55 protein-coding genes (1 of these 55 running past the window's edge) are annotated in these 55847 nt (G+C 70.6%); 35 read left to right on the plus strand and 20 right to left on the minus strand.

Features of this window, described 5'->3' with window-relative positions; translation table 11 throughout:
• Positions 1-282 precede the first annotated feature (282 nt).
• From ACIBVP_RS16510 to ACIBVP_RS16520, 3 genes are read left to right on the plus strand one after another with little or no spacing between them, the layout of a single operon-like run.
• Positions 283-1203: a cation diffusion facilitator family transporter gene (locus tag ACIBVP_RS16510; RefSeq protein ID WP_396106976.1), complete on the plus strand. Its 921-nt coding sequence runs from the start codon at positions 283-285 to the stop codon at positions 1201-1203.
• 58 nt (positions 1204-1261) lie between these two features.
• Positions 1262-2746 carry an amino acid permease gene (locus ACIBVP_RS16515; RefSeq protein ID WP_396106977.1) on the plus strand — a complete coding sequence of 495 codons (1485 nt, stop codon included), beginning with the start codon at positions 1262-1264 and terminating at the stop codon, positions 2744-2746.
• Positions 2743-4002 (plus strand): glutamate mutase L, encoded by a 1260-nt coding sequence (locus tag ACIBVP_RS16520; RefSeq protein ID WP_396106978.1) that lies wholly within the window; start codon positions 2743-2745, stop codon positions 4000-4002. Before ACIBVP_RS16515 ends, ACIBVP_RS16520 begins: the two co-directional genes overlap by 4 nt.
• Here ACIBVP_RS16520 and ACIBVP_RS16525 read toward each other — a convergent pair.
• On the minus strand, positions 3982-6288 hold the full coding sequence (locus ACIBVP_RS16525) for a hypothetical protein (protein ID WP_396106979.1): 2307 nt from the start codon (positions 6286-6288) through the stop codon (positions 3982-3984). The two genes, ACIBVP_RS16520 and ACIBVP_RS16525, sit on opposite strands and share 21 nt — an antisense overlap.
• Before the next feature lie 95 nt (positions 6289-6383).
• Here ACIBVP_RS16525 and ahcY point away from each other — a divergent pair, with 95 nt between their 5' ends.
• On the plus strand, positions 6384-7877 hold the full coding sequence (gene ahcY / locus ACIBVP_RS16530; RefSeq protein ID WP_396106980.1) for an adenosylhomocysteinase: 1494 nt from the start codon (positions 6384-6386) through the stop codon (positions 7875-7877).
• 149 nt (positions 7878-8026) lie between these two features.
• On the opposite strand, the gene ACIBVP_RS16535 is transcribed toward ahcY, so the two are convergent.
• Together ACIBVP_RS16535 and ACIBVP_RS16540 are read right to left on the minus strand one after the other, a co-directional pair.
• On the minus strand, positions 8027-8596 hold the full coding sequence (locus tag ACIBVP_RS16535; protein ID WP_396106981.1) for a YdeI family protein: 570 nt from the start codon (positions 8594-8596) through the stop codon (positions 8027-8029).
• Positions 8586-9359 carry an META domain-containing protein gene (locus tag ACIBVP_RS16540; RefSeq protein ID WP_396106982.1) on the minus strand — a complete coding sequence of 258 codons (774 nt, stop codon included), beginning with the start codon at positions 9357-9359 and terminating at the stop codon, positions 8586-8588. Before ACIBVP_RS16540 ends, ACIBVP_RS16535 begins: the two co-directional genes overlap by 11 nt.
• 56 nt (positions 9360-9415) lie before the next feature.
• Here ACIBVP_RS16540 and ACIBVP_RS16545 point away from each other — a divergent pair, with 56 nt between their 5' ends.
• Together ACIBVP_RS16545 and ACIBVP_RS16550 are read left to right on the plus strand one after the other, a co-directional pair.
• Positions 9416-10159 carry a DUF1266 domain-containing protein gene (locus tag ACIBVP_RS16545; protein WP_396106983.1) on the plus strand — a complete coding sequence of 248 codons (744 nt, stop codon included), beginning with the start codon at positions 9416-9418 and terminating at the stop codon, positions 10157-10159.
• A gap of 10 nt (positions 10160-10169) precedes the next feature.
• Positions 10170-10802 (plus strand): dTMP kinase, encoded by a 633-nt coding sequence (locus ACIBVP_RS16550; RefSeq protein ID WP_396106984.1) that lies wholly within the window; start codon positions 10170-10172, stop codon positions 10800-10802.
• Between the two features lie 18 nt (positions 10803-10820).
• Here the strand turns inward: ACIBVP_RS16550 and ACIBVP_RS16555 are convergent, their stop codons facing one another.
• On the minus strand, positions 10821-11300 hold the full coding sequence (locus tag ACIBVP_RS16555; RefSeq protein WP_396106985.1) for a VOC family protein: 480 nt from the start codon (positions 11298-11300) through the stop codon (positions 10821-10823).
• Between the two features lie 152 nt (positions 11301-11452).
• Between ACIBVP_RS16555 and mtrA the strand changes: the two genes are divergently transcribed.
• From mtrA to ACIBVP_RS16570, 3 genes are read left to right on the plus strand one after another with little or no spacing between them, the layout of a single operon-like run.
• The gene (mtrA, locus tag ACIBVP_RS16560) at positions 11453-12130 is read left to right on the plus strand and encodes an MtrAB system response regulator MtrA (RefSeq protein ID WP_075123969.1); all 678 of its coding nucleotides are present in this window, start codon (positions 11453-11455) and stop codon (positions 12128-12130) included.
• Positions 12131-12143: 13 nt separating this feature from the next.
• On the plus strand, positions 12144-13889 hold the full coding sequence (gene mtrB, locus ACIBVP_RS16565) for an MtrAB system histidine kinase MtrB (protein WP_396106986.1): 1746 nt from the start codon (positions 12144-12146) through the stop codon (positions 13887-13889).
• Positions 13886-15634 (plus strand): LpqB family beta-propeller domain-containing protein, encoded by a 1749-nt coding sequence (locus tag ACIBVP_RS16570; RefSeq protein WP_396106987.1) that lies wholly within the window; start codon positions 13886-13888, stop codon positions 15632-15634. Before mtrB ends, ACIBVP_RS16570 begins: the two co-directional genes overlap by 4 nt.
• 58 nt (positions 15635-15692) lie before the next feature.
• Here the strand turns inward: ACIBVP_RS16570 and ACIBVP_RS16575 are convergent, their stop codons facing one another.
• Positions 15693-16307, minus strand: coding sequence for a ComF family protein (locus ACIBVP_RS16575; RefSeq protein ID WP_396106988.1), 615 nt, complete (start codon positions 16305-16307; stop codon positions 15693-15695).
• 534 nt (positions 16308-16841) lie between these two features.
• Here ACIBVP_RS16575 and hpf point away from each other — a divergent pair.
• From hpf to secA, 3 genes are all read left to right on the plus strand, one after another.
• Complete coding sequence (hpf, locus tag ACIBVP_RS16580; protein WP_396106989.1) at positions 16842-17507, plus strand: ribosome hibernation-promoting factor, HPF/YfiA family; 666 nt, start codon at positions 16842-16844, stop codon at positions 17505-17507.
• A gap of 99 nt (positions 17508-17606) precedes the next feature.
• Complete coding sequence (locus ACIBVP_RS16585) at positions 17607-18068, plus strand: hypothetical protein (RefSeq protein ID WP_396106990.1); 462 nt, start codon at positions 17607-17609, stop codon at positions 18066-18068.
• Between the two features lie 97 nt (positions 18069-18165).
• Positions 18166-21066: a preprotein translocase subunit SecA gene (gene secA / locus ACIBVP_RS16590; protein ID WP_396106991.1), complete on the plus strand. Its 2901-nt coding sequence runs from the start codon at positions 18166-18168 to the stop codon at positions 21064-21066.
• A 70-nt stretch (positions 21067-21136) separates the two neighbouring features.
• On the opposite strand, the gene ACIBVP_RS16595 is transcribed toward secA, so the two are convergent.
• A complete protein-coding gene (locus tag ACIBVP_RS16595) occupies positions 21137-21643 on the minus strand; it encodes a DUF6912 family protein (protein ID WP_396106992.1) in 507 nt (168 codons plus the stop codon).
• A gap of 101 nt (positions 21644-21744) precedes the next feature.
• Here ACIBVP_RS16595 and ACIBVP_RS16600 point away from each other — a divergent pair, with 101 nt between their 5' ends.
• Together ACIBVP_RS16600 and ACIBVP_RS16605 are read left to right on the plus strand one after the other, a co-directional pair.
• Positions 21745-22464, plus strand: coding sequence for a TrmH family RNA methyltransferase (locus ACIBVP_RS16600; RefSeq protein WP_396106993.1), 720 nt, complete (start codon positions 21745-21747; stop codon positions 22462-22464).
• Positions 22465-22524: 60 nt separating this feature from the next.
• Positions 22525-23031, plus strand: a complete 507-nt coding sequence (locus tag ACIBVP_RS16605) for an Rv3235 family protein (RefSeq protein ID WP_396106994.1) — start codon at positions 22525-22527, stop codon at positions 23029-23031.
• 4 nt (positions 23032-23035) lie between these two features.
• Here ACIBVP_RS16605 and ACIBVP_RS16610 read toward each other — a convergent pair whose 3' ends face one another.
• On the minus strand, positions 23036-24037 hold the full coding sequence (locus ACIBVP_RS16610; RefSeq protein WP_396106995.1) for a medium chain dehydrogenase/reductase family protein: 1002 nt from the start codon (positions 24035-24037) through the stop codon (positions 23036-23038).
• A gap of 161 nt (positions 24038-24198) precedes the next feature.
• Between ACIBVP_RS16610 and pruA the strand changes: the two genes are divergently transcribed.
• Positions 24199-25827: an L-glutamate gamma-semialdehyde dehydrogenase gene (gene pruA, locus ACIBVP_RS16615; protein WP_396106996.1), complete on the plus strand. Its 1629-nt coding sequence runs from the start codon at positions 24199-24201 to the stop codon at positions 25825-25827.
• Here pruA and ACIBVP_RS16620 read toward each other — a convergent pair whose 3' ends face one another.
• Positions 25828-26787: an LCP family protein gene (locus tag ACIBVP_RS16620; protein WP_396106997.1), complete on the minus strand. Its 960-nt coding sequence runs from the start codon at positions 26785-26787 to the stop codon at positions 25828-25830.
• Complete coding sequence (locus ACIBVP_RS16625; RefSeq protein WP_396106998.1) at positions 26784-27281, minus strand: SigE family RNA polymerase sigma factor; 498 nt, start codon at positions 27279-27281, stop codon at positions 26784-26786. Before ACIBVP_RS16625 ends, ACIBVP_RS16620 begins: the two co-directional genes overlap by 4 nt.
• A gap of 88 nt (positions 27282-27369) precedes the next feature.
• Here ACIBVP_RS16625 and ACIBVP_RS16630 point away from each other — a divergent pair, with 88 nt between their 5' ends.
• The 3 genes from ACIBVP_RS16630 to ACIBVP_RS16640 all read left to right on the plus strand — a co-directional run bounded on the left by ACIBVP_RS16630 (position 27370) and on the right by ACIBVP_RS16640 (position 31825).
• On the plus strand, positions 27370-27780 hold the full coding sequence (locus tag ACIBVP_RS16630; RefSeq protein ID WP_396106999.1) for a DUF6924 domain-containing protein: 411 nt from the start codon (positions 27370-27372) through the stop codon (positions 27778-27780).
• A gap of 61 nt (positions 27781-27841) precedes the next feature.
• Entirely contained in the window at positions 27842-30982 is a 3141-nt protein-coding gene (locus ACIBVP_RS16635; protein WP_396107000.1) for a S8 family serine peptidase, read from the plus strand.
• 60 nt (positions 30983-31042) lie between these two features.
• Positions 31043-31825, plus strand: a complete 783-nt coding sequence (locus ACIBVP_RS16640; RefSeq protein ID WP_396107001.1) for an alpha/beta fold hydrolase — start codon at positions 31043-31045, stop codon at positions 31823-31825.
• A gap of 50 nt (positions 31826-31875) precedes the next feature.
• Here the strand turns inward: ACIBVP_RS16640 and ACIBVP_RS16645 are convergent, their stop codons facing one another.
• From ACIBVP_RS16645 to aroA, 3 genes are all read right to left on the minus strand, one after another.
• Entirely contained in the window at positions 31876-32721 is an 846-nt protein-coding gene (locus tag ACIBVP_RS16645; protein WP_396107002.1) for a hypothetical protein, read from the minus strand.
• A 128-nt stretch (positions 32722-32849) separates the two neighbouring features.
• Positions 32850-33875, minus strand: coding sequence for a ribosome small subunit-dependent GTPase A (rsgA, locus tag ACIBVP_RS16650; protein ID WP_396107003.1), 1026 nt, complete (start codon positions 33873-33875; stop codon positions 32850-32852).
• A complete protein-coding gene (gene aroA, locus ACIBVP_RS16655; protein WP_396107004.1) occupies positions 33872-35155 on the minus strand; it encodes a 3-phosphoshikimate 1-carboxyvinyltransferase in 1284 nt (427 codons plus the stop codon). The genes rsgA and aroA overlap by 4 nt, the downstream gene beginning before the upstream one ends.
• A gap of 83 nt (positions 35156-35238) precedes the next feature.
• Here aroA and ACIBVP_RS16660 point away from each other — a divergent pair, with 83 nt between their 5' ends.
• From ACIBVP_RS16660 to ACIBVP_RS16680, 5 genes are all read left to right on the plus strand, one after another.
• Positions 35239-35997: an SOS response-associated peptidase gene (locus ACIBVP_RS16660; RefSeq protein WP_396107361.1), complete on the plus strand. Its 759-nt coding sequence runs from the start codon at positions 35239-35241 to the stop codon at positions 35995-35997.
• Positions 35994-36605, plus strand: coding sequence for an alpha/beta family hydrolase (locus tag ACIBVP_RS16665; RefSeq protein WP_396107005.1), 612 nt, complete (start codon positions 35994-35996; stop codon positions 36603-36605). Before ACIBVP_RS16660 ends, ACIBVP_RS16665 begins: the two co-directional genes overlap by 4 nt.
• Before the next feature lie 90 nt (positions 36606-36695).
• A complete protein-coding gene (locus ACIBVP_RS16670) occupies positions 36696-37352 on the plus strand; it encodes a sigma-70 family RNA polymerase sigma factor (protein WP_396107006.1) in 657 nt (218 codons plus the stop codon).
• Complete coding sequence (rsrA, locus tag ACIBVP_RS16675; protein ID WP_396107007.1) at positions 37349-37645, plus strand: mycothiol system anti-sigma-R factor; 297 nt, start codon at positions 37349-37351, stop codon at positions 37643-37645. The genes ACIBVP_RS16670 and rsrA overlap by 4 nt, the downstream gene beginning before the upstream one ends.
• A 6-nt stretch (positions 37646-37651) precedes the next feature.
• A complete protein-coding gene (locus ACIBVP_RS16680) occupies positions 37652-39142 on the plus strand; it encodes a sensor histidine kinase (RefSeq protein WP_396107008.1) in 1491 nt (496 codons plus the stop codon).
• Between the two features lie 669 nt (positions 39143-39811).
• Here the strand turns inward: ACIBVP_RS16680 and ACIBVP_RS16685 are convergent.
• On the minus strand, positions 39812-40066 hold the full coding sequence (locus ACIBVP_RS16685) for a WhiB family transcriptional regulator (RefSeq protein ID WP_184808287.1): 255 nt from the start codon (positions 40064-40066) through the stop codon (positions 39812-39814).
• 228 nt (positions 40067-40294) lie between these two features.
• Positions 40295-41230, minus strand: a complete 936-nt coding sequence (locus ACIBVP_RS16690; RefSeq protein ID WP_396107009.1) for a diacylglycerol/lipid kinase family protein — start codon at positions 41228-41230, stop codon at positions 40295-40297.
• 58 nt (positions 41231-41288) lie between these two features.
• Between ACIBVP_RS16690 and ACIBVP_RS16695 the strand changes: the two genes are divergently transcribed.
• Entirely contained in the window at positions 41289-41699 is a 411-nt protein-coding gene (locus ACIBVP_RS16695) for a hypothetical protein (protein ID WP_396107010.1), read from the plus strand.
• A gap of 95 nt (positions 41700-41794) precedes the next feature.
• Entirely contained in the window at positions 41795-42529 is a 735-nt protein-coding gene (locus ACIBVP_RS16700; RefSeq protein WP_396107011.1) for a S1 family peptidase, read from the plus strand.
• A gap of 65 nt (positions 42530-42594) precedes the next feature.
• On the opposite strand, the gene ACIBVP_RS16705 is transcribed toward ACIBVP_RS16700, so the two are convergent.
• From ACIBVP_RS16705 to ACIBVP_RS16715, 3 genes are read right to left on the minus strand one after another with little or no spacing between them, the layout of a single operon-like run.
• The gene (locus ACIBVP_RS16705; RefSeq protein ID WP_396107012.1) at positions 42595-43074 is read right to left on the minus strand and encodes a GNAT family N-acetyltransferase; all 480 of its coding nucleotides are present in this window, start codon (positions 43072-43074) and stop codon (positions 42595-42597) included.
• Positions 43067-43678: an acid phosphatase gene (locus ACIBVP_RS16710; protein ID WP_396107013.1), complete on the minus strand. Its 612-nt coding sequence runs from the start codon at positions 43676-43678 to the stop codon at positions 43067-43069. The genes ACIBVP_RS16705 and ACIBVP_RS16710 overlap by 8 nt, the downstream gene beginning before the upstream one ends.
• Before the next feature lie 3 nt (positions 43679-43681).
• The gene (locus ACIBVP_RS16715; protein WP_396107014.1) at positions 43682-44026 is read right to left on the minus strand and encodes a winged helix-turn-helix transcriptional regulator; all 345 of its coding nucleotides are present in this window, start codon (positions 44024-44026) and stop codon (positions 43682-43684) included.
• Positions 44027-44109: 83 nt separating this feature from the next.
• Here ACIBVP_RS16715 and ACIBVP_RS16720 point away from each other — a divergent pair, with 83 nt between their 5' ends.
• The 3 genes from ACIBVP_RS16720 (at position 44110) to ACIBVP_RS16730 (ending at position 46220) form a co-directional block, all read left to right on the plus strand.
• Positions 44110-44958: an NAD(P)-dependent oxidoreductase gene (locus ACIBVP_RS16720; protein ID WP_396107015.1), complete on the plus strand. Its 849-nt coding sequence runs from the start codon at positions 44110-44112 to the stop codon at positions 44956-44958.
• A 339-nt stretch (positions 44959-45297) separates the two neighbouring features.
• Positions 45298-45732, plus strand: coding sequence for an SRPBCC family protein (locus tag ACIBVP_RS16725; RefSeq protein ID WP_396107016.1), 435 nt, complete (start codon positions 45298-45300; stop codon positions 45730-45732).
• Positions 45729-46220 carry a TetR/AcrR family transcriptional regulator gene (locus ACIBVP_RS16730; RefSeq protein WP_396107017.1) on the plus strand — a complete coding sequence of 164 codons (492 nt, stop codon included), beginning with the start codon at positions 45729-45731 and terminating at the stop codon, positions 46218-46220. Before ACIBVP_RS16725 ends, ACIBVP_RS16730 begins: the two co-directional genes overlap by 4 nt.
• Here the strand turns inward: ACIBVP_RS16730 and ACIBVP_RS16735 are convergent, their stop codons facing one another.
• The gene (locus ACIBVP_RS16735; protein ID WP_396107018.1) at positions 46221-46772 is read right to left on the minus strand and encodes an AAA family ATPase; all 552 of its coding nucleotides are present in this window, start codon (positions 46770-46772) and stop codon (positions 46221-46223) included.
• A gap of 146 nt (positions 46773-46918) precedes the next feature.
• Positions 46919-47326: a superoxide dismutase, Ni gene (gene sodN / locus ACIBVP_RS16740; protein WP_396107019.1), complete on the minus strand. Its 408-nt coding sequence runs from the start codon at positions 47324-47326 to the stop codon at positions 46919-46921.
• An 83-nt stretch (positions 47327-47409) separates the two neighbouring features.
• Here sodN and ACIBVP_RS16745 point away from each other — a divergent pair, with 83 nt between their 5' ends.
• A complete protein-coding gene (locus tag ACIBVP_RS16745) occupies positions 47410-47730 on the plus strand; it encodes a S26 family signal peptidase (RefSeq protein WP_396107020.1) in 321 nt (106 codons plus the stop codon).
• Here the strand turns inward: ACIBVP_RS16745 and ACIBVP_RS16750 are convergent.
• Complete coding sequence (locus ACIBVP_RS16750; RefSeq protein WP_396107021.1) at positions 47703-48308, minus strand: dTDP-4-dehydrorhamnose 3,5-epimerase family protein; 606 nt, start codon at positions 48306-48308, stop codon at positions 47703-47705. The genes ACIBVP_RS16745 and ACIBVP_RS16750 overlap by 28 nt on opposite strands.
• A gap of 214 nt (positions 48309-48522) precedes the next feature.
• Between ACIBVP_RS16750 and ACIBVP_RS16755 the strand changes: the two genes are divergently transcribed.
• The 6 genes from ACIBVP_RS16755 to ACIBVP_RS16780 all read left to right on the plus strand — a co-directional run.
• Positions 48523-49716 carry an NADP-dependent malic enzyme gene (locus ACIBVP_RS16755; RefSeq protein ID WP_396107022.1) on the plus strand — a complete coding sequence of 398 codons (1194 nt, stop codon included), beginning with the start codon at positions 48523-48525 and terminating at the stop codon, positions 49714-49716.
• 55 nt (positions 49717-49771) lie between these two features.
• Complete coding sequence (locus ACIBVP_RS16760; RefSeq protein WP_396107023.1) at positions 49772-52330, plus strand: EAL domain-containing protein; 2559 nt, start codon at positions 49772-49774, stop codon at positions 52328-52330.
• A 612-nt stretch (positions 52331-52942) separates the two neighbouring features.
• A complete protein-coding gene (locus tag ACIBVP_RS16765; protein WP_396107024.1) occupies positions 52943-54034 on the plus strand; it encodes an ABC transporter ATP-binding protein in 1092 nt (363 codons plus the stop codon).
• Entirely contained in the window at positions 54031-54699 is a 669-nt protein-coding gene (locus ACIBVP_RS16770; protein ID WP_396107025.1) for an ABC transporter permease, read from the plus strand. Before ACIBVP_RS16765 ends, ACIBVP_RS16770 begins: the two co-directional genes overlap by 4 nt.
• A complete protein-coding gene (locus ACIBVP_RS16775) occupies positions 54696-55433 on the plus strand; it encodes an ABC transporter permease (RefSeq protein WP_396107026.1) in 738 nt (245 codons plus the stop codon). Before ACIBVP_RS16770 ends, ACIBVP_RS16775 begins: the two co-directional genes overlap by 4 nt.
• A gap of 11 nt (positions 55434-55444) precedes the next feature.
• Positions 55445-55847, plus strand: partial view of an ABC transporter substrate-binding protein gene (locus ACIBVP_RS16780; protein WP_396107027.1) — the beginning only. Its footprint extends 512 nt past the window's final position; only the first 403 of its 915 coding nucleotides appear in the window; the start codon lies at positions 55445-55447; its stop codon lies beyond the right edge, outside the window.

The following is a 55847-nucleotide window of genomic DNA, read 5'->3' on the forward strand; positions in this document are numbered from 1 at the left end:
GGCGCGGGCACCCGCCGTCCGCGGCGGCGCCCTCCCGCCCGTCCGCTCTGTGGTCGTCGCCCCCCCCCCCCCCCCCCCCCCCCCCCCCCACAACTCGTTGTGTCCGAAAACGCGACTCGCGGTGTCTGGGAACGCGACTCGCGGTGTTTGGGGGCGCGACTCGCGGTGTTCTGGGGCGTGACTCGCGGGTGAATCGGGGCGGGTGGTGAGACAGGGGGCGGGGGAAGTCTCTAGGCTGCTGTCGGCTTTGTGGCAATTCCGACCTGGCATGAGGAGCGAACGGTGAGCGCAGGGGGCGGTACCAAGGCGATTCTCGCGGCGTTGGGGGCGAACGCCGGGATCGCGGTGGCCAAGTTCGTCGGGTTCGCGATCACCGGGGCGTCGTCGATGCTCGCGGAGGCCGTGCACTCGGTGGCGGACACCTCGAACCAGGGCCTGCTGCTGCTCGGGCAGAAGACGTCCCAGCGCAAGGCCACCAAGGATCACCCGTTCGGTTACGGCCGCGACCGGTACTTCTACTCGTTCATCGTCGCGCTGATGCTGTTCACCCTCGGGTCCGCGTTCGCGATCTACGAGGGCATCCACAAGCTGCAGCACCCCGAGCCGCTGACGTCGCCGCTCGTCGCGGTCGTCATCCTGGTCGTCGCGATCGGCCTGGAGACCTACAGCTTCCGCACGGCGATCGTCGAGTCCCGCAAGATCAAGGGCGACGTCGGCTGGTGGGGCTTCATCCGCCAGTCCCGCACGCCCGAACTGCCGGTCGTGCTGCTGGAGGACGCGGGCGCCCTGTTCGGTCTCGTGTTCGCGCTGTTCGGCGTCGGCCTGGCGGTCATCACCGGCGACCCGGTGTGGGACGGCATCGGCACGCTCATGATCGGCGCGCTGCTCGGTGTGATCGCCGTCATCCTGATCATCGAGATGAAGAGCCTCCTGATCGGCGAGGGCGCCACGAACACCGAGCTCGACCGGATCGAGAACGCCATCGCGGGCGGCCGCGTGCAGCGCCTGATCCACATCCGCACGCAGTACATCGGCCCGGACGAGCTGCTGGTCGCGGCCAAGATCGCGCTCGAGCCGGGCCTGCCGCTCGCGGACGTGGCGAGCGAGATCGACGCGGCGGAGCAGCGCATCCGCGAGAGCGTGCCGGCGGCCCGCCTCATCTACCTCGAGCCCGACCTGGACCGCACGCCCGCCAACACCTGAGCCCGATCCGGCGTTATCGTCAGCTGTCGGAGCTGACGGTGATCGGGAGGGGTGTGACGTGCCGAGGTCGGGGTTGGCGCGGACGAAATCGGTCGAGCAGTCCATCAAGGACACCGACGAGCCGGGTTCCCGGCTGAGGAAGAACCTCAGCGCGTGGGACCTCACGGTGTTCGGCGTCGCGGTCGTCATCGGCGCGGGCATCTTCACGCTGACCGCCCGCACGGCCGGTGACCTGACGGGCCCGTCGATCTCGCTCGCGTTCGTGCTCGCGGCGGTCGCCTGCGGGCTCGCCGCGCTGTGCTACGCGGAGTTCGCGTCGACGGTGCCGGTCGCGGGCAGCGCGTACACGTTCTCGTACGCGACGTTCGGCGAGTTCGTCGCGTGGATCATCGGCTGGGACCTGGTGCTGGAGTTCGCGGTCGGCTCGGCCGCGGTCGCCACCGGCTGGTCGGAGTACCTGCGCACGGTGCTGGCGTACATGTTCGGCGACGGCGTGACGACGTCGTTCGACGTCGGCGGTGTCACCGTCAACTGGGGCGCGCTGCTGCTGGTGGTCGTGCTGACGTTCCTGCTGGCGGCGGGCACGAAGCTGTCGTCGCGGGTCAGCATGGTGATCACCGCCGTCAAGGTCGCGATCGTGCTGTTCGTGATCGTCTTCGGCTTCTTCTTCGTCAAGGCCGCGAACTACAGCCCGTACGTGCCCCCCGCCGAGTCGGGCGGCAGCGCGTCGACGGGCGTCGACCAGACGGTCTTCTCGTGGCTCGCCGGCGGCACCAGCTCGGCGTTCGGCGTGTTCGGTCTGCTGGCCGGCGCGTCGCTGGTCTTCTTCGCGTTCATCGGCTTCGACGTCGTGGCGACGACCGCCGAGGAGACGAGGAACCCGAAGCACGCGGTGCCGCGCGGCATCCTCGGCTCGCTCGCGATCGTGACCGTGCTGTACGTGCTGGTGTCGCTGGTGGTGACCGGCATGGTCCGGTACTCGGACCTGGCGACGGGCGAGGACGGCGAGCAGAAGACCCTGGCGACGGCGTTCGCGCTGAACGACGTGGACTGGGCCGCGAACGTGATCTCGGTCGGTGCGCTCGCGGGCCTGACGACCGTGGTGATGGTCCTGATGCTGGGCCAGGTCCGCGTGCTGTTCGCCATGTCCCGCGACGGGCTCCTGCCCCGCGCACTGTCCCGCACCGGTGAGCACGGCACCCCGGTCCGGGCGACGATCCTCGTCGGCGGTCTGGTCGCGGCGGCGGCCACGTTCTTCCCGGCGGGCAAGCTGGAGGAGATGGTGAACGTGGGCACGCTGTTCGCGTTCATCCTGGTGTCGGCGGGCGTGATGGTGCTGCGCCGCACGCGGCCGGACCTGCCGCGGTCGTTCAAGGTGCCCGCGCTGCCGGTGATCGGCGTGCTCGCGATCCTCGCGTGCCTGTGGCTGATGCTGAACCTGACGATCCTGACGTGGGTCAGGTTCTTCGTGTGGATGGCGTTGGGCGTGGTCGTGTACTTCGTGTACGGCAGGCGGCACTCGGTGCTGGGCAAGGAACAGTGACCTACCTCTGCGTGGACGTGGGGTCCACCTGGACGAAGGCCGCGCTGCTGGCCGAGGACGGCACCCTGCTGGGCACGGCCCAGCACGAAACGACCCCGCCGGAGGTGATGAACGGCGTCGCGGCGGTGACCGAGGCGCTGTCGGCCGGGGACGCGACGGTGCTGGCGTGCTCGTCGGCGGGCGGCGGCCTGCGGCTCGCGGTGGTGGGCCAGGAACGCCTGGTGAGCACGGAAGCGGGCCACCGCGTCGCGTTGTCGGCCGGTGCGAAGGTGGTGCACGTGTCGGCGGGCGAGCTGTCGAACGTCCACGCGCTGAGAGCGGCCCGCCCGGACGTGGTGCTGCTGGTCGGCGGCACGGACGGCGGCGACGAGAAGGTGTTGCTGCACAACGCGACCCGCCTTGCCCGCGCTCGCGTGACGGTGCCGATCGTGTTGGCGGGCAACAAGAACGCCCAACCGGCCGCGTTGTCCATACTGGAGGGACGCACGGTGGTCCCGACGGACAACGTGCTGCCGGACGTCGGTGAACTGTCGCCGGGCCCGGCGCGCGCGGCGATCCGCGAGGTGTTCCTGTCCCACGTCATCGGCGGGAAGGGGCTGTCCCGCGGCCCGCGCTTCCGCGACCTGGTGCGCACGGTGACCCCGGATGCCGTGCTGTCGGGCGTCGCGGTCCTCGCGGCCCAGGAGGAGGACGGCGCGGTCCTGGTGGTCGACGTGGGCGGCGCGACCACCGACGTCTACTCCGCTGTGTCCACAATGGACGACGCACCGTCGAGAACGGTGGCGCTGCCCGCCGACCGCCGGACGGTGGAGGGCGACATCGGCATGCGGGTGAGCGCGCCCGGCGTGGTCGCGGAAGCCATCGCGGAACGCCTGCTCCCGCCGGACACCGAGCTGGCGGAGCAGGCCCGCCGCCGCGGCGACAACGTCGACTTCGTCCCGGCGACGGACGAGGAGCGGAACACGGACCTGCGCATCGCCGAACTGGCGGCGACGATCGCGATCCGCCGCCATCTGCGGATGATCGACGGCCGGTTGGGGCCGAAGGGTGCGGCGACGCTGGTCCTGTCCGGCGGCGTCTTCCGCCACGCGACGTCCCTGGCGGGAACGGAAGCAGCGCTGAAACGCAACCTCGGCCCGGTCCTCAAGGACGCTCGGGTGGTGGTCGACCGCGAGGGCCGTCTCGGCCCGGCAGGCCTGCTGGCACAGGCGGGCCACCACGACACGGCGGCGGCGCTACTTGCCGCCGCCGAGTGAGAACAGCACCGGCGGCTCCGACGGGTCGAGCCCGGCGGCCATGGCCACGGCCCGGTCCCATTCCGGGTCCGACGCGTAGTTCGCGTGCCGCTGCAGCCCGGGCGTCCACCGCCGCCCGGGCACCGGTGCCGGCCGCGGGTCCGGCAGCCAGTGATCGAGTCCCAGCACCAGCGCCCCGTGCGGCCCCCGCTCCGCGGCGGCCAACGGGCCAGGCGTCCCGTCCGCCCGGAAACCCATGCCCAGCAACGAATCCTCGTAGACCTGCCGCCGCCACGTCGACACCGCGCCGCCCAGCGGGTCCGTGCCCCGGCACAACGACCGCCACCGCGTCCCCAGCTCCGCCGCGAGCGTGCCCATGGCCGAGAACGGCAGCACCGCGGGGAACGCCCGCGTGTACGCCCACTGCAACTGCGACCCGACCGTGACGACCCCGATCCGCCTGCGTTCCGGCTCGTTCAACGAGTTCAGCAACCGCGCCGCGGCGACCGCCACCAGCAGGCTGCCGTGGCTCTCGCCGATCAGCACGACGCGCGTCCCCGGCTCGGCCAGGTGCGACACGGCCCGCGCGGCCACCTCGGGCGCCACCTTCACGGCATAGCACGGCGGCACGATCGGGTGCGCCTCCCTCGGCCAGAAGCACGCCAGATCCGCCAGCACCCCCAGCTGCCGCCCGGACTCCGCCGCGCGCGCCGCGTTGTACACCGCGCGCAGCAGGCCGCCCGCGAGCGCGCCGAGCGCCAGCACGCCGACCGTCGACAGCGGCAGCAACCAGTCGGGCGTCGTGACGAACCGCAGGTAGATCGCCACGGCCGCACCCGCCGCCAGCGCGCCGGAGCACGCGAGCACCACGTGGTGCAGGTGCTGCCGGAACCACCCGGCCGTCCGCCACTCCCGCACCGGCGAGCCCAGCAGCCGCGCCTCCGCCGAGTCGATCGACCGCAGCTTGACCAGCGCGAACGGCACCGTCACCAGTGCGACGACCGCACCGAGCACCGCACCGGCGCCCCACAGCATCGTCACCGGCCCGTACCCGGCGGGCACCTCCATGCCGTCGGTGCCGAGCAGCTGCCGCACCGCGATGCCGAGGCCCGCACCGAAACCGCCGCCGAGGAGTGCCGCCACCGCGAGCACCGGCGCCGCCATCCAGCCACCGGCCCACGGCCGCAGCTCCCTCGGCCGGGCGCGCCACTCGCGTCGCGCGACGCGGGCGGCGGGCACCAGCAGCACGGCGAACACCACGACGACGACGATCAGCGCGGCGGCGATGGACTCCACGGTCTGCTCGGTGGCCGTCAACCGCAGCGGGTCGCGGCTCGCCGCGGCCGCCACCACGAGCAGCACGCCGATGAGGTACAGCACCCGGCGGCTCACCCGTCCGAGCGCGCCGCGCAGCCACGCGCCTGCCCTGCCGGGCGTCGCGCCGCGCGGGTCGTCCAGCAGCAGCACACCGGCGAACGCCACCACCAGCAGGATCAGGGCGAGCGTCCACAACGCGGCGGACAGCGGATCGTGCGGCACCGTGAACACGCCGCCGAGGGGGAGCAGCGCGACCGTCGCCAGCGCCGCCACCAGGTGGAGCGCCCGCAACGTCGGCGTGTCGGGGTCGGCGACCAGGTTCGTGCCGGGGAGCTGGACGCGCGCGTTGGGCGGGGTCGGCGGCGGGTTGCCCGGGTTGGACCCGGCGTCGACCTCCCACGCGACACAGGAGATGCGGTGCAGCACGTAGATCGTCAACAGCACGGGGAGCAGCCCGATCGCCGGGCGCACCAGGTACGTCTCCCGCAGCCAGTCCGGCACCGTGCCCGCGAGACACGGCGAGCCTGGCGCGAGGCACTGTGCCGCGAGCAGGTCGAGGCTCACCACCGCGGCCTGCGTGACGAGCAGGACGGTGAGAAGCACGGCGGCGAGCCGCAGTAGCGTCCGGCAGGCGACGCCCAGACCACGTGCCATGCGGTGCCCGCTGGGGATGGGCGGCAGCATCCAGTGCGCGACGTTGGCGAGGGCGAAGGGGAACAGCACCGCCCACGCGGCCTTGGCCCAGCCGCCCGAGGTCATGCCGCCCCAGGCGTAGCCCTCGACGACTCGCGGGATCGACTGTCCCTCGGCGCGCAGCATCGGCCCCGGCGCGGGACGCAGGAGGCGGTCGGCGGGCTGGACGATCCGGCCGAGGCCGTCGCCCGCCACGTCGACGGCGGCGACGGACGAGACCAGTGACTCCGGCCTGGTGCCCATCACCCCGTGCACACGCAGCTCGACGACGCGGGTGTCCGGCCCGGGCGGCAACAACCGGCGCCTCCTTTCAGGCTCGATGACCACTCCAGTCGATCAACTGTTGGTAACGGTAGTGTTCTGGAGGCAATTGAGTTTGGAGGATGCACGGGATGACCGCAGTAAATACCCAGGACGAGACCGTTGGCCGATACCTGCGGACGGTGGGCGACCTGGACTTCGCGGTGGCAGATCTGTCGCTGGCCGAGTTCGGGCGCAAGGAGATCCGCCTCGCGGAGCACGAAATGCCGGGTCTGATGGCCTTCCGGCGCGAATACGCCGAGGTCTACCCGCTTCGTGGCGCGCGGATCTCCGGCTCCCTGCACATGACCGTGCAGACCGCCGTTCTCATCGAGACCCTGGTCGCGCTGGGCGCCGAGGTGCGGTGGGCGTCCTGCAACATCTTCTCGACGCAGGACCACGCCGCCGCCGCCGTCGTCGTCGGGCCGCACGGCACGCCGGAGGAGCCCAAGGGCGTCCCGGTGTTCGCGTGGAAGGGCGAGACGCTCGAGGAGTACTGGTGGTGCACTGAGCGGATGCTCACCTGGACCGGTGAGAACACCGCCCCGAACATGCTGCTGGACGACGGCGGCGACGCGACGCTGCTGATCCACAAGGGCACGCAGTACGAGGCCGCGGGCGTCGTGCCGCAGCCGGAGGACAACGACCCCGAGGAATGGAAGATCATCCTCGAGACCCTCCGGAACTCGCTGGCCGCCGACAAGCAGAAGTGGACGCGCCAGGGCCAGGAGATCATGGGCGTCACCGAGGAGACCACCACCGGTGTCCTCCGCCTGTACCAGCTCGCCGCCGCGGGTGAGCTGCTCTTCCCGGCGATCAACGTCAACGACTCGGTCACCAAGTCGAAGTTCGACAACCGCTACGGCATCCGCCACTCGCTGGTCGACGGCATCAACCGCGGCACCGACGTGCTGATCGGCGGCAAGGTCGCGGTCGTCTGCGGTTACGGCGACGTCGGCAAGGGCGCGGCGGAGTCGCTGCGCGGGCAGGGCGCCCGCGTGATCGTCACCGAGATCGACCCGATCTGCGGCCTGCAGGCGGCGATGGACGGGTACGACGTGCAGCGCCTCGAGGACGTGCTCGACAAGGCCGACATCGTCATCACGACGACCGGCAACAAGGACATCGTCATGGCCGAGCACATGGCGAAGATGAAGCACCAGACGATCGTCGGCAACGTCGGCCACTTCGACAACGAGATCGACATGGCCGGTCTGCAGCGCTACCCGGGCATCCACCGGATCAACATCAAGCCGCAGGTCGACGAGTGGGTCTTCCCGGACGGGCACTCGATCATCGTGCTGTCCGAGGGCCGCCTCATGAACCTCGGCAACGCGACCGGCCACCCGAGCTTCGTGATGTCGAACTCCTTCTCGAACCAGGTGATCGCGCAGATCGAGCTGTTCACCAAGAACGAGGAGTACGACAAGGAGGTGTTCCGGCTGCCGAAGAAGCTCGACGAGAAGGTGGCGCGGATCCACCTCGAAGCGCTGGGCGGCCAGCTCACCAAGCTGTCCAAGGAGCAGGCCGAGTACATCGACGTCGACGTCGAGGGCCCGTACAAGTCGGACCACTACCGGTACTGATCTTTTCTGAGCGACAAGGCCGGCGCCCCGTTCGGGGAGCCGGCCTTGTGCGTACGAACGGTCCATTGCCCACGCCTGAACGCCGTTTCCCGTCGGTGGTCCCCGCTACGCTGGAATCCGGGGGCCGGAGGCCGCCATCGGAGACGGGCTCAGTGCAGGGTCTCGCCGCGTTCCAGCATCCCGACGAACTTCTCGATCCGGCGCGCACGGGTCTCCGGGCGTTTCGCCTCCTCCACGCGGTACAGGATCGCGTAGCGGTTCTGGCTCGTCAGCGTCTGGAAGAACGCCTCCGCCTTCGGGGACGCGGCCAGCGCCGCGGCGAGGTCGTCCGGCACCGTCGAAGTCGACGAGCTCGCGTACGCCGCCTCCCACCGGCCGTCCGCCTTCGCCGCCTCGACCTCGCGCAGGCCGCGCGGGAACATCCGGCCCTCGGCGATCAGGCGTTCCGCCGCCGCACGGTTGATCTTCGACCAGCGGGAGCGCTTGGTGCGCGGCGTGAACTTCTGCACGAACCACTGGTCGTCGACCCGGCGGGCGGTGCCGTCGATCCAGCCGTGGCGCAGCGCCTCCGCCAGCGCCCCGTCGTGGTCGACGGACTCGATCCCCGTGCCCTTCTTCGCGATCCGCAGCCACACGCCGGTGGTCTCGGCGTTGTCGGCCAACCAGGCCGCGAACGCGGCCTGGTCGGCGAACGTCATCTCGGGCAGCTCATTGGGCATGCAGTCCGATCCCCTTGCCGGACGGGTGCGTGAACGTCAACCGGTCGGCGGTGACCTCGAACGTCACCTCGTCCCGCAGCGCGTCCGCCACCGCCGTCTCACCGGCCATGATCTCAGGTGCGCACGCCATCAGCGTCGACGCACCCGGGGTGAACGTGATCGTGTCGCCCTCGATCACGTACTCGGCGGTGTAGCCGTTGCAGTGGGTGTCGGCGGTGACCTTCTTGCCGTCGAACACGAGCGTCACCTCGGGGGCGCCCGCCGCCGTGCTCGACGCGACGTCACCGTCGATCAGCGTGTCCAGCACCCACGTCGTGCCCTGCAGATCCCGTGGCATCGCGTCCTCCGCGGCCATGTCGAACACCGTCGTGCCGGAGCGGATCGTGAGGCGGCCGTCGGTCAGCTCCCACGTCGGGTTCGCCGACAGCACCCCGGCCACGAACTCGTCCTGGTCGTGACGGGCCGGGTCGCAGCCCATCTCCGTCATCGACAGGCCGCCGTCGACGGTCAGCGTGCCGTCGCCCGTGTCCACCTGGCCCTGCATGATGTTGCAGCCCGCGCGTGCGATCAGCCTGCCGTCGTCGGTGAACTCGACGGTCAGCTCGGTCCTGGGCGCGAGCTGCCTCGGCTTGCCGTCCTCGGTCACCGCCATGGCGACGAACGTCGTGCCGCGCAACGGGTCGGGCGCGGGCGCCTCCTGGGCCTGTGTCCGCGCCCCGCACCCGGCGAGGACCACCAACAGCAGCACCGCGACGATTCTCATGTCCCAAGGACGGAGTGAGCCGCCCGTCGCGTTGCACGTGGCTACACTCCGGCGGCGTGGTGGTCTGCGATCACGTCGAGGGGGTGGTCAGCGCCCCACAGGGCCCGTTCTGGGGGCCGCTGGCCCACGGCTTCGCCTGCGGTGCCCACATCCCCGTCCACGTCTCGAGCCCGTGGAACGCGCTGGACGACCCGGTCCACGACTACGCGCGGAACCGCGAGACGCTCGCCGACAGCTGGGGTGTGACGACGGCGGCGGACTGGTCGCGGCAGGTCGACTACCTGCTCGCGGGCATGAACGTCGGCCCGGAGGTCGACGCCGTGCTGGACGTGCGGCGCGTGCTGCTGCGTCATCAGGGCCACTACGACCTGCTGACCTGGGAGAACGCCGTCGCCACCTGGGCGCGTCGGCACGGCGGGGACGTCGACGAGATGGTCCGCCTCGCCGGCGTGGTCACGCGGTACGAGTCGCGCTTCCGCACCGACGGGCTGCTGCCGCACGACGGCATGGTCACGAGCGTCTTCGGCTACGACTTCGGCCGTGCCGTCAACATGGCCCGCTGGGGCTTCGGCGGCCGCTTCTGCGACTACCCGACCGCCGAGCGGATCGTGCTGCGCGCGGGCGAACTCTGCCGTCAGCACTACACGTCATGGGCCGACTTCAGCGCTGGCTACGCGCTCGGCCGGGTGATCCGGTTCGACGAGGAGCAGTACGGGCACATGTACGTCTCCGTGCTCGGGCCGCACCGGCTGCTGACGGGCGACCGGACCAGCCCGTGGTGGCACGTGCCGTTCGCATAGGGTGACCCGCGTGGGACGACTGATCGCGATCGAGGGCATCGACGGCGCGGGCAAGCGCACCCTCACCGACGCGCTCGACGGTGCGCTCGACGGCCGGGTCACGCGGCTCGCGTTCCCGCGCTACGGCGTGGACGTGCACGCGGACCTGGTCCGCGACGGCCTGCACGGCAGGCTCGGCCCGTTCGGCGACGAGGTGTACGGCATGGCCATGCTGTACGCGCTCGACCGCCGGGGCGCCGCCGCCGACCTGCGGGCCGCGCTCGACACGCACGACTTCGTCCTGCTGGACCGCTACGTGGCGTCCAACGCGGCCTTCGGCGCGGCCCGGGTGCACCAGGACGCGCGCGGTGAGTTCGTGCGCTGGGTGCGGGACATCGAGATCGACCGGTTCGGGCTGCCGGTGCCGCACGCGCACCTGCTGCTGCGCGTCGCCCCGTCGGTCGCGGCCGAACGCTCGACCCGCCGCGCGCTGGCGGACGCCGACCGGGGCCGCGACACGTGGGAGTCGGACGACGCGCTGCAGGCCAGGGTGGCCGCGGTGTACGACGGCCTGGCGGGCGACGGCTGGCTGGCCCCGTGGCACGTCGTCGACGGCACCACGGCCCCGGACGCGCACGAACTGGCGAAGAAACTCGCCGAATAGCCGGGGAGCGACAGGGACCTACGGAGCGCCCACCAGGTCGTCGCCCCAGCGGGCTATTTCCGCGGCGATGTCCAGGCGCGCGATGGTGGGGTTGGCCGTCATCTCGTCGGTGACGCGGTCGCGGGGGACGAACCACGAGATCTCGAACTCGAGGCCGTCCGGGTCCTTGCCGTACAGGGACTTCGAGACCGCGTGGTCCGACGAGCCGACCAGAGCGCCCACCTGGGCGAGCTTCTCCGCGAACTCCGCCAGTTCCGGCAGCGTTCCCACCGACCACGCCAGGTGGTACAGGCCCACCCCGGTGCCCGACATCTGGCCGTTGCCCCGGACGCCGAAGAGGCCGAGGTCGTGGTCGTTGTCGGACTCTGCGGCGCGCAGGAACGCGGCCGTCGGCCTGCGGTGGACCACGGTGAAGCCCAGGACGTTGGTGTAGAACGCGACGCTGCGGTCCACGTCGCGGACGTACAGCACGGCGTGGTTGAGCCGTCGGATGCCCATGGCCGTGCTCCTCCGTGCGTCCGGTTCAACCTTCAACAGATAGATTGCCGCGACCACCTGAAGCGTTACAACCGATCACTCGGAGTACGGAAACAGGACGAACCGGCCGGGTCTCGCGCACGCGGCCTTCACGAAGTGCGACCATGTAATACATGAAGGCACGTGTGCTGGTAGTGGACGACGACCCGGCCCTGGCCGAGATGCTGACCATCGTGCTGCGGGGCGAGGGCTTCGACACCGCGGTGGTGGCCGAAGGCAACCGGGCGTTGCCCGCGCTGCGCGAGCTGCGGCCCGACCTGGTCCTGCTCGACCTGATGCTGCCCGGCATCAACGGAATCGACGTGTGCAAGGCGATTCGCGCTGAGTCGGGTGTGCCGATCGTCATGCTGACGGCCAAGAGCGACACCGTCGACATAGTGCTGGGCCTCGAGTCCGGCGCCGACGACTACGTCGTCAAGCCGTTCAAGCCGAAGGAACTGGTCGCGCGGGTGCGCGCGCGACTGCGCCGCACCGACTCCGAGCCCGCCGAGATGCTGTCCATCGGCGACCTCACGATCGACGTGCCCGGCCACGAGGTCACCCGTGACGGTGTCGCCATCCAGCTCACGCCGCTGGAGTTCGACCTGCTGGTGGCGCTGGCGCGCAAGCCGCGTCAGGTGTTCACCCGCGAGGTGCTGCTCGAGCAGGTCTGGGGCTACCGGCACGCGGCGGACACCCGGCTGGTCAACGTCCACGTGCAGCGGCTGCGGTCCAAGGTCGAGACCGACCCGGAGCATCCCGAGGTGGTGTTGACGGTGCGCGGGGTGGGTTACAAGGCCGGCCCGCCGTGATCGGAAGGTCCAGATGAAGCGGTTCTTCCGCGCGGTCGCCCGCCACGGCGCCCGCGCGGTCGCTTTCGGGCAGCAGCGCGCCGTGTACTTCGGCGAGCTGTGGCGGCGCTCCCTGCAGGTGCGGGTGGTCGTGTCGACGCTCGCGCTCTCCTCGGCCGTGGTGTTCGTGCTGGGCATGGTGCTCCAGAACCAGATCACCAACCGCCTCCTCGAGACGAAGGAGGAGGCGGCGGTCGCGGCCACCCGCGACGCGGTGGTGGTGGCGCAGCGGGAGCTGACCGGTGTCAACTACGCGGTCGACGACGTCCGCCCGCGGCTGACCCAGGCGCTGAACAAGCTGACCAGCTCGAGCCCGAACACCGACACGGCCAGCTCGTCGGCGGGCACGTTCGAGCCGGTGCTCGCCAGCAAGCCGCCGATCTCGGCCGACGACGAGGCCATGATCACCGCGGGTCCGTACGCGGACGTGCCGGAGAGCCTCAAGCACTTCGTCGAGAACCGCAGGCTCGCGGTGCAGATCCACACCGTGGACCGGCCGTCGGGGCGCACCACGTTCCTGATCGTCGGCGCGCCGTTCGGGTCCGGCCAGGAGCCGATGCAGCTGTACATGCTGTACCCGATGACCGCGGAGCAGTCCACGATCGGCGTCGTGCAGAGCACGCTGCTCGTCGGCGGGCTCGTGCTGCTGTTGCTGCTCGCTGGCATCGCGAACCTCGTGACCCGTCAGGTCGTGCGGCCGGTCCGCAGCGCGGCGCAGGCCGCCGAACGGTTCGCGGGTGGCGAGTTGGACGAACGCATGGTCGTCGTCGGCGAGGACGACGTTGCCCGACTCGCCCAGTCGTACAACGAGATGGCCGAGAGCATCCAGCGGCAGATCAGCCAGCTCGAGGAGTTCGGCACGCTGCAGCGCCGCTTCACCTCCGACGTGTCCCACGAGCTGCGCACCCCGTTGACGACCGTGCGGATGGCCGCGGACGTGCTGCACGCGTCCCGCGAGCAGTTCCCGCCCGGCCTCGCCCGCTCCACCGAGCTGCTGGTCGACGAGCTCGACCGGTTCGAGTCACTGCTCGGCGACCTGCTGGAGATCAGCCGTCTGGACGCGGGCGTCGAGGAGCTCGTCGCCGAGTACATCGACGTCCGGCCCATCGCCGTGCGCGCCGCCCAGGCCGTCGCCACGATCGCACGCAACGCGGGCAGCGAGATCATCCTCGACCTGCCGGAGGACGAGGCGGCCGCCGAGGTCGACTCGCGCCGCATCGAACGGATCGTGCGCAACCTGCTCGCGAACGCCGTCGACCACGGCGACGGTCACCCGGTCCGGCTGCGCATGGCCGTCGACGGCAAGGCGCTGGCCGTGACCGTCCGCGACTACGGCGTCGGTCTGCGCACCGGTGAGGCCGACCTCGTGTTCAACCGGTTCTGGCGCGCCGACCCGTCCCGCAACCGCCACACCGGCGGCACCGGCCTCGGGCTCGCGATCAGCCTCGAGGACGCCCGCCTGCACAGCGGCGGCCTCGACGCGTGGGGCGAGCCGGGCAAGGGCGCGTGCTTCCGGCTGACGCTGCCGCGCCGCCAGGGCGTCGAGTACACCGGCAACCCGCTCCCGTTGCCGCCACCGGACGCCGACGTGCCCTCCGCCGACGTCGAACCCCGTGAGGGCGACGCCGTGCGGGTCACGGTCGCCACCGCGGCCACCGAGCCCGAACCGGCGGAACAGGAACTCGAACCACCGGCCCCCGTCTGGGAGGAGGCACGATGAGACGCCGCCTGCGCGTCGGCCTGCTCGCCGGCGCCGTGCTCCTCTTCTCCGGCTGCGCGAACATCCCGGAAGAGTCGACGCCGCACGCCGTGCGCGACAACCAGCCGCTCGTCACCGAGGCCGCCGAACGTCCGCCGACGGCGAACCTCAACGCGTTCGACCTCGTGCGCGAGTTCGTGAAGCGTTCGGGCAACCCCGAGGCCGCGGCCATGTACCTCACGGAGAGGGCCAAGGCCGACTGGCCGGCGGACAGCAAGCCGTACGTCGTCCACGACACCTTCAGCACCGTGCCGCTGTCCAACGACGACCAGAAGGAGTCCGGTGAGGACCAGGGCGGGGTCGAGGAGGGAAGCGTCGTCGTCGTGCTGCGCGTGACCCAGCTCGGCAGGCTCGGCCCCGACAACGCGTTCGTCCCGCGGATCGGCACGCCCGAGTTCAAGGTCGACGTCGTGCGCGAGAACGGCCAGTGGCGCATCGACGACCCACCGGACGACGTCTACGTGCCGTACGCGTACTTCAAGACGAGCTACCGCCCCGTCACCGTGTACTACTTCGACCCGGACCTGCGCATCACCGTCCCCGACCAGCGTTACGTGCCCGCCGCGCCCGCGGCCGGTCTGCCGGACCGCGTGGTCAAGGTCCTGCTGTCCGGTCCGTCGGACTCGCTGCGCCGCTCGGTCGAGTCCCCGCTCGAGGGGATCAGCGCCCGCACGAACGTCGTGCCCGACACCGACGGCACGCTCGTCGTCGACCTCAACCCGGTCGGCGACAAGAGCAAGGAGCAGCGCGAGAAGATCGCCGCCCAGATCGTCCTGTCGCTGCAGACGGTCACGTCCAGCCGCCTCCGCATCAAGGGCGACAACCAGGACCTGATCCCGGGCCACGGCGACTGGCGCCTGTCCGACATCAAGCAGTACGACGCCGCCACCAAGCCCGGTTCCGACCAGCAGGGGCTGATCGTCTCCGGCGGCAGGCTCCGCGACCTGCGCGACGGCAAACCGGTCCCCGGTCCGGCAGGCGACGGCCAGTACGACGTCGTCAGCGCGGCCCAGTCCATCGACGGCGAGCAACTCGCGGTCGTCACCAGGTCCGGCGGCAAGCTGAGCCTGCGCGTCGGCCGTTACGGCGAGCAACTGCAGGAGATCGCGCTGGACGCCTCGTCCATGTCGAGACCGACGTGGCGGGTGTCCACCGGCGACCAGGAAGCCAGCGAGGTGTGGACCGTCGAGGACGGCAACGTCGTCCGCGTCGTCCGCGCCGGTGACGAGACGTGGCGCTCGGTCGAGGTCAACGCGTCGGCACTGAACGAGAACTTCGGCGACATCACCCACCTGCGCCTGTCCCGCGACGGCACGCGGGCCGCGATCGTCACCAGCAGGGGCTGGGTCGTGCTCGCCGCCGTGGTCCGGGACAAGGACTCGGTCAGCCTGTCGCTGCCGCGCACCCTGTCGCCCACCATCATCGTCAACGCCGTCGGTGTCGACTGGCTGAACCAGCACACGCTCGTGGTCGCCACCGGCCAACCGCAGATGCCGGTGATCAACCTGTCGCTGGACGGTCTCACCATCGACATCTACGACCCGAACAACCTCCAGTTGCCCGTCCGCGCGGTCACCGCGGCCCCGGACCGCGACGTGGTCGTCACGGACAGCGCCGCCGTGTCGCGGGTGTCCGGCCTCGGGCAGGTGTGGCACCGGCTGCAGAACGGCCAGGGCCCGAGCGCGATCCCGTTCTACCCGGGCTGAGGGCCAGGCATCGGTTCGCTCCTTTCGTCTCGGGAAACGGTTTGGGGGCGCGAGGCTCTTACGTGGCCGTGAACGCCAGCACGGTCACCTCCTCGCTGCCCCGCCGCCGCAACGCGGCCACGCAGGCGGCGGCCGTCGCGCCGGTGGTGATCACGTCGTCGAGCAGGACGGCGGCCCGCGGCGCGGGCCCCGTGCACCACAACCGGCCACGCAGGTTCGCCACCCGCGCGTCCTGGTCCAGGCCCACGGAGTCACGCGCTCGGCCGGACAACCGCAGTACCGGTGCGACAGTCGCCCGGTGTCCCGCGTGGACCAACGCCGACGCGCAGGCCCGCGCCACCGCCGTCATGTGCTGCCCGTACCGCGCACGGGCGGCCGCCGGCCGGGACGGGGTGGGCACCACGACGTACGGTCCTGCTCGGACGGTGGGCAGGGCGCGGGCGAACGCCCGTCCAAACGGCACGGACAGCTCGTGGCGCCCCCTCTCCTTGTAGGCCAGCACCGCGCGGCGTGCCGCGCCCTCGTACCCCGAGAGGGCGTACGCGGCGCCGAGGCCGGGGCGCGGCACCGGGCGCACCTTCAGCGAGCCGGCGCACCCGGCGCACCAGTTGGTGGCCGGGGTGTCGCAGCCGGCGCAGCGGTTGGGCAGGACCAGATCGAGTATCGAACGCATGATCGACATGATGCCTCAGGGCACCGACAAAAGGCGAGGAAAAGCCAAGCCACGGAAGGAGGAACCGTGGTCGCCGAGAGTCGCGCCGACGCGGGTGTTTCACCGGTCGGAAGAAGGTGGATACCTCCTTCCGAGTGAACTTGTTCGGGGAACTTCGATCATCCGAAGATCGTTGGACAGGTATGGAAGGCACGTTCAGTCGATCACCGTGGAAGGCGACCGTGCCTGGTCCGGCAGGCCGAGCGCGATGCGCGCGTCCCGCCGGGGAGTCCTCGCGTGCGGAAGGGGGCCACGTTGCGCTCAGTAACACGATCGGGACGGGCAAGTTCCCCCGCCGAGGGGGCTTTTGCAAAGGCACAACGCGAGATAACGTCTCGGCATCAGCTTTCCCGGTTTTCGCAGGGAGGAGGCGAGTAGCCATGTCCCTGGCGCCGGTGGGTCGCTGAGGAGGGGGAGCCCCTCAGCCTCCTGGAGAATCCGATTTCCGGCGCCGCTGTTCGCTCACTATCTCGCTGTTGGCGAGGGAGGTTGTGTATGGACATCGTCGTTAAAGGCCGCAACGTCGAGGTGCCCGATCACTACCGAGTGCACGTCGAGGAAAAGCTGACCAGGCTCGAACGCTACGACCGCAAGGTGATCCGGTTCGACGTGGAGCTCTTCCACGAACCCAACCGCAGGCAGTCGAAGAACTGCCAGCGCGTGGAGATCACCGGCAAGGGCAGGGGCCCGGCCGTACGCGCGGAAGCATGTGCGGGCGACTTCTACGCCGCGCTCGACGCGGCAGTCACCAAGCTAGAGAACCGGCTACGCAGGCTGCATGACCGCAGGCGCGTGCACTACGGACGCCGGAGTCAGACCTCCGTCGCGGAAGCCACCGCGCACACCTCCACCGAACTTTCCGCGCTGCCCGCCACGAACGGGCGCGCGCAGACCGCGGTGCTGCCCGCGCGAACCGAGCAGGCCGTAGGCCTCCCCGAGGTACCCGCCCAGCGCTGGGAAAGCGCTGAGGAGGACAACCTCCCCGGCAGGATCGTCCGGGAGAAGGAGCACCCGGCGAAGCCCATGACCGTCGACCAGGCTCTCTACCAGATGGAGCTGGTCGGCCACGACTTCTTCCTCTTCCATGACGCCGATGCCGACAAGCCGAGCGTCGTCTACCGCAGGAGGGGCTTCGACTACGGCGTGATCAGGCTGGTCTGACACGAACCGCGACAAGCCCCTGGACAAGCCGGTCCGGGGGCTTTCGCGTGTGCGCGGCCGATGCGCTCCCTGTGGCGGACGTGGCTAGGGTGCCACCTCATGTGCAAGAGCAAGATCATCGCCGTCGTGTTGGGGACCACCGCTCTTCTCGGTGTGAGCGCGTGCGGAAGCGATGAACCGCGGGACAGCGCCACACAGGAGCGGGCCGGGCAGCAGGAGACCGCGACCGAGGACACCTCGGCGGCGGACGCCGAGAACAAGGCGCAGAACGCCGACGAGTTGGCCGAGGACGTCGAGATCGTCACGTGCGGCGAGGGGGACGCCATCGGCGTGAGCGCGACCGTCGAGGTCACGAACTCCCTCGACGAGCCGATGGAGTACATCGGCACCATCAAGTTCCTGGACGCCTCCGGTGCCGAGCTCACCGACGGCATCTTCAACACCGGCACGCTCGAACCGGGCCAGATCGGGACCGAGGAGGTCCCCGGCGCGAACGTCTACGAGAAGGTCGCGAAGTACACCTGCGAGCTGGTCGAGGTGAAGATCGACGAGCCGGTCTAGGCAGCCCGGTGCGCGGACGGCCTACGATGGGGGAGGGCGAGACTGCTCTCTCCCTGTCATAGGCGCGCACACGATCCAGCGAGCGAGGTTGAACCTGATGGTGCTGTCCCGGATTCTTCGAGCGGGCGAGGGGAAGACGCTCAAGCATCTGAAGCGGATCGTGGACGAGGTCAACGCCCTGGAAGACACGGTCGTCGACCTGACCGACGCCCAGCTGCGCGCGAAGACCGACGAGTTCCGCAAGCGGTACGAGGAGGACCGGGACCCGGACCTGCCGAAGGACGAGACCGACGAGGACGCCCTCGGTGACCTGCTGCCCGAGGCGTTCGCGGTCACCAGGGAGGCCGCCAAGCGGGTCCTGGGCCAGCGGCACTTCGACGTGCAGCTCATGGGCGGCGCCGCGCTCCACCTGGGCAAGGTCGCCGAGATGCGCACTGGTGAGGGCAAGACCCTGACCGCGGTCCTGCCGTCGTACCTGAACGCGATCTCCGGCAACGGCGTCCACGTCGTCACCGTCAACGACTACCTGGCGAAACGTGACGCCGAGTGGATGGGCCGCGTGCACCGGTTCCTCGGTCTCGAGGTCGGCGCGATCCTGTCGGAGATGAACCCGCAGCAGCGGCGCGCCGCCTACCGGGCCGACATCACCTACGGCACGAACAACGAGTTCGGCTTCGACTACCTGCGCGACAACATGGCGTGGAGCCTGGACGACATGGTCCAGCGCGGCCACAACTTCGCCATCGTCGACGAGGTCGACTCGATCCTGATCGACGAGGCGCGGACGCCGCTGATCATCTCCGGCCCCACCGACCAGAACTCCCGCTGGTACCAGGAGTTCGCGCGGATGGCGCCGATGATGAAGAAGGACACCCACTACGAGGTCGACGAGCGCAAGCGCACGGTCGGCGTCACCGAGGCGGGCGTCGCCTTCATCGAGGACCAGCTGGGCATCGAGAACCTGTACGAGGCGGCCAACACCCCGCTCGTCGGGTACCTGAACAACTCGCTGAAGGCGAAGGAGCTGTTCAAGCTCGACAAGGACTACATCGTCCGCAACGGCGAGGTCCTGATCGTCGACGAGTTCACCGGCCGCATCCTGGCCGGCCGCCGCTACAACGAGGGCATGCACCAGGCCATCGAGGCCAAGGAGAAGGTGGAGATCAAGGCCGAGAACCAGACGCTCGCCACGATCACCCTCCAGAACTACTTCCGCCTCTACGACAAGCTGTCCGGCATGACCGGTACGGCCGAGACCGAGGCCGCGGAGTTCCAGAACACCTACAAGCTGGGCGTCGTGCCGATCCCGACGAACCGGCCCATGGTCCGCATCGACCGCTCCGACCTCATCTACAAGACCGAGGAGGCGAAGTTCGAGGCGGTCGCCGACGACATCGCCGAGCGGTACGAGAACGGCCAGCCGGTGCTGGTCGGCACCACGTCGGTGGAGCGGTCCGAGTACCTGTCGAAGCTGCTGGTCAAGCGCCGGATCCCGCACAACGTGCTGAACGCGAAGCACCACGAGAAGGAGTCGGCGATCGTCGCCGAGGCAGGCCACAAGGGCGCGGTCACGGTCGCGACGAACATGGCGGGCCGTGGTACCGACATCGTGCTCGGCGGCAACCCGGACCACGTGGCGGAGAGCAGGCTGCGTGCCCGTGGCCTCGACCCGATCGAGACGCCGGAGGACTGGATCGCCGCGCTGCCCGCGGAGCTCGAGAAGGCCAAGGAGGACGTCCGGGCGGAGGCCGAGGAGGTCCGCGAGGCCGGTGGCCTGTACGTGCTGGGCACCGAGCGGCACGAGTCGCGGCGCATCGACAACCAGCTCCGTGGTCGCTCCGGCCGTCAGGGTGACCCGGGCGAGTCGCGGTTCTACCTGTCGCTGGGCGACGAGCTGATGCGGCGGTTCAACGCCCAGTTCGTCGAGCGGGTCATGGTGACCATGCGGGTGCCGGACGACCAGCCGATCGAGGCGAAGATGGTCACCCGCGCGATCCGGAGCGCGCAGACGCAGGTCGAGCAGCAGAACTTCGAGATCCGCAAGGACGTCCTCAAGTACGACGAGGTCATGAACCGGCAGCGCACCGTCATCTACGGCGAGCGCAACCGCGTGCTGCGCGGTGAGAACCTGCACGACCAGGTCGAGAACATGATCGTCGACGTGGTGACGGAGTACGTGCGCGCCGAGACCGGCGGCGGCTACTCCGAGGACTGGGACCACGAGAAGCTGTGGACGGCGCTCAAGACGCTGTACCCGATCTCGCTGCGGTTCGACGACGTCGCCGAGGAGGCCGAGAACGAGGGCAACGACCTCACCTCGGAGTACCTCGAGCAGATCATCGTCGACGACGCGAAGCGCGCGTACCGCGAACGCGAGACGGAGATCGACGCGAAGGCCGGCCAGGACGCCATGCGGCGGCTGGAGCGGCAGGTCATGCTGTCGGTCCTGGACCGCAAGTGGCGCGAGCACCTGTACGAGATGGACTACCTCAAGCAGGGCATCGGCCTGCGGGCCATGGCGCAGCGCGACCCGCTGATCGAGTACCAGCGCGAGGGCTACGACATGTTCGCGGGCATGCTCGAGGCGCTGAAGGAGGAGTGCGTCGGGTACCTGTTCAACCTGCAGGTCGAGCAGCCGGAGCCGGAGCCGTCGGACGCCGCGTCGCTGCCGTCGGCCGCGGACCGGGTCGTGCGGGCCCAGCGTGCCGCCGCTGCCGCGCAGGCGGCGCAGGCCGCGCGGGCGGCTGAGGCCGCCGCCGCCGAGGAGAAGATCCCGCCCGCCCTTCGTGGGAAGGGGCTCGGGGCGCCTCCCGGTGGGCCGCAGAAGCTGACCTACAGCGGTCCCGCCGAGGGTGGCGGGGTCGAGTCGCGCAACACGGGCGGCGGCAACGGCAACGGCTCCGGTGGCTCCGGTGGTTCCGGTGGCGGCACCCGCCGGGAGCGTCGCGCCGCCGAGCGCGCGGCGCAGAAGAAGGGCAAGAAGGGCCCGCGCCGGTAGGACTTCGCTGAGCGCTGCCCTGAAAGACGCTTTCGGGACGTTGAGTGTCCCGAAAGCGTCTTTCAGGGCGTTACAGCAGCTCCAGCAGGAACGGCAGTTCCTCCGGCGAGTACCAGGCCAGCTCGTGGTCCTCTGCCTCACCCAGGGTGAACTCGGCGTCGCCGTCGCCGAGGTCTGCCTGGTCCACCACCGCCGCGGCGCCTCGCACAGCGGTTTCCGCGTCCGAGGTGTCGAGGTGGACGGCCGCGACCTGCTTCAGCTGCACGGGCCCCGCGAGGCGCACCACCGCGTAGTCCAGGTCCGGGCGGAGGGTGGCGCCGTCGACGTCCGCGGACACCACGGCTCGCCGGGGAAGCACCAGCTCCGGGTCCTCCTCCAGTTCGGCCGCCAGCAGCCGGAGTGACGCGCGGGCCGCCTCGAGCATGGCCGCGTACTCCAGTTCCTCCGACGTCCCCGACGCATAGGACTCGCGCAGCATCGGTGTCAGCGCGAACGCCGTGTGGTTCACGGCGGACAGTTCCCCCGCGGCGTTCAGCGTCCGCAGCATCAACACCGTGGCCGGTATGTAGACCCTCACCGTGCTCCCGTTCCCCGTTCGGCGGGCAAGGCCTAGATCCTGACACATCGGTGACGTGCGATGCTCTCGCCGTGGACGGCCAATCACCGAAGGACCGGTTCGTGACCGTGTTCGGTCGCAAGCCCGTGCTGGAGGCGCTCGCCGACCGGCGGCTCGACGTGGACAAGGTCATCCTCGCCGACAACGCCCGCGGCGCCGCTGCCAGGGAGATCCTCGACGCCGCCGGTGCGCGGTCCGTGCGGGTCGAGCGGGCCAGCGCGCACCGGGTGAAGGTGCTGGCGGGGAACGGGAAGCAGGACCAGGGCGTGCTCGCCGACGTCGTCGCGCCCCGCATGCGGCGGCTCGCCGACGGGCTGGCCGCGCGGCCGGCGACGGTGCTCGTGCTCGACGGGATCACCACGCCCGCCAACGTCGGGATGATCCTGCGCACCGCGACCGCCGCCGGGGTCGAGGGGATCGTGGTGCCCCGGCGTGGCGTGGCGAGCATCGATCCGCTGGTCGTGAAGGCCTCCGCGGGCGTGGCCTTCCACGCGCCAGTGCTGCGTTGCTACACGGCGGAGGAGGCCTGCGTCGCGCTCCGCGACGCCGGGTATCCCCTGTTCGCGCTGGACGGCGCGGCTCGCCGGTCGTTGTTCGACGCCGAACTGCCGAAGCGGGCCGCGTACGTGCTCGGCGGAGAGACCGCGGGCGTGAGCCCCGAGGTCCGCGAGCACGTCACCGGGCTGATCTCGATCCCCATGGCGGGTGGTGTGGAGTCGCTGAACGTGGCCAGTGCGGCGGCCGTGCTGTGCTTCGACCTGGTGCGCCGACACGGTCAGTGACCAGGCCATCCCATGGAGTGGTATTTGTCCTACTGAGACGGTCGACCGGCTCAGTAGGGCATGACCGTACCCGCTCTCCACGACGACGAGTCGTACCGACAACTCCACCTCCGGCAGCTGCCGGACTACGAACCCGGCGACGAACCCGGCGACGAGGACGGCCCACCGATGCGGTGGTCGAGTCTGCGGCCGGCGAGCGGTCCGCAGCTGCGGCTGGTGCCACCGCTGCCCGAGCCGGACGGGCCACCGGTCCCGCCGTCCGCGCTCGCGCAGGTGTTGCGGCGGGTGCTGGAGGTGCTGGACGGCAGGCGTCCGGTCGGGCAGCTGCGGTCGCTGCTGCCGGACGCCGCGTTCGAGGCGTTGCTGACCAGGCTGCGGACGGTGCGGCCGGGTGTGCGGCACGTGCTGTGCGGGTTGCGGACGTGCTACCCGGTGGACTCGGTGGTGGAGGTCAGCGCGGTGATCGGGATGCGCTTCCCCGAAGGCAGGGAGCGGATGGCGGCGGCCTCGGCACGGTTCGAGAGACACGGCGACAGGTGGCTGTGCGCGGTGCTGAGGATCCTGTGACGGGTCACGCCTCCAGCACGATCTTGCCCGTCGCCCTGCCGTCCATCAGCAGGCGCAGGCCCTTGGCGGCCTCGGTCAGCGGCAGGCGCTGGTCGATGGGCGGGGCCAGTTCGCCGTCGGCCACCAGCCGGTACACCTCGGCCAGCGCGCGGTTGAACGACGGCCCCGCCTTCACGTAGTAGAACGTGGCGCGGCGGCCCCGGGCCCTGCCGAGCGCCTTGCCCAGCCACCACGACGCGAACCGGCGGATCGTGCGCAGGTAGGGGACCAGCCAGTGGTTGTTCTCGTCGAGGGTGGTGGCGCTGCCGTAGTTCACGACGATCCCGCCGTCGGCCAGCATGTCGTACGAGACCTGCAGGCTGTCGCCGCCCAGGTGGTCGAACACCGCGTCGACGCCGCCCGGTGCCAGCTCACGCACACGCGCGGGCACGTCCTCGGTCCGGTAGTCGATCGGCGTCGCGCCGAGGGCCCGCACGGTGTCGTGCTTCGCCGCCGACGCGGTCCCGAGCACGGTCGCGCCCGCGGCCACCGCCGCCTGCACCAGCAGTGTGCCGACGCCACCGGACGCGCCGTGCACCAGCACCGTCTGGCCCGCCCGCACCTTGGCGACCTCGTGGACCATCTGCCACGCGGTCACCCCGTTCATCGTCGCCGCCGCCGCGACGCCCGCGTCGAGGCCGTCGGGCACCGGGACGAGGCGGTCCGCCGTGATGACCACGTGGGTGCGCCACGCGCCGGTGACCAGCAGCGCCGCGACCCGGTCGCCGACGGCCACCCCCGTCACGCCCTCGCCGAGCGAGGTGACCTCGCCGACCAGGTCGTAGCCGGGCACGAACGGGTACTTCGGCTGCATCGGGTAGCGGTGCTTGAGCATCTGCACCTCCGCGAAGCTCACGCCGGTCGCCAGCACCCGCACGCGCACCTCGCCGCGACCGGGTGGGGCCGCGGCGGTGTCGTCGATGCGCAGCTTCTCCGGGCCGCCTCGATCGGTCAGCACGATCTCCATGTCCAGCTCCTTGCGTTAGAGGCTCTAACAGAAATTAGAGCCTGTCGGAGCGATGCTGTCAAGCGGACGGCGCGCACTCGTTCGAAGGCGTGACACTATGGCGGTACATCCGCCGAGAACGGTCACAAGCCGTCCGAGAGCCCAAGGAGGCGAGCCAACCCATGGACGCCGTTTCGTCCGTGCCCGAGCCGGTCAACGAGCCGGTGCACGGCTATGCGCCGGGTAGTGCCGAGCGCGAGTCGCTGCAGCGCAGGATCGCCGAGCTGGAAGGTGAGCGGCACGAGCTCACGATGACCGTCGGCGGGGAGCGGCGGATGGCGGGCGGGGACCCGATCGACGTCGTCCAGCCGCACGACCACCGGCACGTGCTCGGTGTGTCCGCGCAGGCCACGGCCAAGGACGTGGCCGACGCCGTCACCGCCGCGAAACAGGCCGCCCCGGCCTGGCGGGACCTGCCGTTCGACGAGCGGGCCGCCGTGCTGCTGCGTGCCGCCGACCTGCTGTCCGGCCCGTGGCGCGACACGCTCAACGCCGCGACGGTCCTCGGCCAGTCGAAGTCCGCGCAGCAGGCGGAGATCGACGCCGCCTGCGAGCTGATCGACTTCTGGCGCTTCAACGTCGCCTACGCCCGCCGCGTCCTCGAGGAGCAGCCCGCGTCGAGCCCCGGCGTGTGGAACCGGTTCGACCACCGGCCGCTCGACGGGTTCGTCACCGCGATCACCCCGTTCAACTTCACCGCGATCGCGGGCAACCTGCCGACCGCGCCCGCGCTGATGGGCAACACGGTCGTGTGGAAGCCGTCGCCGACGCAGCAGCTGGCCGCGCACTACACGATGCGCCTGCTGGAGGCCGCGGGCCTGCCACCCGGCGTGATCAACATGGTGACCGGCGACGGCGCCGCGGTCAGCGAGGTCGCGATGACCGACCCCGACTTCGCCGGCCTGCACTTCACCGGTTCCACCAGGACGTTCAAGCACCTGTGGCGCCTGATGGGCGACCACCTCGACACGTACCGTTCGTACCCGAGGATCGTCGGCGAGACCGGCGGCAAGGACTTCGTGGTCGCGCACCGCTCCGCCGACGCGGCAGCGGTCGTGACCGGCCTGGTGCGCGGTGCCTTCGAGTACCAGGGCCAGAAGTGCTCGGCCGCGTCCCGCGCCTACATCTCGCGGTCCCTGTGGGAGAACGGGGTGCGGGACGGGCTGGTCGACGTCACGAAGTCGCTGTCCTACGGCGACGTCACCGACTTCGGCCACTTCGGCGGCGCGGTGATCAACGACAAGGCGTTCGCCAAGCACAAGGAGGTGCTCGCCCGCGCGGCGAACACCCCGACGCTGGAGGTGCTCACCGGCGGCACCGCGGACGACTCGGTCGGCTACTTCGTGCAGCCCACCGTCCTGCTCGGCTCGGACCCGACCGACGAGGTGTTCACCACCGAGTGGTTCGGCCCGATCCTCGCCGTGTCGGTGTTCGACGACAGCGACTACGGCAAGGTCCTGGAGCTGGTCGACACGTCCACGCCGTACGCCCTGACCGGTGCGGTGTTCGCCACCGACCGCGCCGCCGTCGAGGAGGCCCACCGCACGCTGCGGTTCGCGGCGGGCAACTTCTACGTCAACGACAAGCCGACCGGCGCGGTCGTCAGCCAGCAGCCGTTCGGCGGCAGCCGCGGCTCCGGCACCAACGACAAGGCCGGTTCGATCTACAACCTGCAGCGGTGGGTGTCGCCGCGGTCGGTCAAGGAGACGTTCGTCCCGCCGACCGACCACGGCTACCCGCACATGGGCTGATCAGTTGACGCAGGGCACGCCACTCGCGGGTGGCGTGCCCTGCACGTCACCCACGAACTTCTTCACCTGCTCCGGGTCGACCTCGATCACCGCGCCCTGCGGTGTCTGGACGTCGGTCCTCTCGACCGGGATCGTGCCGACGCGCAGTTCCGTCGCCCGCGCAAGCGTCTCCACGAACCCGAGCAGGTCGAACCCGTCGTCGGTCTCGACCTTGCCGCGCACCGCGTCGAGCAGCGCGGGCAGGTCGGCGTTCGGCAGCCTGGCGGACAGGCCACGCAGGAACGCCTGGTGGCGGGCGATCCGGTCGAGGTCGCCGTTCGGCAGTCCGTGGCGCTGGCGGACGAACGCCAGCGCGTCCGCGCCCGTGACCACCTGCTCGCCCTTCGGGAAGTCCGCACCGGAGTACCGGTCCTCCACGGCGGTGCGCAGGCACACGGGCACCCCGCCGACCGCGTCCGCGACCGCGCCGAGTGCCGACATGTCGACGATCGCGACATGGTCGAGAGTGACGCCGGTCAACGCGGTGACCGTGTCGGCGAGCGGCCGCACCCCGTCCTTGGGGAGGACCTGGTTCAGCCGGACCTTCCCCGCGCCGGGCTGGTCGGCCCAGGTGTCCCTCGGGATCGAGACGAGGCTGACCGATCCGTCCGCGGCGGTCCTGACGAGCACGATCGTGTCGGTGTTGCGGTTCTCGTCCGTACCCACGACCAGCACGCTCGTCGGGGCCACGGTGGCGGGCTGCTCCGCGACGGGCGGTGTCGGTGCGCTGCGGCGGAACACCTCGGGAACCACGAACGCGGCCACCGCCACGACGACCACCGCCACGGTGGCCAGCGCGACCCCGTACCGGCCTTTCGGTCCGCCACGCAGCGCCTCGAGCACGTCGCGGCCGTCGGCGGCGCGCGCGGCCTGGTCGGCGAACGCGTCCCGGATGAGCTGTTCGGTCCGGTCTTCGGTCATGAGTAGGCCTCGCTCACGTGGTGCCGGTCGGCGCGCAGGGTCGACAGGGCGCGGGAGATGTGGCTGCGGACCGTGCCCGCGGAACAGCCGAGCACCTCGGCGATCTCGGCGTCCGTGCGGTCCTCGTAGTAGCGGAGCATGAGCGCGGCCCGTTGCTTGCGCGGCAGCGTGGCGATCCGCTTGCGCATGGCGTCGCGTTCCGCGTAGGCGGTGGCCGGGTCGGCGGTCGGGGTCGCCAGCTCGTCGAGCGTCGCGTGCGACACCGCGCGTGCGGCTCTGCGCCGCCGCCAGGACAGGTACTCGTTGACGATCATCCGGCGGACGTAGGAGTCCCGGCCCGGCATCGCGCCGATGTGCGACCACTTGCGCTGCGTGCGCAGCAGCACCTCCTGGACCACGTCCTGCGCGAGGTGGGGATCGCAGGTCAACGCGGTGGCGAACCGCAGAAGGCGGTCGAGCCGGTCGACCACGTACTGGTCGAAGCTGTCCAGCACCACGACTCCGTTCTGTTCTGGTGACGTCGACCGTAGAACGTCGTGGCACACCGGTTTGTTGAGTCCGCTCGCCGATAACCTCGTACGGGTGAGAACGCTGCCGGTCGGCACCGCGGCACTGGTCGTCCGGACCGACTTCACCGACGACGCGCTGTGGGAGCAGATCCTCGTCGACATCCTGCGGCCGACTGAGGAGGATTTCCGAGCGGCGGTGCACGCCGTGAACGACTCCGCCTTCCGTGGGCTGGACCCGGCCGCGGTGCTCGCTCGCGTCGCGGAGTTCGCGAACGCCGTCGACGCCGACGGGATCTTCCGCGGGTGGCGTATCGGTCACCAGCTGGAGCGACCCGGTCGGCCGCCTACTGGCCGACTGTCCAACGTGCGGAAAAGGTGTGGTTGGACGGTCCGGTCACGGCGAGCCTCGACCACTCCGCGCCACAGAGCGGCGCACCCGGACCTGGCCGGCGCGGTCATCATCCGCGCCTACGCGCCGGCGTAGGCAACCGGAGCCCCTCCGGATGGCGTTCTGACCATGGCTGGAACGTCCATCTGGAGGGCAGATGATTCGCACACGGGCTCTGACGAGCCTGCTCGCCGCGGTGGTCGCCGCGAGCGTGGTCGTACCGGTGGCGGGCGCCGCGCCAGGCGTCGCGGCACCCGCCGCCGGGCCGACCGTCACGTTGCTGACCGGCGACAAGGTCGTGGTCGGCGGCACGTACGGGGCGCGGGTGCTCCCGGCCAGGGGCCGCGAGCACGTCGCGTTCCAGATCCGCGAGGACGTCCACGGCGACACGCACGTCGTGCCGTCCGACGCGCTTCCGTTGCTGGCACGGGGAAAGCTCGACCCGCGGCTGTTCAACGTGACCGGGCTGGCCCGCGCGGGCTACGACGACGCGTCCCGCGAGACGCTGCCGCTGATCGTCGACGGGGCGGCGCCGAGAGCCGCGGGAGCCCGGGTGAGCCGCGAGCTGCCCGGGATGGGCGCCACCGCGGTGTCCGTCGACCGGAACGCCGCCTACTGGCCGGCCGCGCGGCGCGCCGACAAGGTCTGGCTCGACGCCCCGGTCCGGGCGACGCTCGACCACTCGGTGCCGCAGGTCGGCGCACCGGAGGCGTGGGCCGCCGGGCACACGGGCGAGGGCGCGACGGTCGCCGTGCTCGACAGCGGCATCGACACCACGCACCCCGACCTGGCGGACGCCGTGGCCGGCGCACGGAACTTCACCGACAGCGACACCGAGGACGACCGGTACGGCCACGGCACACACGTCGCGTCGATCATCACCGGTGACGGCGACCCGTACCGCGGGGTCGCGCCGGATGCCATGCTGCTCAACGGAAAGGTGCTCGACGACTTCGGCGGCGGGCAGGAGTCGTGGATCATCGCCGGGATGGAGTGGGCCGCGGCGGGCGGCGCCGACGTGGTCAACATGAGCCTCGGCTCGTTCTTCGGCAGCGACGGCACCGACCCGCTGTCGCAGGCGGTCGACCGGATCACCGCCGAGACCGGCACGCTGTTCGTGGTCGCCTCCGGCAACAGCGGCCCGGGCGAGGGGTCCGTCAGCAGCCCGGGGGCCGCCGACGCCGCGCTGACCGTCGGCGCCGTCGGCCGCGACGATCAGCTGGCCGGGTTCTCCGGCCGCGGCCCGCGTCTCGGTGACCACGGCCTCAAGCCCGACCTCACCGCGCCCGGCGTGGACATCGTCGCGGCGAAGGCGAACGGCGGCCACGTCTCCCTGTCCGGCACGTCCATGGCCGCGCCGCACGTCGCGGGCGCGGCGGCGATCCTCGCCGCACAGCACCCCGGCTGGGCCGCCGACCAGCTCAAGGGCACGCTCATGGGCACCGCCGCCCCGAACGACGCGCTCACGGTCTTCGAACAGGGCGCTGGCCGGGTCGACGTGGCCGCCGCGACGACCTCGACGGTGTTCGCGAACCCGCCGAGCATCGACAACGGGATCGCGCGGTGGCCGCACGACGACGACCAGCCGGTCGCGAAGACGATGACCTACACCAACTCCGGCGCCGAGCCGGTCACGCTGGACCTGGTGGCCGACGTCCCCGGTGCGCCACAAGGGATGTTCACGGTCGAACCCGCGCGGCTGACAGTCCCGGCGGGCGGGCGGTCGAGCGCGACCGTCACCACCGACACCCGGGTCCAGGCGCCGGACCGCCGGTACACCGGCGTGGTCACCGCGACCGGCGGCGGGCAGCACGTCCGCACCCCGATCGCCGTGGACCGCGAGGTCGAGAGCTACTCGGTGACCGTCGACGTGCGTGACTTCGACGGCGCACCGACGGACATGTACCTGCTGTCCTTTGTCGGCCTCGACGAGAAGCTCGCGTTCGCGCCGTGGGAAGCCGACGGCACCGTCGTCGCCCGCATGCCGAAGGGCCGCTACAACCTGGCGGCGAGTGTGTACACGCCGAGGGACGCCGAGGACTTCCGCTTCGCCGACATCGTCGAGCCCGCGTTCACCGTCGACGGGGCCACCTCGCTGACCGTCGACGCACGCGAGGCGAAACCGGTCGGGTTCACCGTCGACGAGCCGACCGCCACGTCCGCCCTGTCGGTGATCACGCAGTCGTCGGCGACCGCGTGGGGCGAGAGCCGTTCGTCGCTGCACCTGTCGTCACTGGACGACTATTTCGTCCGCCCGTCCACCACCACTGACGACGGGTTCGGCATCTCCTTCGACACCCACATGGCCAAGCCGAACGGGCCGTACTACGACGACAGCCCGTACCTGTACCACCTGCGGCACAGTGAGACCGGCGACGTGCCGGACACGCTGCGGTGGCGCGTGCGGGACGGGGCGCTCGCCACCGTGCGCACCGAGTACGCGCAGGGCACGCCCGGTCTGCTGGGCCTGCGCGAGGGCATGTTCGCCATGGCGCTGCCCGCGACGGTCACCGAGCACTACACGCCCGGGGTGCCGTGGGAGAACATCTTCTACGAGGTCGTCGACACCGAAACCCTCGAGATCCGCTCGGACAGCTTCCAGCTCGACGCCCGCACCTACCGCGTCGGCCGCACGACGGAACGCTGGAACGTCGGCGTTCGCGGGCCCGCGCTGCCGCACAACCCGTACGGCGCCCACCACACCGCGGGCCGCACGGGCGACCGGCTCGCGTTCGAGCTGCCACTGCTCGCCGACCAGGACCCCGGCCGCGTCGGCTACCCGTCGGGCGGCGGCATGACGCTGCTGCGGGACGGCGCGGTCGTCGGCGAGCAGCCGTCCGCGTCGTACGGGCTGTTCGAAGTGGCGCCGGAGCGGGCGACGTACACGCTGCGGGCCCACCACGAGCAGCCGTCCCGGCTGTCCACACAGGTCAGTGCCGAGTGGACGTTCACGTCGGCGCACACGACCGGGCCGACGGCGCTGCCGCTGCTCGCGGTGCGGTTCGCGCCGGAGCTGGACCAGTACAACGCCGCACCGGCCGGTAGGCGGTTCACCGTCCCGGTTTACGTGCAGCGCAACGGTGCGAGCGCGGCCGGTGCTGGCACGCCGGTCGTCGAGGTGTCCTATGACGACGGCACGACCTGGCGGAAGGCGCCGGTCACCCGGCACCACGGCGGCTGGCGGGCCACGGTCGAGCACCCGGCGGACGCGGAGTTCGTGTCGCTGCGGTCGTCGGTGTCCGACCGGGACGGCAACACCCAGAACCAGACCGTGATCAGGGCGTACGCGCTGACGTGACGACGGGAGGCAACGCCGCCAGCCATACTTGGGTGGTCACCGACCACGAGGAGGGCGGCGTTGCCCACCATCGACGTCAACGGCACGACGTTGTGCTACGACGACACCGGCGGTCCCGGCCCCGCCGTCGTGCTGAGCCACTCGCTGTTCTTCGACCGCACCATGTTCGCCCCGCAGGTCGCCGAGTTCGGGCGCCGGTGCCGCGTCGTCACCTACGACCACCGGGGGCAGGGGGCGAGCGCGCGCTCGCGGTTCGTCGACATGGACACCCTCGCGGGTGACGCGGCCGCGCTGATCACGGCGCTGGACCTGGGGCCGGTGCACTTCGTCGGCAACTCCATGGGCGGGTTCGTCGCGTTGCGGCTCGCCGCGCGGCAACCGGAACTGCTCCGCTCCGCGGTCGTGCTGTCCTCGTCCGCCGACGAGGAGGGCGAGGCCGAGAACTTCCTGGCGCTGCTGGAGTACGCCAGGACCGCGGGCATCCCGGAGACGGTCGACGCGGTGGCGTACATCATGTTCGGCGACACCACGCTCGCCGACCGCGTGGCGCTGCTGGCGCGGTGGCGGCGGCACTTCGCCGCGCTGGACGAGTCGATCCTGCTCGCCGCGGAGGCCGTGGTTCGCCGCGAGGCGGTGCTCGGTGAGCTGGTCGGGTGCACGGTGCCGCTGCTCGTGCTGTCCGGCGCCGAGGACCACGCGTACGCGCCGGAGCTGTCGCAACGCATCGCGGACACCGCCGCGAACGCCCAGCACGTCACGGTGCGCGGCGCGGGGCACTCGCTCGCCGTCGAGCAGCCGCTGGTGGTCAACGACCTGGTGGCCGCCCACTTCGCCGCCACATAGAAAACGCCCCCGCCGGTTGTCGGCGGGGGCGTTCGTCATGCGTTCGGGTGTCAGCTGCCCGGGAACGCGGCGACCTCGCCCGCGGGCGGCGCGGTGACGTCGACCGGCTTGCCCCAGTCCGTGTAGTCGATCTGCATCTTCACGGACTCGGTCTTCCCCGTCGCCGGGTTCGGCGTCGGCATGTCCAGCTTGACGCGGACCGGCAGGTCGTCGGAGTTGATCCACACGTCCATCGGGAAGTCCTTCAGACCGGCCTTGATGGCCTGGTCCATGGCGGACTTCATCGACGGGTCCTCCTGGCTCTCGGCGAGCTTCTCGACGTCGACGGTGACCGTGTAGTGCATGGTCTGCTCGCCGTTGAGTTCCTCTTCCTTCGAGTCGGTGATCTCACCGGCCTTCTCGAACTGCTCGAGCGTCGCGCGCGGGTCGGCGTTCTTGCTCATCTGCTCGGTCATGCCGCCGAGCGCCTTCGCCATCGGGTTGTCGTCGTTGGGGTCGATCTTGAGCCACGGCTTGCCCGGCTCCAGCTCCTGACCCGTCGGCATCTTGATGTAGAAGACGTTGTCGACGAGCACCATCGAGATCGAGCCCTGCGGCGTGGTCATGTCCATCGACATGGCCACCTCGGCGGCGCCCATCTTCATGTCACCCTCGCCGGACAGCTCCTGGCCGGCAGCGTCCGCGGTGATCTTCATGTGCGCGGTGTTGGTCTCGGAGGTCTGCTCGCCGATCGACTTCGCGAGGTCGGCGAGGCTGGCCGCCGCGACCGAGCCGCCACCGGTGCCGCTGTCCCCGCCGCTGTTCGACGCGGAACCACCAGAACCCCCGTTGTCCCCACACGCGCCCAGCGTCAGTGCCAACGCGAACGCGGACAGGGCAATACCTGCCTTGCGCATAACCTGCTTCTCCCTTGGTGAATGTGCGGACAGGGTAGCCCGGACGGACCTGCCCCATACGCCGGGTGCGCGAGCGTTGTCCGTCCCCCTCCGGGGTATGAGACGGCCGCGAGCGTGGACGGTTCCCATCAATCCGCGTACTCGTCCAGCCTGGCGCGGGAGGCGAGGAGCCTGCGCAGCGACTCGAGCCTGCCCGGCCGCGCCTCGCCACCGCCGACGACCACGTCGAGCATGCAGTCCGGGTCCGCGGGCGGGCCGAGGTGACCGCAGTTCGACGGGCACTCCTCGGCGGGCTCGACGAACTCGGGGAAGGCGGCCACGATGTCGTCGGGCTCGATGTGCGCGAGGCCGAACGACCGGATGCCCGGTGTGTCGACCACCCAGCCCCCGTCCGGCAGCGGCAGCGCGATCGCCTGCGTGGACGTGTGCCTGCCCTTGCCGACCGCGCTGACGGCGCTCACCGCGCGGAACGCGTCCGGCACCAGCTTGTTCACCAGGGTCGACTTGCCGACCCCGGAGTGCCCGACGAGCGCCGACACCTGGTCGGTCAGCCGTTCGCGCACCGCGTCCGGCTCCTCGTCGCTGCGCGTGACCAGCACCGGCAGCTCCAGGTCGGCGTAGGCCTCGATGATCTGCTCCGGGCTCGCGAGGTCCGACTTCGTCAGGCACAGCACCGGTTTCAGCCCGCCCGCGTACGCCGCGACGAGGCAGCGGTCGATGAACCCGGTGCGTGGCGGGGGATCGGCGAGCGCGCACACGATCAGCAGCTGTTGCGCGTTCGCCACGACCACTCGCTCGTACGGGTCGTTGTCGTCGGCGGTGCGGCGCAGGACGCTGCTGCGGTCGGCCACCCGCACCACCCGCGCGAGCGTGTCCGGTCGGCCCGACGTGTCACCCACCAGGTCGACGAGATCGCCGACAACGATCGGGGTACGGCCCAGCTCGCGGGCACGCATCGCGACGACCTCGTGGTCGGGGCTGCCGTCCAGCGCGCACGTCCAGCGGCCGCGGTCGACACCGACGACCATCGCCGCGCGCGCGTCGGCGTGCTCCGGTCTGCGTTTGCTGCGCGGCCGGGAACCCTTGCCCGGTCGCACCCGGACGTCCGACTCGTCCAGGCGCTCCCAGTCGGATTTCCTGCCGCGCCTGCTCACCGGCGTTCTTCCTCGAGCATCGCGGCCCACATGGCGGGGAAGTCCGGCAGCGTCTTCGACGTGGTCGCGATGTCGTCGACCTCGACGCCCGGCACCGCGAGACCGACGATCGCGCCCGCGGTCGCCATGCGGTGGTCGGAGTAGGCGTGCCAGAGGCCGGCGCGCAGCGGCATCGGCCGGATCTCCAGACCGTCCTCGGTCTCGGTGGCGCCGCCGCCGAGGGCGGTGATCTCGGTGACCAGCGCGGCGAGCCGGTCGGTCTCGTGCCCGCGCAGGTGCGCGATGCCGCGCAGGACGCTCGGGCTGTGCGCCAGCACCGCGAGCGCGGCGACGGTCGGGGTCAGCTCGCCGACGTCGTGCAGGTCCACGTCGATGCCCTGCAGCTGGCCGGGGCCGTGCACGGTCAGCCCGGCGGCGTCGCGGGTGACCCGGCAGCCCATGCGGGTCGCGATCTCCGCGAAGAACTCACCCGGTTGGGTGGTGTTCTCGGGCCAGCCGGGCACGGTGACGGACCCGCCGGTGACGGCCGCGGCGGCCAGGAACGGCGTCGCGTTCGACAGGTCCGGCTCGACGATCCAGTCGCGGGCCGCGATCGGGCCCGGCTCGACACGCCACGTGTTCGGCTCGCTGTCGTCGACGGTCACCCCGGCCTCGCGCAGCATCCGCACCGTCATGTCGATGTGCGGGAGCGACGGGACGGGCTTGCCGTCATGCAGGACGGTCACCCCAGCCTCGTACCGCGCCCCGGCCAGCAGCAAACCCGACACGAACTGCGAGGACGCCGACGCGTCGATCGTGACGGAACCGCCGGGGAGGCCGCCCTTGCCGTGCAGCGTGAACGGCAACGCGTCGCCGTCGATGTCCGCGCCCAGGGCCCGCAGCGCGTCCAGCACGGTGCTCATGGGCCGTTCCCTGGCCCTCGGGTCGCCGTCGAAGTGGACGTCGCCGTCGGCGATCGCGGCGGCGGGCGGCACGAACCGCATGACCGTGCCCGCGAGCCCGCAGTCGACCCGCGCCGGGCCGTGCAGGCCGTCGTGGGCGGTGACGACGACCTGGTCACCGCTGTCGTCGACCGGCACCCCCAGCGCACGCAGCGCGTCGATCATCAGGCGGCTGTCGCGGCTGCGTAGCGCACCGGTCAGCGTGCCCCCGCGCTCGCTCAGCGCGGCGAGCAGCAGCGCCCGGTTCGTGATCGACTTCGAGCCGGGCACGGTGACGGTGGCACGGACGGGCGCGGTCGCGAGCGGTGCGGCCCAGGGCACGGTCTTGGGCACAGTCATACCCGCATGATCCCGCATGAGCCCGCACGCGGTGCAGACTGTCGGTGGGCCGTGACACCATCCTCTGCAAGGAGGTGATGGACGTGTGCGGGAGGTACGCCGCCGCGAAGGACCCGGCCACGCTGGCCGCGGAGTTCGACGCGCTCGACGCGACCGAGGAGCACGCGCCGGCCAAGGACTACAACGTGGCACCCACCAAGGACGTGGTGGCCGTCGTGCAGCGGCACCCGCGTGACGAGGAGGGCAACGCGGACCCGTCGACCACGGTCCGCAGCCTGCGGGTGATGCGGTGGGGCCTCATCCCGGCATGGGCGAAGGACAGGTCCATCGGCTCCCGGATGATCAACGCACGGGCCGAGAAGGCCGCCACGACCTCGGCGTTCCGCACGTCGGTCGCCAAGCGCCGCTGCCTCGTGCCCGCCGACGGCTGGTACGAGTGGCGCCGAGACGGCAAGGTCAAGCAGCCGTTCTTCATGACCAGGCCGGACGGGCACAGCATCGCCATGGCCGGGCTCTGGACGGTGTGGCGGGACCCGTCGGTCGAGGACGCGCCGCCGGTGGTGAGCGCGGCCGTGCTGACCACCGACGCGATCGGGCCGCTGGCCGACATCCACGACCGGATGCCGCTGCTCATGACGCCGGACCAGTGGGCGGCCTGGCTCGACCCGGACGCCGAGGACGTCGCCGACCTGCTGGCCACGCCGCCGTCGCTGGACCTGGTGGAGTCGCTGGAGCTGCGCCCGGTGTCGACCAAGGTCAACAGCGTCCGCAACAACGGCCCCGAGCTGCTCGAACGGGACGAGGAAAAGGCCGACCTCACCCTGTTCGACAACCCGTCATGACCTCGCTGACCATCGACACGCCGCACGGGCCCGCCCGCGCGGAGGTGCACTGCGCGCCGGAGGGCCGGGCCGGGCTGCTGCTCGGCCACGGCGCGGGCGGCGGTGTCGGTGCCCCCGACCTGGTCGCGGCCACTCGCGGCGCCGCGGCCGCCGGTGTGCACGTGGCGCTGGTCGAGCAGCCGTACCGGGTGGCGGGCCGCCGGGCACCCGCCCCGGCCAACCAGTTGGACACGGCGTGGCTGGCGGTCGCCGAACGGCTGTCACACGAGTGGTTCCACGAGTTACCCCTCGTGTTCGGCGGCCGGTCCTCCGGCGCCAGGGTGGCGTGCCGCACGGCCGAGGAGGGCCTTGCGGTGGCCGTCCTGTGCCTCGCGTTCCCGGTCCACCCGCCGGGGCGGCCGGAGAAGACCCGCATGCCGGAGCTGGACGGCGTGACAGTGCCCACGTTGGTGGTCCAGGGCGAGTCCGACCCGTTCGGCATGCCCGACCCCGGCCACCACCGCGAGATCGTCGTCTTTCCTGGTGACCACTCGCTGAAACGCGACGCCAAGGGCATCTCCCGGACCGTGGAGGAGTGGCTCGGCCGAATCCTGAGGCCCCTCGACTAGTGGAATGAACAGGGGGAACTCCGCGTTATGGGGTACGTGCTGACTCAGACTCGACGCGTATCCTCACAGGGGTCTCATGCGATTCCGACGATGGGACAGTTCCGACTGGAAGGGAGCACGGTGCCGAGCACCGAAACCCAGCCAACCCCACAGGCTGAGACCGAGCAGGAGCGGGCAGAGCGCTTCGAGCGCGATGCCATGCCGCTGCTCGACCAGCTGTACTCCGCCGCGCTGCGGATGACGCGCAACCCGGCCGACGCCGAGGACCTGGTCCAGGAGACCTACCTGAAGGCGTACGCCGCGTTCGAGTCGTTCTCGGCGGGCACCAACCTGAAGGCGTGGCTCTACCGCATCCTGACGAACACCTACATCAACGGGTACCGGAAGCGGCAGCGCCAGCCACAGCAGTCCCCGACCGACGAGATCACGGACTGGCAGCTCGCGCAGGCCGAGTCCCACACGTCGACCGGGCTGCGGTCCGCCGAGGTCGAGGCGATGGACCGCCTGCCCGACAACGACGTGAAGGAGGCCTTGCAGCAGCTGCCGGAGGACTTCCGGCTCGCGGTCTACCTGGCGGACGTCGAGGGCTTCGCTTACAAGGAGATCGCGGAGATAATGCACACGCCGATCGGGACGGTGATGTCTCGACTGCACCGTGGCCGGCGGCAGCTCCGCGACCTGCTGGCCGGGGTCGCACGTGACCGCGGGTTCCTGCGGTCCGCCAACCACGAGGTGACCGGATCATGAGCTGCGGCGAACACCATGAGACCGACTGCTCGGAGGTACTGGCCGAGGTGTGGCTCTTCCTCGACCACGAGTGCGACGACAAGCGCCGTCGCCTGCTTGAGCAGCACCTGGACGAGTGCAGCCCGTGCCTTGAGCAGTTCGGCATCGAGGAGCACCTGAAGGTGCTGCTCGCCCGCAAGTGCGGCGGTGAGCACGCCCCCGACTCGTTGAAGACGCGGCTGCGTGCCGAGATCAGGCGGACGGTGGTCGAACAGGGCGGCGTTCCGGTGAACGACCGCTCCGACCTGCCCTGATCGCCCTTGTCGACCCTCTCCGACCTCCTCGCGGAGCACACGAAGCTGTCCGGTGGTGAGGTCGACCACCTGCAGATGGTCGTCGCCGAGTGGCAGCTGCTGTCGGACCTGTCCTTCGCCGACCTGCTGATGTGGGTGCCGGTCGGCGAGGGCCCGGCACTGGACGAGTTCCTGTGCGTGGCCCAGGCCCGTGCCACGACCGCACCCACGGCCCACCCCGAGGACGTGGTCGGCAGCCGCGTGGCGGTGGCCGAGCATCCCCAGTTGCGCAGGGCGATGCTCGAGGGCCGGGTGTGCCGCGAGGAGGACCCGTCGTGGTACCTGGGCGTACCGGTCCGCCGCGAAACCATCCCGGTGACCTACGACGACCGCGTGGTCGCGGTGCTGTCCCGGGAGACCGACCTGGCGGTGCCGAGGGTGCCGTCGTCGCTGGAGATCGCATACCTGGGTATCGCCGCTGACCTGTGCCAGATGGTCGCCGACGGCACGTTCCCGACGTCCGAGCCCGCCGCCGACGTGCACACGTCCCCGCGCGTGGGCGACGGCCTGGTCCGCCTGGACCCGACGGGCGCGGTGGTGTTCGCGTCACCGAACGCGCAGTCGGCGTACCACCGCATGGGCCACGCCGCGGAACTCGTCGGCGTCCGCCTGGCCCCGCTCACCAGGGGCCTGATCGCCGACCCGTTCGACGCGACGGAGATCGCACAGCGCATTCTGGCGGCTCTGGACGGTCAACCGTCCATGCGTGCCGAGGCCGAGTCGGGCCGAGGCGCGGCGGTGCTGTTCCGGGCCCTGCCGCTGCGCCCGGGCGGCAAGGCAGCGGGCGCGCTGGTGCTGGTCCGCGACGTGACGGAGGTCCGCCGCCGAGACCGAGCGCTGATGTCGAAGGACGCGACGATCCGCGAGATCCACCACCGCGTGAAGAACAACCTGCAGACGGTCGCGGCGCTGCTACGCCTCCAGTCCCGCCGCACGGCGAGCGAGGAGGCCAGAGCCGCACTGGGCGAGTCGGTCCGCCGAGTGGCCGCGATCGCCATGGTCCACGAGGCGCTGTCGACGTCGGTGGACGAGCGCGTGGACCTGAACTCGTTGGTGGACAAGGTGATCCCGGTAGCCGGCGACGTGGCGGTGGCGGAGAACCATGTGCGGGTCCGCCGCACGGGCCAGTTCGGCGTGGTCGCCGCCGAGGTCGCGACCCCGCTGGTGATGGTGCTGACCGAGCTGGTGCAGAACGCCGTAGAACACGCCTACCCCCCGGGCGCGAGCGGCGAGGTCGTGGTGTCGGCGGAACGCTCGGCGAGGTGGCTGGACGTCCTGGTCACCGACGACGGCCGCGGCCTGCCACGGGGTTTCTCGCTTGAGCGCTCGAACGGCCTGGGCCTGCAGATCGTCCGCACCCTGGTGGAATCCGAACTGCGTGGCTCACTTTCCTTGCGCCGCAGGCAAAGAGGCGGCACGGAGGCCTCGCTGCGCGTCCCACTGTCCCACCGCCGCTGACCCACGAGGGCGGCCGCCGGCCCCCAATCACCAGCGTAGCCGCGACCACCGACATCCCTGCCTCCAACAGCGGAGGAATCCGGGGTTTGTCCACAGCGCCGCCGGCTGTCCACACCCCACCGCGGAGCGTCAGAAAACGTCGGTGCCATGCCGTAGCGTGGAAACCGGGGGCCGGAGGCCAGCCGGCGAAACCCACTGACCCGAGGTGGACAGCGCGGAAGACCCTCGTGGAAGGCAGCCACTCGCGGAGACCAGTCAGCGGGAAGCCACTTGCCCGGACCAATGATCAGCCCGCGGACACCAGCTGAAGAAATCCGCCTGCGCAGCCCAACTCATGGAATCAGGTCCGGTCAGCGGAGATCAGCCTGCGGCACCCGGTCCGTGAAGGCCAACCCGAAGCGAGCACACACAGACCAGCCCGGAACGGCGCAGCCAGTGCGGCGACCAAGCCGCGTGACCTGTGGACAACTCGGCCGCTGTCGCCCGGTTTTGTCGGTGCCGGCCGCTAGGCTGGAAAACGGGGGCCGGAGGCCAACAGCCTCCACAGAGTTCCGCGCCCCGAAATCCGGTTGGACGCTCACGGCTTCTCAGTTGGACGTTTCCCGGGCACACAAAGGCCCGGTACCTGTATCGGCACCGGGCCTCGGCGGCTCAGCAGGGGAAAGCGGGTCAGACGTTGCTGCGAGTGCGGGTCCGCGCATTGCGGCGCTTGAGCGCGCGGCGCTCGTCCTCACTCATCCCGCCCCAGACGCCCGCGTCCTGACCGCTCTGAAGCGCCCAGGTCAGGCAGTCGGAAGCGACGGGGCAGCGATGGCAAACGGCCTTCGCCTGAGCAACCTGCAGAATCGCCGGACCGCTGGTCCCCACCGGGAAGAACAGCTCGGGGTCCTCGTCACGGCAGGCCGCGTTGTGGCGCCAGTCCATTTCTACTTGCTCCTCGCTTGGGCGCGTTCCGGTGCGCCTCTAGTCGTCAACCGGTCGTTGGGGTGCTTGTGAATGCTTTCACGAACCAGCCATATGTCAAGACCTCTTCATCAGCGAGTGCGTGAACTCACCCGAAAGCTCGACGTCAGAGCCCTGTGGATGCGTAGAGCAACAATCAGGTCACAGGTGCGTCTCGCGGTTCACCACTCGGTGTCGGTCTCCGAGGGGCTACCCGACGACCGTCAGAGCATGCTTCACAGACGCAATTTCGACGCAGGTCCGCTCGCCGATGAGATCGCCGTCGCACTGCACGCGCACCGGTGTCTCGCTCGTGATCCGCAAGCCGGGGACGTCGTCATGGCGAAGCAGTTTCCGGCCCCGGGTCTCACCCTTACGGCTGATCGCCTGACGGAGGTGCCGCGCCACCGTCGGTAAAGCAAGGCTGTGCAAGGCGAAAACCCCGAGCCCTCCGTCGAACCCGGTGCCGCGGTTGAGGTGGATGGGCCGCGCCCCGAGATAGGTCCACGGGTCGGTGTTGGACACGAAAACCAGCCGCAAACCGTCGACCGGTGCCACGCCGGGGATTTCCACGGTCAGTTGCGGTTGCCCGTGCGCGGGTTTGAGGTACTGCGTGAGCGCCACCCGCGTGTACAGCGCGGGGCTCGCCTTCTTGCCGCGCTTGCGGTCCACCTCCGCGACGACGTCCGCGTCCCACCCGACGCCCGCGCTGAACGTGAACCACCTCGGCGCCTCACCGGGGGAGGCGGCCATGACCCGGCCCAGCCCGACCTGCCGGTGGCTGCCCTTCTCGAGCGCGTGCAGCAGCTGGTAGGTCGCGTCGACGGGGTCGCGTGGCAGCCCGAGGGACCGCGCGAACACGTTGGCCGACCCGCCGGGCACGATCCCGAGCATCGGCACCGAGCTGCCCGGCCCGCTCGCGAGCAGACCGTTGACCACCTCGTTGACCGTGCCGTCACCCCCATGGGCGACCACCAGATCGGCGCCGTCAACCATCGCCTGCGCCGCCGCGGCCATCGCGTGGCCGCGGTAGTCGGTTTCGAGCACGTCGAGCTTGACCTGGCTGGCCAGTGCGTGCGCCAGCACGTCCCGGCCGGCCGCGGTCGTCGCGGTCGCCTTGGGGTTCACCACCAGCACTGCACGCATAAACCGCAGGGTAGCTACGATCCAGTGAGTCTGTCCGTCCACGGCATGGAAGGTCACTGTGCGCATCGAGACCGACGCTCCGAAGACCGTCCGCGGGGCGGGTCTGCTGGTCGTCCTGCAGGGCCTGATCGGCGTCGTGTTCGCGGTGGCGCTGCTGATCAGGGCCTTCTCCGGCGTGGAGACCATCGGCAACCTGTACGGCGAGGCCGCCTACTTCGCGGTGCTCGGTGGCGCCGTCCTCGGCTGTGGCATCGCGCTCTTCCTGGGCAAACGCGGTGTCCGCGGGCCCATCACGGTGATCCAGATCCTGCTGCTGGGCGTCGCCTGGTACGCGATGGGGCCCTCGGACCAGCCCGAGTACGGCCTCCCGGTCGCGGGGCTGTGCGTGCTGGTGCTGTACCTGCTCTACAACGTCAAGGCCCGGGTGTGGGCCGAGGACCGGGCCGGTCTTGAAGAGGATCCAGACTAACGGCGGGTAGTGGATCGACCTCGAACGAGTGACCCTGTTGGGGTCCTTGTAAGCCCTGCTCCGCGACTCTGTGTCGCGGTTTCGAGGTGATCTGCATGCGTATCGGTCGTGTCGGGGCGGCCCTCGCTGGTGCGGCGCTGGCCGCACTGGGTGTCCTAGGCGGCGGGACGGCGAACGCCGACGTGCCACCGGGCAACGTGGGGCCGGCGATCATCGACGGCGGCAACGCCGAATCCGGTCCGTGGGCGGCGCGCTTGTTCGTGAACGGCCAGGAGAACTGCTCGGCGACCATCATCGCGCCGACGTGGATCCTGACCGCCGAGCACTGCGTGGCCGGCGGCGGGACGTACACGTTCAACATCGGCAACCTGGACCAGACCCAGGGCGAGCAGGCGACGGGTGTCGCGATCCACACGAACCCGGAGGCGGATCTCGCGCTGGTCGAGCTCGACCGCGCGGTGAACGCGACCTACTCGCCGCTCGGCAACCCGGACGCGGTCGAGGTCGGCGAGACCGTCCAGGTCTACGGCTGGGGTGCCACGTGCACCGACCGCCCCGAGATCGAGTGTCAGTCGCAGTACCTCAAGGTCGCCAACGTCGAGGTCAGCTCGGTGAACTGCGCCGACTACCGCGGCGGCACGGCGGTCTGCGCCAACCGCATCGACGGCATCACCGCCGGCGGCGACTCGGGCGGCCCGATGTTCGCCACCGCGCCGGACGGTTCGTACGTCCAGGTCGGCGTCGCGTCCACCAGCGACCGGCAGACCTTCACCGCGTACGCGAACCTCACCGTGTACCGCGACTGGATCGCGAGCATCGCGGGCGTCTGAACCGAAAAGCACGCGAGGGCAACGAAACGCCGCGCCGGAAGCCCTACCGGCGCGGCGTTTTCCCGCTACCTGACAGCTGTCAGCTTGTGCAGAGCGTCGCCGGAGACCCGGTACCCGACCCACTCGTCGAGCGGGACCGCGCCAAGCGAGCGGTAGAACCCGATGGCGGGCTCGTTCCAGTTCAGCACCGACCACTGCAGCCGGGTGTAGCCCTGTCGCACGCACTCGTCGGCCAACGCGACCAGCAAAGCCTTGCCCAGCCCCGATCCGCGGGCGCTCGGGCGGACGTAGAGGTCCTCGAGATAGATGCCGTGCACACCGTCCCATGTGGAGAAGTTCTTGAACCACAACGCACAGCCGACGACCTCGCCGGCCAGTTCGGCGACGTGCGCGAACACCGCCGGGTCGGGCCCGAACAGTGCCTTGTGGAGCTGCTCGGCGGTGACGTGGCACTCCTCCGGCGCGCGTTCGTAGTCGGCCAGCTCGTGGATCAGCTCGACCATCGTGTCCACATCGGACGGAACAGCCCTGCGCACCTCAGTCATCGAGAAAACCTCGCTCCGGCAACGGAGGCACGTTCAGCCGCTTGATCTGCGGCACCCCGCGTTCGTCGCCCAGCACGGAGATCGCGGCCGCGTCGAGTGCGAAGTGGACACCCGAGGTCGGCGGCAGACCCAGCCACGTCGCCACCAGCACGCGGCTGAAATGCCCGTGCCCCACCAGAACCACGTCACCGTCGGGCAGTGTCGTGCGCACCCGCGTGACCACCCGCGCCGCCCGTTCGCCGACCTGCTCGGCGGTTTCCCCGCCCGGTGACTCGTGTGTCCACACCGTCCACCCCGGCACGGTCTCGCGGATCTTCGGCGTCGACAGGCCTTCGTACTCGCCGTAGTCCCATTCCCGGACGTCCTCGGTGATCTCGGTGACGGTCAGCCCGGCGAGTTCCGCCGTCCGCACGGCGCGCTGCCGCGGTGACGACAGCACGAGCGCCGGCGAGCGGTCCTCACACAGGCCGGCGAGCATCGTGCCCGCGTCCCGGGCCCGGCGCTCGCCGTTGGGGGTCAGCGGGATGTCCGTGCGGCTGGTGTGCTGCCCGCTGCGCGACCACTCGGTCTCTCCGTGGCGGAGCAGGTACAGGAGTCCGGTCATGATCTACAGTCTCGCCTCCCGGTTGGCGATCCGCTTCATGTGCCGCTCGCCCCAGTCCCCGAGTGGCATCAGCGCGTCGGTCAGCGACCGGCCGAAGTCGGTGACCGAGTACTCGACCCTCGGCGGCACCTCCCGGTACACCTCGCGGTGGATCAGGCCGTCCGCCTCCATCTGGCGCAGCTGCTGGATCAGCATCTTCTCGGTGATGCCCGCGACCTCACGCCGCAGCTCCCCGAACCGCAGCGTCGGTTTCTCCGCCAGTGCCCACAGGATGAGCGACTTCCACTTCCCGCCGACGATGTCGAGCGCCGCGTCGAGACCGCACGAGTACGGGCCATGTGCCGTCATGCTGGATCCTTACCTTTTGGTGAGTACCTGACTTCAAGGTAGGTACTTGCCCAATCGTATGGTATGACCGCAGAGTCGTCGTCGTGCGAACGACAGTCATGGGACTAGGAAAAATGGGGCGCGCGCTCGCCGCCGCGCTCGTGGACCGTGGTCACGACACCACCGTCTGGAACCGAACACCCGGTAGGTTGCGCGACGCCCCGTTCACCCACGCCGTCACCCACGCGGCCACCGCCGAGGACGCCGTCGCCGCGAGCGACGTGGTGGTGCTGTGCCTGCTCGACTTCGAGTCGGTCGTGGCGGTGCTCGACGGCGTCGACCTGCGTAACCGAACGATCGTCAACCTGACCACCGCCACGCCCGCGGAGGCCGCGAAGCTGTCCGCGCTCCTCACCGAACGCGGCGCCGACTACGTCGACGGCGGGATCATGGCCATCCCGTCCATGATCGGGACCCCGGCCGCGGTGGTCCTCTACAGCGGCAGCGAGCAGGCGTTCCGCCGCTCGGAGAGCGCTCTCCAAGCCTTCGGTGAGGCCCGCTACCTCGGCGCGGCGCCGGGCATGGCGGCACTGAACGACATCGCGATGCTCACCGGCATGTACGGCATGTTCGGCGGGTTCGTGCACGCGGCGGCGCTGGTGCGCACCGAGGGCGTGGCGGTCGTCGAGTTCACCGAGACACTGCTGGTCCCGTGGCTGCGCGCGTTGTTCCCGGCGCTCGTGGACATGGCGGGCCAGATCGACTCCGGTGACTACACCGCGAAGGAGTCCGACCTGTCGATGCAGGTCGCGAACGACGGGATCAGCGTGGTCAGCCGTGCTCAGGGGGTCAGCAGCGAGCTGTCGGACCCGCTGTTCGCGCTGATGCGCCGCCGCGTCGAGCAGGGCTTCGGCGGGGACGACTTCCCGAGCGTGGTCGAACTGCTGTCATGACCCGTTTCGGGTGATCGTCACGCGGGACGCGCGCGGGCGTGTTCGAGATGGACCACCACGCGGTGGGCACCTCGCCGTGGCCAGTGCGCGAGCGGGTGCGCCGCCCGGTCCGCAAACGGCCGATCATCGTGGGCGGCCAGGCCTCGACGATGCCGCGCACCGCGGCGGCAGTTCCTCCTGTGGGGCACGACCGATCCGCTGGTGCCGGGTGCCTCGTTCACCGAGCTGGTGGAGCGGCCCTCCGGCTGGCCAGGCCGATCAGGAGGTGCTCTCGACCTTGACCAGGCTAACGACGTTAGCTTAGCTTGGAGCTAACAACGTTAGCCACAGGAGGACGTCATGCGCCGGATCAGCGTCGTCACCGAGATCAACGCCCCCGTCGAGGTCGTGTGGGCCCAGCTCACGGACACCGCCGCGTTCGCGGACTGGAACCCGTTCATGCCGCGCCTGGAGGGAGCGCTCTCCGAAGGCGAACGCCTGGAGGTCCGCATCACGCCGCCGGGCGCGAAGGGCATGACGTTCCGGCCGACCGTGACGGCCGTCGAAGAAGGCAGAAAGCTGGAGTGGCTGGGCAGGCTCGGCCTTCCGGGCCTCTTCGACGGCCGCCACGCGTTCACCCTCACCGCCACGGCCGACGGCACCCGCCTGACGCAGGAGGAGACGTTCACCGGCGTGCTGGTGCCGCTGCTGGCATCGACGCTGGGCAGGACGGAGAGCGGTTTCCGGCAGATGAACGAGGCGCTGAAGGAGCGGGCGGAGCGGATCGCGGCGTGACACGCAGGGACGAGATCCTCGACGTGGCGGAGTCCCTCCTGGAGGCGGAAGGGCCGACGGCGCTGACCATGCGCAGAGTGGCGGAGGCGATGGGCATCCGCGCCCCGTCCCTGTACAAGCACGTGGCGAACAAGGACGACATCGAAGCGGGCCTGCAGGAACGCGCTCTCCGCAACCTGACAGCCGTGCTGTCCCCAGCAGGCGCCGACCTGCGCAAGATCATGGTGTTGTACCGGGAATGGGCGCTGGCCCACCCGGGCCTGTACGAACTGGCCACCGGCCGCCCGCTACGCCGCGACGTGATCCCGGCGGAGGTCGAAGCGGCCGCCGCGGCGCCGGTCGTGGCGGCCGCGGGCGGCGAGGAACACCGGGCCCGTGCGCTGTGGGCGTTGGCGCACGGGTTGGTGGACCTGGAACTGGCGGGCCGCTTCCCCCCGGACGCCGACCTGGAGGAAACGTGGCGCGCGGCGTTCACACCGTTCCTGTGACTACGCGAGCACGTCGTCCGCGACCTCGGCGACGGCCCGGCCGCCGACGTCGACACGCGCCAGCCCGAGCCGGTCGACGTCGGCCTGGAGCAGTTGCTGGAAGCGGATCGAGCGGGCGAGGAACTTGTCCATCAGTGCACGCTCGTCGACGGTCGCCGTCGCGTAGCCGCCGGACGCTCTGATCCGGTCGCGGATGACGTCGTCGCCCGCGGTGAGCCACACGGCGGGAACGTCGAGGGTCGCGACGCGTTCGGGCCACAGCGCGGAGCCCTCGATCACGAGACCGTCCGCGGTGCGGACCAGCTCCTCGATCCGCGGCCAGAGTCGCTCGTAGTGCGTGAGAACCGACGAGATCAACTCGTCGACGGCGAGGGACGAGTAGTGCTCGGCGACGTGCGGCGGCACCTCCCGGTCGGCGGTCCGCCACGGCCGCCCGGGATGACGCGCCAGGTAGTCGGTCGACCGGTGCTCGAACCCGAGCCGATCCGCCAGCTCCGCCGCCACAGTGGACTTCCCGACGTTCGACGTCCCGCCGATCAACAGCACCCGCACGGTCGCGACACTAGTCAGCACAGCAGGACGAGCCGTCGATTCCGCACTTCCGCCGCACCGTCGTCACACCGCTGGCGACCGACGCCCACCCGGCAAAACGAAACGGCGCCGACCGACAGTGTCGATCAGCGCCGCCCGGAGGAGCCTCAGCCCTGCTTGGTCTCCCAGAAGATCTTGTCAATCTCGGCGATGTAGTCGAGGAGCTCCTGGCCCTTGGCCGGGTCCATCGAACCCTTGGTGCCGGCCGCACCGGCGGCCTTCGTCGCCTTGTTGATCAGTTCGTGGAGGTTCGGGTACTTCTCGAAGTGCGGCGGCTTGAAGTAGTCCGTCCACAGGACCCACAGGTGGTGCTTGACGAGCTCGCTGCGCTGCTCGGCGATGAGGATCGCGCGCGTGCGGAACTCCGGGTCCTCGTTGTCCTGGTACTTCTGCTGGATGGCCTTCACCGACTCGGCCTCGATGCGGGCCTGCGCCGGGTCGTACACGCCACAGGGAAGATCGCAGTGTGCGGTGGCCTCCAGGCGTGGGCCGAGAATGCGCGACAGGAGTCGCATCTTTCCTCCTGAACAAGGTTGACGCTCCGACTTCCGCGACACTACTCCCGGCACGCTGGGGCGACACGACGGAGGTGATCGAAATGAACCCGCTCGGACGGCTGCCCTACCGGCGCATCCGGGTGCGCGGGCCTTCGATGGCGCCGACGCTCAGGGACGGCGATGTGATCCTCGCGCGGAACCGGCGGACCCCTCGAACGGGTGATGTGGTGGTGGTCACGTGGGTGACGCGGCCGGGGCAGTTGTCGATCAAGCGCGTGACGGCGTCCAACGGCAGTGGATGGCACGTCGAAGGGGACAACCCCGGCGCCAGCACCGACTCACGTGACCTGGGCCTCGCCCAGGTGCACGGGGTGGTCGTCGCGCGGCTCTGGCCTCAGCCCAGGCTCCTCAGCTCGCGGTAGCGCGCGAGGCAGTCCTCGTACCTGGGCAGGAGACCCGACGACGCCGCGTCGGCGAGGGTGGGTGCCGCACTGTCCTTCGGGGACAGCAGGAGTTCCACGTCGGTCGGCCACGGCAGGTCCAGCGCCGGATCGACGGGTGACACACCGTGCTCGGCGGGCGGGTTGTACGGCGTCGAGCAGAGGTACGAGATGACGGTGTCGTCGTCGAGGGCGACGAACGCGTGGCCCAGGCCCTCCGGCACGTACACCGCGCGGAAGTCCACCGGGTCGAGGCGCACCGCGTCCCAGACACCGAACGTCGGCGACCCGACCCGGATGTCGACCACGACGTCGAGGAGCGCCCCTGCCGGGCAGTACACGTACTTCCCCTGGCCCGGCGGCACGTCCGCGAAGTGCAGCCCGCGCACGCTGCCGCGCCGTGACCTGCTGTGGTTGCTCTGCGCGAGCCGCAGCGGGTGCCCGACCGCCTTGACGAACGCCTCCTCCTGGTACGGCGAGACGAACACGCCGCGGTCGTCCGGAAAGGAACGGGGCGTGAACTCGAAGGCGCCTGGAATCTTGAGCTCGCGTACCTCCATGTGACGGAGGGTACGCGACAGCGGACAGCGGCCCTGTCTACACTGTGGGACACCGCAGCGTCCGCGGTCGCCCGCCCTACAGACGGCGTGCGGCCGACGTGCCCGGCCTGGTCCCACACATCGGTGCACCCAACCGATGTTCGACCACGCCGCGATCGAGCGGAGCCAACCTTCGAGAACCCCTGGCTTCCGCACGCCCCGCAGGAGGGACGCAATGACTGCCGTGAACGACCCGCTGGCCACCGACCTGACTACTCCCGTCACCGACGACGAGATCTTCCGTGCCCACGAGGGCGGCAAGCTGGACATCTCGGTACCGCGGTCGATCACCGACTCGCGCGCGCTGTCGATCGCCTATACCCCGGGTGTCGCGAAGGTGAGTCGCGCGATCGCCGAGGACGCCTCGCTGGTCGACAAGTACACCTGGACCTCCCGCCTCGTCGCCGTCGTCAGCGACGGCACCGCGGTGCTCGGCCTCGGCGACATCGGCGCCCGCGCGTCGCTGCCGGTCATGGAGGGCAAGGCCGCGCTGTTCAAGACGTTCGGTGGCCTGAACTCGATCCCGCTGGTGCTGGACACCACCGACGTGGACGAGATCGTCGAGACGCTGGTGCGGCTGCGCCCGTCGTTCGGTGCCGTGAACCTCGAGGACATCGCCGCGCCGCGGTGCTTCGAGCTGGAGAAGCGCGTGATCGAGGCGCTGGACTGCCCGGTCATGCACGACGACCAGCACGGCACCGCGATCATCCTGCTCGCCGCGCTGCGTGGCGCGAACACCGTTCGCGACCGGGCGATGGCGGACCAGCGGATCGTCATCGCGGGCGCCGGCGCCTCCGGTGTGGCCTGTGCGAACATCCTGCTGTCCGCCGGCGCGGGTGACGTGACCGTGCTCGACTCGCGCGGCATCCTGTACGACGGCCGCGACGGCATGAACCCGGTGAAGGCCGAGCTGGCCACCCGCACGAACAAGGCTGGGCTGCGTGGCGGCATCGCCGAGGCCATGAAGGGCGCCGACGTGTTCGTCGGCCTGTCCGGCTCGACGATCTCCGAGGACCTGGTCGCGTCGATGGCGCCCAACTCCGCGGTGTTCGCCCTGTCGAACCCGGACCCGGAGATCCTCCCGGACGTGGCGCGCAAGCACGCCGCGGTCGTGGCCACCGGGCGCAGCGACTTCCCCAACCAGATCAACAACTCGCTGGCCTTCCCCGGTGTGTTCCGCGGCGCGCTGGACGCGGGGGCGCGACGGATCACCGAGCACATGAAGCTGGCGGCCGCGGAGGCCATCGCGGCGGTCGCCGCGGAGGACCTGTCGGCCGACTACATCGTGCCGAGCGGGGTCGACCCGAGGGTCGCGCCGGAGGTGGCGGCGGCGGTGGCCCGTGCCGCGAAGGAAGACGGGGTAGCCTGAGCACCGGCGGGAAGATCGGGGTCTGCGCCCGACCCGCCGGCATGCGGGCGGAAGGATGGGCGTGGTGGCCGAGCATGTCGTGCGTGCCGGCCCGCTCCCTGGCGAGCGGCTGACCGGCGACTCGACGCTGCCCTCGGACGCCCTTCCGCTGGTCGACGTGGTGCAGCCGGGCGAGGAACACGCCGTTCACCTGCTGGACGGCGCGGAGCGGATCGCCGAGCTCGGCGTGTGGAGCGTCGACGTCGAGGCCAACCGCGCCTACTTCTCCGAAGGCCTGCGCAGGCTGTGCGGATTACCCGACGACTGCACCGTCACCGACGTGATGGGTTTGGTGTGCCCCGACGACCAGGCGGTGCTCGGCGAGTTCCGGGCCCGCCTGGCCGTCGGTAGTGGGCCGGTACCGGTCGAGGCCGAGGTGCGGGACCCGACGGGGACGCGCATCTTCCAGATCCGCGCACACACCGAGGTCGACCAGGACGGCAACCTCCTGCGTGCCACCGGCACGGTCCAGGACGTCACGAAGCTCCGGGTCGCCGAGCAGCGGGCGAGCCAGGACCGGCGCCTGTTCGGTGACGCGCAGCGGGTGGCCCGCATGGGCACCTGGGAGTGGAACACCGAGACCGGCGAGTGCATGTGGTCGACCATGCTCTACGAGCTGTTCGGCGTCGAGCCGGGCACGCCGATCACCTACACCGACTACCTGAGCCTCGTGCACCCCGACGACCGCGCGTGGGTCGACCAGCGGTGGCAGGACCTCGCGGCGACCGGGCGGCCCGTCGAGTGCGAGCACCGGGCGGTGCTGCCGGACGGCTCGTGGCGCGTCTTCCGCTGTCGCGGGGACGTGATGGACGGCGACCAGGGCCGGTCGGTCATGATCGGCACCGCGCAGGACGTCACCGAGCAGCGGTCCACCGAGACCCGCATGATGCGCTCGTCGCAGCGGTTCTCCGACCTGGTCGCGATCGCGCCGGTCGGGATCGGGCTGTTCGACGAGTCCGAGCGGCTCGTCGACGCCAACGACGCGTTGTGCCGCCTGCTGCAGATGGACCTGGAGCGGTTGCGTGGCATAGCGGCCGTCGACCTCACGCACCCCACCGACCGGGGTGCGTCACTGGTCGCGGGCGTCTCCCGGCGCAACGGTGACACCCGCGCCGGGCAGCGGGTGCTGGTGACGGCATCGGGCAAGGCCGTGTACTGCGAGCTGAACGTGACCGTGTCGGTCGCCGACGACGGCAAACGGTTCTGGCTCGTGGTGTTCTCCGACGTCACCGAGCGGCGCCGTGCCGCGGAACGCCTGCGCTACCAGGCCACCCACGACGAGCTGACCGGGCTGCCCGGCCGCGCCGCGGTGAACGAGCTGCTGGGCCAGCTGCTCGGCGGACCGGACGCGGACAAGGTCGCGCTGCTGTTCTGCGACGTCGACAACTTCAAGCGGGTCAACGACTCGCTGGGCCACGACGTCGGCGACGAGCTGATCACCGCGCTCGCGCGGCGGCTCGAACGCGGGCTGCCGCCGTCGTGCACCGCGGGCCGCATGTCCGGCGACGAGTACGTGGTGATCTGCTCGGACGTCGACGAGGTCGGCGGCGTCGAGGCGCTCGCCAACCGTGTCGCCCAGCTCTTACGCGCGGCGGTGCCGGTACGCGGGCAGCTGCTGCGGGTGTCGGCCACGATCGGTGCGGCCGCGCCGACGGGGCCGGAGACGTCCGCCGCGGACCTCCTCCGATTCGCCGACGCCGCCATGTTCAACGCGAAACGCCAGGGCACGGGCCGGGTGCAGCTGGCGAGCGAGGCGCTGATCGCGTCGGCCAACAGCCAGATGATGCTGGAGGGCCAGCTCCGCGACGCGATCACGAACGACGGCCTGGTGTTGCACTACCAGCCGGTCGTCGGCGCCGACGGCACGATTCTGAAGGCGGAGGCGCTGGTCCGGTGGCCGCACCCGGAGCGCGGGATGCTGCCGCCGAGCGAGTTCCTCCCGGTCGCCGAGCAGGGCGACCTGCTGCGTGAGCTGGACCGGTGGGTGCTGCGGACGGCGCTGTGCGAGGCGTCGAAGTGGCCGATGATGGCGGGTGGCGTGCTGGGCGCGGAGGTCGGCGTCGCCGTCAACCTGGCCGGTCTCGTGCCGGGCGACCCCGAGTTCACCGAGATCGTGTCGGCGGCGGTCGCGGAGACCGGCATCGAGTGGGACCGCGTGGTGCTGGAGCTGGTCGAGACGTCCCTGATCGACCTGCCGTCCCGCAGCCGCCAGGCCATGGCCGAGCTGACCGACCGGGGTGTCCGGTTCGCGGTGGACGACTTCGGCACGGGCTACTCGTCGCTGGCGCGCCTGAAGGAACTGCCCGCACAGATCATCAAGATCGACCGCGCGTTCGTGTCCGGCGTGGCCACGGAGGCCGCCGACTTCGCCGTGGTACGCGCACTGGTCGACATGGCCCGCGCCATGGGCCGCACGTGCGTGGCGGAGGGCGTGGAAACCGACTCCCAGTTCCACGTACTGCGCAGCTTCGGCGTGGAGGCCTACCAGGGCTGGCTCCTCTCCAAGCCCCTCCCGGCAAAGGAGTTCCGCGAACTCCTCCGCATGGGCCCAGTCCACATCCCAAGAGGCTCCTGACCCCAGGAGAACCCCGCGAGTCGCGCTCGCGCACATACCGAGTTGTGTGTTTCGTGCTGGGTTCGGCTTGCGGTAGGTGCATGAAACCGACAACTCGTTGTGTGCGAACGCGCGACTCGCGAGGTTAGGGGACCGCGAGTCGCGCGTTCGGGCATCGCGAGTCGCGTTCGCGTGCATGCCGAGTTGTGTGTTTTGTGCTGGGGTTGGGGTTGCGGTGGGTGCATGAAACCGACATCTCGTTGTGTGTGGGCGCGCGACTCGCGAGGTTAGGGGACCGCGAGTCGCGCGTTCGGGCATCGCGAGTCGCGTTCGCGTGCGTATCGAGTTGTGTGTTTTGTGCTGGGGTTGGGTTGCGGTAGGTGCACGAAATTGACAACTCGTTGTGTGTGGGCGCGCGACTCGCGGTGTTTGGGGGCGTGACTCGTTGTGTTCTGGGGCGTGACTCGCGGGGTTTGGTGACGATCTGGTTACGCTACTCCGAATGGGTGAGTTTGTGGGGGGCGGATGGGTTAGTCGAAGTGTGGGATGACCTGCCGTTGTCGGTGTATCGGGCTAAGGTCGGGCGACCTACGGCCCGAAGGTGGCCGTCTCGATCTGAGGAGTTTCGGGGCAGTGATCGAGTTCAAGGCCGTGACCAAGCGGTACCCCGACGGGACGGTCGCGGTCGACAACCTCGACCTCGTCGTCGACGCGGGGAAGATCACGGTGTTCGTCGGGCCGTCCGGCTGCGGCAAGACCACCTCCCTGCGCATGATCAACCGGATGATCGACCCGACCGGTGGCACGATCCTGTTGGACGGCAAGGATATCCGTGACTCCGACCCGCCGTTGTTGCGGCGCGGCATCGGTTACGTCATCCAGCACGCGGGTTTGTTCCCGCACCGCACGGTCCTCGACAACGTCGCGACCGTCCCCCTGCTGACCGGCAAGAGCAAGCGCGACGCCCGCACCCGCGCCGCCGAGCTGCTCGAGCTGGTCGGCCTGCCGCCCGAGATGGGCAGGCGGTACCCGGTTCAGCTCTCCGGCGGTCAGCAGCAGCGGGTCGGGGTCGCCCGCGCGCTCGCCGCCGACCCGCCCGTGCTGCTGATGGACGAGCCGTTCTCCGCGGTCGACCCGATCGTGCGTGACGACCTGCAGCAGCAGCTGCTGCGCCTGCAGTCCGAGCTGGACAAGACGATCGTGTTCGTCACCCACGACATCGACGAGGCCATCAAGCTCGGCGACAAGGTCGCGGTGTTCCGCGTCGGCGGCAGGCTCGCGCAGTACGCGACGCCGTCGGAGCTGCTCGCGAAGCCCGCCGACGACTTCGTGTCGTCCTTCGTCGGCCGCGACCGCGGCTACCGCGCGCTCGGTTTCCTCACCGCGACCGGTGTGCCGATCGGCCCCGTCGACACGGTGAAGGAAGGCGAGAGGCCCGAAGGCGGCGGCTGGGCCGTGGTCGTCGACGAGCGGAACCGCCCGCTCGGCTGGCTCGACGGATCGTCCACTTCGGACGAAGTGGTGTCCGGCGGCTCACTGTACGAAGTGGACGGTGCGGCGGGTACCGCCGGCTCGCTGCGCAACGCGCTCGACGCCGCACTCAGCTCACCGGCCGGGGTCGGCATCGCGGTCGACGCCGACGGCGCGGTCGCGGGCAGCGTCCAGGCGGAGGCCGTGCTCGACGCGCTCGCGAAGGCGCGACGGACCGGTGAGGTGCCCGCGTGAACGTCGACTGGCCGTGGCCGTGGCTACCGCGCAACGTCGACAAGATCGCCGAGGCCACAGGTGAGCACCTGTACCTGGCGCTGCTCCCGGTGCTGGCGGGCCTGCTCATCTCGATCCCGCTCGGCTGGGCCGCGAGCCGGTGGCCCGCCGTGCGGCTGGTGCTCGTGCCACTCGCCGGCGTGCTGTACACGATCCCGTCGCTGGCCCTGATCACGCTGGTGCCGCTGCTGCTCGGCACGAAGATCATCGACCCGCTGAACGTGCAGGTGCCGCTCGCGATCTACACGATCGCGCTGCTGGTCCGCTCGGTCACCGACGCGCTGCTCGCCGTGCCGGGTGAGGTCACCGCCGCCGCGACCGCGATCGGATACCGCCCCGCCAAACGGTTCCTGTCCGTCGAGCTGCCGCTCGCGATCCCGGTGATCGTGGCGGGGCTGCGGGTCGCGGCGGTGTCGGCGATGAGCCTGACGGCGGTCGGCGCGCTGATCGGCATCGGCGGGCTCGGCGGCCTGATCACCGAGGGCTTCCGGCGCAACAACGCGGTCGAGATGGTCGTCGCGATCGCGCTGATCCTCGTCATCGCGCTGATCATTGACGCGCTGCTGCTGCTGGCGGGCAAGGTCATCACGCCGTGGACACGCGCACGGCAGGGGGCGACGAAGTGAACTCCGCACTGAACTGGTTGTTCGACCCGGCCCACTGGTCCGGCCCGACCGGCATCCCGGCCCGGCTCGTGGAACACCTCGGGTACACGGCGTTGACGGTGCTGGTCGCGGCGGCGATCGCGGTACCGCTCGGCGCGGTCATCGGCCACACCGGACGTGGCACGTTCCTCGTCGCGGGCCTGTCCAACGGGCTGCGGGCGCTGCCCGAGCTGGGTCTGCTGACGCTGCTGGTGCTGCTGACCTACGTCGGCCTGCTGCCCGTGGTGATCTCGCTGGTGATCCTGGCGCTGCCGCCGATCCTCGCGGGCACGTACGCGGGCGTCCGCAACGTCGACGGGTCCGTTGTGGACGCGGCACGGGGCATGGGCATGCGTGGTTCGACGGTGTTGCGGAAGGTGGAGCTGCCCAACGCGCTCCCGCTGATCCTCGGCGGTATCCGTTCCGCGACGCTGCAGGTGATCGCGACCGCGACGATCGCCGCGTACGTCGGGCTCGGCGGGCTGGGCCGGTTCGTCATCGACGGCAACAACTCGGGCGCGGGGTCCCCCAACGGATACCCGCAGATGGCGGCGGGCGCGATCGTGATCGCGGCGCTCGCGCTGGTGGTCGAGGGCGTGCTGGAGGTCGTGCAGCGCGTCGCGGTGTCACCGGGTCTGCGCAACGCGGCCACGAGGAAGCGCACCGCGCGCATCTGGCGCAAGCCGACCCCGGATTTGGTAGGTAGGTCCACGTGAGGAGACACAGGATGAAACGCGTTATCGCCGGTGTGGCGACGGCCCTGGCGGCGACGCTGGCCGTTTCCGCGTGTGGCGGCTCCGGTGACCCGCTGGCCGAGGACACGCCCACGGGCGGCGGTTCCGGCGACAGCATCACGGTCGGCTCGGCGAACTTCCCGGAGAGCCAGCTGCTCGCCGAGATCTACGCCCAGGCACTCGAGGCCAAGGGGGTCACGGTCGAGCGCCAGCACGACCTCGGCAGCCGCGAGAAGTACATGGACGGGCTCAAGGACGGGTCGATCGACCTGATCCCCGAGTACACGGGTGTGCTGCTGCAGTTCTTCAACAAGGAGGCCCCGGAGGTCGAGTCCGAGGAGGTGTACGCGGCGCTGCCCGCGGCGCTGCCGGAGAACCTCACCGTGCTGGACAAGG

The organism is Actinophytocola sp. NPDC049390 (genome assembly GCF_044466355.1).
Lineage (GTDB): Bacteria > Actinomycetota > Actinomycetes > Mycobacteriales > Pseudonocardiaceae > Actinophytocola.

Excerpts from the sequence above, each read along its gene's own strand:
- ACIBVP_RS16575 (WP_396106988.1), bottom strand. The coding sequence starts at position 16,307 with ATGCGTTCGATACTCGATCTGGTCCTGCCCAACCGCTGCGCCGGCTGC.
- ACIBVP_RS16755 (WP_396107022.1), top strand. The coding sequence starts at position 48,523 with ATGACTGCCGTGAACGACCCGCTGGCCACCGACCTGACTACTCCCGTC.
- ACIBVP_RS16725 (WP_396107016.1), top strand. The coding sequence starts at position 45,298 with ATGCGCCGGATCAGCGTCGTCACCGAGATCAACGCCCCCGTCGAGGTC.
- ACIBVP_RS16690 (WP_396107009.1), bottom strand. The coding sequence starts at position 41,230 with ATGCGTGCAGTGCTGGTGGTGAACCCCAAGGCGACCGCGACGACCGCG.
- ACIBVP_RS16715 (WP_396107014.1), bottom strand. The coding sequence starts at position 44,026 with ATGACGGCACATGGCCCGTACTCGTGCGGTCTCGACGCGGCGCTCGAC.
- ACIBVP_RS16535 (WP_396106981.1), bottom strand. The coding sequence starts at position 8,596 with ATGCCCAATGAGCTGCCCGAGATGACGTTCGCCGACCAGGCCGCGTTC.
- ACIBVP_RS16760 (WP_396107023.1), top strand. The coding sequence starts at position 49,772 with ATGGGCGTGGTGGCCGAGCATGTCGTGCGTGCCGGCCCGCTCCCTGGC.
- ACIBVP_RS16570 (WP_396106987.1), top strand. The coding sequence starts at position 13,886 with ATGAGACGCCGCCTGCGCGTCGGCCTGCTCGCCGGCGCCGTGCTCCTC.
- ACIBVP_RS16635 (WP_396107000.1), top strand. The coding sequence starts at position 27,842 with ATGATTCGCACACGGGCTCTGACGAGCCTGCTCGCCGCGGTGGTCGCC.
- rsrA (WP_396107007.1), top strand. The coding sequence starts at position 37,349 with ATGAGCTGCGGCGAACACCATGAGACCGACTGCTCGGAGGTACTGGCC.
- ACIBVP_RS16610 (WP_396106995.1), bottom strand. The coding sequence starts at position 24,037 with ATGGAGATCGTGCTGACCGATCGAGGCGGCCCGGAGAAGCTGCGCATC.
- sodN (WP_396107019.1), bottom strand. The coding sequence starts at position 47,326 with ATGCGACTCCTGTCGCGCATTCTCGGCCCACGCCTGGAGGCCACCGCA.
- ACIBVP_RS16685 (WP_184808287.1), bottom strand. The coding sequence starts at position 40,066 with ATGGACTGGCGCCACAACGCGGCCTGCCGTGACGAGGACCCCGAGCTG.
- ACIBVP_RS16540 (WP_396106982.1), bottom strand. The coding sequence starts at position 9,359 with ATGAGAATCGTCGCGGTGCTGCTGTTGGTGGTCCTCGCCGGGTGCGGG.
- mtrB (WP_396106986.1), top strand. The coding sequence starts at position 12,144 with ATGAAGCGGTTCTTCCGCGCGGTCGCCCGCCACGGCGCCCGCGCGGTC.
- ACIBVP_RS16620 (WP_396106997.1), bottom strand. The coding sequence starts at position 26,787 with ATGACCGAAGACCGGACCGAACAGCTCATCCGGGACGCGTTCGCCGAC.
- ACIBVP_RS16555 (WP_396106985.1), bottom strand. The coding sequence starts at position 11,300 with ATGGGCATCCGACGGCTCAACCACGCCGTGCTGTACGTCCGCGACGTG.
- ACIBVP_RS16745 (WP_396107020.1), top strand. The coding sequence starts at position 47,410 with ATGAACCCGCTCGGACGGCTGCCCTACCGGCGCATCCGGGTGCGCGGG.
- ACIBVP_RS16645 (WP_396107002.1), bottom strand. The coding sequence starts at position 32,721 with ATGCGCAAGGCAGGTATTGCCCTGTCCGCGTTCGCGTTGGCACTGACG.
- aroA (WP_396107004.1), bottom strand. The coding sequence starts at position 35,155 with ATGACTGTGCCCAAGACCGTGCCCTGGGCCGCACCGCTCGCGACCGCG.
- ACIBVP_RS16705 (WP_396107012.1), bottom strand. The coding sequence starts at position 43,074 with ATGACTGAGGTGCGCAGGGCTGTTCCGTCCGATGTGGACACGATGGTC.
- ACIBVP_RS16670 (WP_396107006.1), top strand. The coding sequence starts at position 36,696 with ATGGGACAGTTCCGACTGGAAGGGAGCACGGTGCCGAGCACCGAAACC.
- ACIBVP_RS16585 (WP_396106990.1), top strand. The coding sequence starts at position 17,607 with ATGTGCAAGAGCAAGATCATCGCCGTCGTGTTGGGGACCACCGCTCTT.
- mtrA (WP_075123969.1), top strand. The coding sequence starts at position 11,453 with ATGAAGGCACGTGTGCTGGTAGTGGACGACGACCCGGCCCTGGCCGAG.
- secA (WP_396106991.1), top strand. The coding sequence starts at position 18,166 with ATGGTGCTGTCCCGGATTCTTCGAGCGGGCGAGGGGAAGACGCTCAAG.
- ACIBVP_RS16700 (WP_396107011.1), top strand. The coding sequence starts at position 41,795 with ATGCGTATCGGTCGTGTCGGGGCGGCCCTCGCTGGTGCGGCGCTGGCC.
- hpf (WP_396106989.1), top strand. The coding sequence starts at position 16,842 with ATGGACATCGTCGTTAAAGGCCGCAACGTCGAGGTGCCCGATCACTAC.
- ACIBVP_RS16750 (WP_396107021.1), bottom strand. The coding sequence starts at position 48,308 with ATGGAGGTACGCGAGCTCAAGATTCCAGGCGCCTTCGAGTTCACGCCC.
- ACIBVP_RS16665 (WP_396107005.1), top strand. The coding sequence starts at position 35,994 with ATGACCTCGCTGACCATCGACACGCCGCACGGGCCCGCCCGCGCGGAG.
- ahcY (WP_396106980.1), top strand. The coding sequence starts at position 6,384 with ATGACCGCAGTAAATACCCAGGACGAGACCGTTGGCCGATACCTGCGG.
- pruA (WP_396106996.1), top strand. The coding sequence starts at position 24,199 with ATGGACGCCGTTTCGTCCGTGCCCGAGCCGGTCAACGAGCCGGTGCAC.
- ACIBVP_RS16710 (WP_396107013.1), bottom strand. The coding sequence starts at position 43,678 with ATGACCGGACTCCTGTACCTGCTCCGCCACGGAGAGACCGAGTGGTCG.
- ACIBVP_RS16605 (WP_396106994.1), top strand. The coding sequence starts at position 22,525 with ATGACCGTACCCGCTCTCCACGACGACGAGTCGTACCGACAACTCCAC.